This window comes from Myxococcales bacterium, from assembly GCA_016703425.1.
Taxonomy (GTDB): domain Bacteria; phylum Myxococcota_A; class Polyangia; order Polyangiales; family Polyangiaceae; genus JADJCA01.
The window spans coordinates 399,988-457,408 of the sequence record JADJCA010000029.1 but is presented as its reverse complement, the minus strand read 5'-3'; the positions used below and the strand labels follow the sequence as shown (position 1 = coordinate 457,408).

Annotated in this window: 47 protein-coding genes, 7 tRNA genes and 2 pseudogenes (2 of these 56 running past the window's edge); 24 read left to right on the top strand and 32 right to left on the bottom strand. The window is 67.3% G+C overall.

Translation table 11 applies throughout. The annotated features are described in order from the left end of the window. On the top strand, positions 1-420 hold the 3' portion of the coding sequence (locus IPG50_35430; GenBank protein ID MBK6697438.1) for a hypothetical protein. The gene continues 324 nt to the left of window position 1, outside the view; the window shows 420 of its 744 coding nt (coding positions 325-744); its start codon lies off the left edge, out of view; its stop codon occupies positions 418-420. A 71-nt stretch (positions 421-491) separates the two neighbouring features. After that, complete coding sequence (locus tag IPG50_35425; protein MBK6697437.1) at positions 492-1,043, top strand: hypothetical protein; 552 nt, start codon at positions 492-494, stop codon at positions 1,041-1,043. A 28-nt stretch (positions 1,044-1,071) separates the two neighbouring features. Here IPG50_35425 and IPG50_35420 read toward each other — a convergent pair whose 3' ends face one another. From IPG50_35420 to IPG50_35400, 5 genes are read right to left on the bottom strand one after another with little or no spacing between them, the layout of a single operon-like run. Continuing rightward, positions 1,072-1,851 carry a hypothetical protein gene (locus IPG50_35420; protein ID MBK6697436.1) on the bottom strand — a complete coding sequence of 260 codons (780 nt, stop codon included), beginning with the start codon at positions 1,849-1,851 and terminating at the stop codon, positions 1,072-1,074. Positions 1,852-1,870: 19 nt separating this feature from the next. Then, on the bottom strand, positions 1,871-2,233 hold the full coding sequence (locus IPG50_35415; protein MBK6697435.1) for a GIY-YIG nuclease family protein: 363 nt from the start codon (positions 2,231-2,233) through the stop codon (positions 1,871-1,873). A 29-nt stretch (positions 2,234-2,262) separates the two neighbouring features. After that, positions 2,263-3,045 carry a succinate dehydrogenase/fumarate reductase iron-sulfur subunit gene (locus IPG50_35410; protein ID MBK6697434.1) on the bottom strand — a complete coding sequence of 261 codons (783 nt, stop codon included), beginning with the start codon at positions 3,043-3,045 and terminating at the stop codon, positions 2,263-2,265. Next, entirely contained in the window at positions 3,042-4,967 is a 1,926-nt protein-coding gene (locus IPG50_35405; GenBank protein MBK6697433.1) for a fumarate reductase/succinate dehydrogenase flavoprotein subunit, read from the bottom strand. Before IPG50_35405 ends, IPG50_35410 begins: the two co-directional genes overlap by 4 nt. Before the next feature lie 5 nt (positions 4,968-4,972). Continuing rightward, complete coding sequence (locus tag IPG50_35400) at positions 4,973-5,641, bottom strand: succinate dehydrogenase cytochrome b subunit (GenBank protein ID MBK6697432.1); 669 nt, start codon at positions 5,639-5,641, stop codon at positions 4,973-4,975. A gap of 428 nt (positions 5,642-6,069) precedes the next feature. On the opposite strand from IPG50_35400, the gene IPG50_35395 reads away from it, so the two are divergent. From IPG50_35395 to IPG50_35360, 8 genes are all read left to right on the top strand, one after another. Next, positions 6,070-7,338 carry a hypothetical protein gene (locus IPG50_35395; GenBank protein MBK6697431.1) on the top strand — a complete coding sequence of 423 codons (1,269 nt, stop codon included), beginning with the start codon at positions 6,070-6,072 and terminating at the stop codon, positions 7,336-7,338. A gap of 105 nt (positions 7,339-7,443) precedes the next feature. Continuing rightward, positions 7,444-8,361, top strand: coding sequence for a magnesium transporter (locus tag IPG50_35390; protein MBK6697430.1), 918 nt, complete (start codon positions 7,444-7,446; stop codon positions 8,359-8,361). 112 nt (positions 8,362-8,473) lie between these two features. Further along, entirely contained in the window at positions 8,474-9,145 is a 672-nt protein-coding gene (locus IPG50_35385; GenBank protein ID MBK6697429.1) for a DUF2306 domain-containing protein, read from the top strand. A 43-nt stretch (positions 9,146-9,188) separates the two neighbouring features. Continuing rightward, positions 9,189-9,506 (top strand): hypothetical protein, encoded by a 318-nt coding sequence (locus IPG50_35380; GenBank protein ID MBK6697428.1) that lies wholly within the window; start codon positions 9,189-9,191, stop codon positions 9,504-9,506. 32 nt (positions 9,507-9,538) lie between these two features. Further along, positions 9,539-9,898, top strand: a complete 360-nt coding sequence (locus IPG50_35375; protein ID MBK6697427.1) for a hypothetical protein — start codon at positions 9,539-9,541, stop codon at positions 9,896-9,898. A gap of 7 nt (positions 9,899-9,905) precedes the next feature. Continuing rightward, positions 9,906-10,316, top strand: a complete 411-nt coding sequence (locus IPG50_35370) for a DUF3634 family protein (protein ID MBK6697426.1) — start codon at positions 9,906-9,908, stop codon at positions 10,314-10,316. 52 nt (positions 10,317-10,368) lie between these two features. Continuing rightward, positions 10,369-10,740 (top strand): hypothetical protein, encoded by a 372-nt coding sequence (locus IPG50_35365; protein MBK6697425.1) that lies wholly within the window; start codon positions 10,369-10,371, stop codon positions 10,738-10,740. A 174-nt stretch (positions 10,741-10,914) separates the two neighbouring features. Then, positions 10,915-11,922, top strand: coding sequence for a hypothetical protein (locus IPG50_35360; GenBank protein ID MBK6697424.1), 1,008 nt, complete (start codon positions 10,915-10,917; stop codon positions 11,920-11,922). Between the two features lie 92 nt (positions 11,923-12,014). Here the strand turns inward: IPG50_35360 and IPG50_35355 are convergent, their stop codons facing one another. From IPG50_35355 to IPG50_35340, 4 genes are all read right to left on the bottom strand, one after another. Then, the gene (locus IPG50_35355) at positions 12,015-13,730 is read right to left on the bottom strand and encodes a M28 family peptidase (GenBank protein ID MBK6697423.1); all 1,716 of its coding nucleotides are present in this window, start codon (positions 13,728-13,730) and stop codon (positions 12,015-12,017) included. Positions 13,731-13,839: 109 nt separating this feature from the next. After that, positions 13,840-14,550 carry a hypothetical protein gene (locus IPG50_35350; GenBank protein MBK6697422.1) on the bottom strand — a complete coding sequence of 237 codons (711 nt, stop codon included), beginning with the start codon at positions 14,548-14,550 and terminating at the stop codon, positions 13,840-13,842. A 32-nt stretch (positions 14,551-14,582) separates the two neighbouring features. Next, positions 14,583-15,602: a hypothetical protein gene (locus IPG50_35345; GenBank protein ID MBK6697421.1), complete on the bottom strand. Its 1,020-nt coding sequence runs from the start codon at positions 15,600-15,602 to the stop codon at positions 14,583-14,585. Between the two features lie 108 nt (positions 15,603-15,710). Next, complete coding sequence (locus tag IPG50_35340) at positions 15,711-16,154, bottom strand: hypothetical protein (GenBank protein MBK6697420.1); 444 nt, start codon at positions 16,152-16,154, stop codon at positions 15,711-15,713. A 76-nt stretch (positions 16,155-16,230) separates the two neighbouring features. Between IPG50_35340 and IPG50_35335 the strand changes: the two genes are divergently transcribed. Beyond that, on the top strand, positions 16,231-17,136 hold the full coding sequence (locus IPG50_35335) for a LysR family transcriptional regulator (GenBank protein ID MBK6697419.1): 906 nt from the start codon (positions 16,231-16,233) through the stop codon (positions 17,134-17,136). Positions 17,137-17,190: 54 nt separating this feature from the next. On the opposite strand, the gene IPG50_35330 is transcribed toward IPG50_35335, so the two are convergent. From IPG50_35330 to IPG50_35305, 6 genes are all read right to left on the bottom strand, one after another. After that, positions 17,191-18,402 (bottom strand): hypothetical protein, encoded by a 1,212-nt coding sequence (locus tag IPG50_35330; GenBank protein ID MBK6697418.1) that lies wholly within the window; start codon positions 18,400-18,402, stop codon positions 17,191-17,193. Between the two features lie 322 nt (positions 18,403-18,724). After that, a complete protein-coding gene (locus tag IPG50_35325) occupies positions 18,725-19,249 on the bottom strand; it encodes a hypothetical protein (protein ID MBK6697417.1) in 525 nt (174 codons plus the stop codon). 136 nt (positions 19,250-19,385) lie between these two features. Next, positions 19,386-20,054, bottom strand: a complete 669-nt coding sequence (locus IPG50_35320; GenBank protein MBK6697416.1) for a DUF1554 domain-containing protein — start codon at positions 20,052-20,054, stop codon at positions 19,386-19,388. Positions 20,055-20,064: 10 nt separating this feature from the next. Continuing rightward, positions 20,065-20,610 (bottom strand): GNAT family N-acetyltransferase, encoded by a 546-nt coding sequence (locus IPG50_35315; protein MBK6697415.1) that lies wholly within the window; start codon positions 20,608-20,610, stop codon positions 20,065-20,067. Positions 20,611-20,882: 272 nt separating this feature from the next. Next, positions 20,883-23,006: a hypothetical protein gene (locus tag IPG50_35310; GenBank protein ID MBK6697414.1), complete on the bottom strand. Its 2,124-nt coding sequence runs from the start codon at positions 23,004-23,006 to the stop codon at positions 20,883-20,885. Between the two features lie 25 nt (positions 23,007-23,031). Further along, complete coding sequence (locus IPG50_35305; GenBank protein MBK6697413.1) at positions 23,032-24,573, bottom strand: hypothetical protein; 1,542 nt, start codon at positions 24,571-24,573, stop codon at positions 23,032-23,034. Positions 24,574-24,999: 426 nt separating this feature from the next. Between IPG50_35305 and IPG50_35300 the strand changes: the two genes are divergently transcribed. The 5 genes and pseudogenes from IPG50_35300 to IPG50_35280 all read left to right on the top strand — a co-directional run bounded on the left by IPG50_35300 (position 25,000) and on the right by IPG50_35280 (position 29,956). Further along, entirely contained in the window at positions 25,000-25,305 is a 306-nt protein-coding gene (locus IPG50_35300) for a helix-turn-helix domain-containing protein (GenBank protein MBK6697412.1), read from the top strand. 133 nt (positions 25,306-25,438) lie between these two features. Continuing rightward, positions 25,439-25,888 (top strand): annotated as a pseudogene (locus tag IPG50_35295) (transposase family protein). A gap of 446 nt (positions 25,889-26,334) precedes the next feature. Beyond that, the gene (locus IPG50_35290) at positions 26,335-28,176 is read left to right on the top strand and encodes a S9 family peptidase (GenBank protein ID MBK6697411.1); all 1,842 of its coding nucleotides are present in this window, start codon (positions 26,335-26,337) and stop codon (positions 28,174-28,176) included. Between the two features lie 26 nt (positions 28,177-28,202). Beyond that, a complete protein-coding gene (locus IPG50_35285) occupies positions 28,203-28,424 on the top strand; it encodes a prolyl oligopeptidase family serine peptidase (GenBank protein MBK6697410.1) in 222 nt (73 codons plus the stop codon). 95 nt (positions 28,425-28,519) lie between these two features. Then, positions 28,520-29,956 carry a hypothetical protein gene (locus IPG50_35280; GenBank protein MBK6697409.1) on the top strand — a complete coding sequence of 479 codons (1,437 nt, stop codon included), beginning with the start codon at positions 28,520-28,522 and terminating at the stop codon, positions 29,954-29,956. 313 nt (positions 29,957-30,269) lie between these two features. On the opposite strand, the gene IPG50_35275 is transcribed toward IPG50_35280, so the two are convergent. The 6 genes from IPG50_35275 to IPG50_35250 form a co-directional block, all read right to left on the bottom strand. Next, positions 30,270-30,785: an HNH endonuclease gene (locus IPG50_35275; protein MBK6697408.1), complete on the bottom strand. Its 516-nt coding sequence runs from the start codon at positions 30,783-30,785 to the stop codon at positions 30,270-30,272. A gap of 107 nt (positions 30,786-30,892) precedes the next feature. Continuing rightward, positions 30,893-30,970, bottom strand: a tRNA-Pro gene (locus IPG50_35270). Between the two features lie 323 nt (positions 30,971-31,293). Further along, positions 31,294-31,364, bottom strand: a tRNA-Gly gene (locus IPG50_35265). Positions 31,365-32,227: 863 nt separating this feature from the next. Then, positions 32,228-33,811 carry a TROVE domain-containing protein gene (locus IPG50_35260; GenBank protein ID MBK6697407.1) on the bottom strand — a complete coding sequence of 528 codons (1,584 nt, stop codon included), beginning with the start codon at positions 33,809-33,811 and terminating at the stop codon, positions 32,228-32,230. Positions 33,812-33,914: 103 nt separating this feature from the next. Beyond that, positions 33,915-33,988, bottom strand: a tRNA-OTHER gene (locus IPG50_35255). 45 nt (positions 33,989-34,033) lie between these two features. Further along, positions 34,034-34,107 (bottom strand) — tRNA-Leu (locus tag IPG50_35250). 985 nt (positions 34,108-35,092) lie between these two features. On the opposite strand from IPG50_35250, the gene IPG50_35245 reads away from it, so the two are divergent. Next, positions 35,093-35,734: a hypothetical protein gene (locus IPG50_35245; protein ID MBK6697406.1), complete on the top strand. Its 642-nt coding sequence runs from the start codon at positions 35,093-35,095 to the stop codon at positions 35,732-35,734. 58 nt (positions 35,735-35,792) lie between these two features. Here the strand turns inward: IPG50_35245 and IPG50_35240 are convergent. From IPG50_35240 to IPG50_35230, 3 genes are all read right to left on the bottom strand, one after another. Beyond that, positions 35,793-35,864 (bottom strand) — tRNA-Trp (locus IPG50_35240). A gap of 644 nt (positions 35,865-36,508) precedes the next feature. Next, positions 36,509-36,580 (bottom strand) — tRNA-Lys (locus IPG50_35235). 37 nt (positions 36,581-36,617) lie between these two features. Beyond that, a tRNA-Lys gene (locus IPG50_35230) sits at positions 36,618-36,689 on the bottom strand. 930 nt (positions 36,690-37,619) lie between these two features. Between IPG50_35230 and IPG50_35225 the strand changes: the two genes are divergently transcribed. Next, positions 37,620-38,420, top strand: coding sequence for a DUF2071 domain-containing protein (locus tag IPG50_35225; protein MBK6697405.1), 801 nt, complete (start codon positions 37,620-37,622; stop codon positions 38,418-38,420). A 44-nt stretch (positions 38,421-38,464) separates the two neighbouring features. Here the strand turns inward: IPG50_35225 and IPG50_35220 are convergent, their stop codons facing one another. After that, positions 38,465-42,346 carry a protein kinase gene (locus IPG50_35220; protein ID MBK6697404.1) on the bottom strand — a complete coding sequence of 1,294 codons (3,882 nt, stop codon included), beginning with the start codon at positions 42,344-42,346 and terminating at the stop codon, positions 38,465-38,467. 120 nt (positions 42,347-42,466) lie between these two features. Between IPG50_35220 and IPG50_35215 the strand changes: the two genes are divergently transcribed. Beyond that, positions 42,467-43,840, top strand: a complete 1,374-nt coding sequence (locus IPG50_35215) for a hypothetical protein (protein MBK6697403.1) — start codon at positions 42,467-42,469, stop codon at positions 43,838-43,840. 18 nt (positions 43,841-43,858) lie between these two features. On the opposite strand, the gene IPG50_35210 is transcribed toward IPG50_35215, so the two are convergent. After that, positions 43,859-45,133, bottom strand: coding sequence for an MFS transporter (locus tag IPG50_35210; GenBank protein MBK6697402.1), 1,275 nt, complete (start codon positions 45,131-45,133; stop codon positions 43,859-43,861). Between the two features lie 99 nt (positions 45,134-45,232). Between IPG50_35210 and IPG50_35205 the strand changes: the two genes are divergently transcribed. The 4 genes from IPG50_35205 (at position 45,233) to IPG50_35190 (ending at position 49,748) form a co-directional block, all read left to right on the top strand. Then, the gene (locus IPG50_35205; protein ID MBK6697401.1) at positions 45,233-45,430 is read left to right on the top strand and encodes a heavy-metal-associated domain-containing protein; all 198 of its coding nucleotides are present in this window, start codon (positions 45,233-45,235) and stop codon (positions 45,428-45,430) included. An 8-nt stretch (positions 45,431-45,438) separates the two neighbouring features. Further along, complete coding sequence (locus tag IPG50_35200; protein MBK6697400.1) at positions 45,439-47,814, top strand: heavy metal translocating P-type ATPase; 2,376 nt, start codon at positions 45,439-45,441, stop codon at positions 47,812-47,814. An 889-nt stretch (positions 47,815-48,703) separates the two neighbouring features. Beyond that, on the top strand, positions 48,704-48,952 hold the full coding sequence (locus IPG50_35195) for a hypothetical protein (protein MBK6697399.1): 249 nt from the start codon (positions 48,704-48,706) through the stop codon (positions 48,950-48,952). A gap of 142 nt (positions 48,953-49,094) precedes the next feature. Further along, a complete protein-coding gene (locus IPG50_35190; GenBank protein MBK6697398.1) occupies positions 49,095-49,748 on the top strand; it encodes a hypothetical protein in 654 nt (217 codons plus the stop codon). Positions 49,749-49,892: 144 nt separating this feature from the next. Here the strand turns inward: IPG50_35190 and IPG50_35185 are convergent, their stop codons facing one another. From IPG50_35185 to IPG50_35170, 4 genes and pseudogenes are all read right to left on the bottom strand, one after another. Further along, on the bottom strand, positions 49,893-50,975 hold the full coding sequence (locus IPG50_35185; protein MBK6697397.1) for a DUF4340 domain-containing protein: 1,083 nt from the start codon (positions 50,973-50,975) through the stop codon (positions 49,893-49,895). Positions 50,976-51,016: 41 nt separating this feature from the next. Beyond that, entirely contained in the window at positions 51,017-52,840 is a 1,824-nt protein-coding gene (locus tag IPG50_35180) for a GldG family protein (GenBank protein MBK6697396.1), read from the bottom strand. 60 nt (positions 52,841-52,900) lie between these two features. Beyond that, positions 52,901-53,677: an ABC transporter permease gene (locus IPG50_35175; protein ID MBK6697395.1), complete on the bottom strand. Its 777-nt coding sequence runs from the start codon at positions 53,675-53,677 to the stop codon at positions 52,901-52,903. A 56-nt stretch (positions 53,678-53,733) separates the two neighbouring features. Continuing rightward, a pseudogene (locus IPG50_35170) lies at positions 53,734-54,823 on the bottom strand (ATP-binding cassette domain-containing protein). Between the two features lie 338 nt (positions 54,824-55,161). On the opposite strand from IPG50_35170, the gene IPG50_35165 reads away from it, so the two are divergent. After that, positions 55,162-56,613 (top strand): hypothetical protein, encoded by a 1,452-nt coding sequence (locus IPG50_35165; GenBank protein MBK6697394.1) that lies wholly within the window; start codon positions 55,162-55,164, stop codon positions 56,611-56,613. 66 nt (positions 56,614-56,679) lie between these two features. Here IPG50_35165 and IPG50_35160 read toward each other — a convergent pair whose 3' ends face one another. Further along, positions 56,680-57,078, bottom strand: coding sequence for a hypothetical protein (locus IPG50_35160; GenBank protein MBK6697393.1), 399 nt, complete (start codon positions 57,076-57,078; stop codon positions 56,680-56,682). Positions 57,079-57,155: 77 nt separating this feature from the next. Further along, positions 57,156-57,421, bottom strand: the end of a protein-coding gene (locus IPG50_35155; GenBank protein ID MBK6697392.1) for a hypothetical protein. It continues 1,033 nt past the right edge of the window; 266 of the gene's 1,299 nt are visible here — the last part of the coding sequence; its start codon lies beyond the right edge, outside the window; its stop codon occupies positions 57,156-57,158.

The following is a 57,421-nucleotide window of genomic DNA, read 5'->3' as shown; positions in this document are numbered from 1 at the left end:
CAGCTGAAGATCGCCGACGCCGAGCTGAAGACTCCGACGGGTCTCATCCACCAGTTCAACGCCCAGACCATCACCGTCGACCTTCCGAAGAACGTGCAGCCATCGGCAGGAAAGAAGTTCGCGAAGGCGATGAAATACGGAGACGGCTTCTTTCAGATCATTGACCCGCGCCACGGAAAGGGCACGACGAGCTGGAACACCGACAACGCCTACTACGTCGAGATCACGAAATGGGACGTCAAGCCGTTCGACCCGAAGGGCCATGTGTTCCAAGAGGCGGGGAAGGCGTCCGGCAAGGTCTACGTGGTCCACAAGGCACACTCGTTCAACGTCGAGGTTGGCTTTCGTGACTCGGGCGCTGCCGGCGAGTTCAAGGACGTCGTCGTTCGCTACATGGGCAAGCCCAAGTGGGTGAAGTAGGGCGGCTGCGCCCCAAGGACCGCATCGTTGCTTAGGTGACGCAGGGGGCACCGCGGGGCTACGTTCGGAGCGTGCGTGGGCCGCTCCTCGTCTTTCTAGGTGCCTTTGGGGTGCTGTTCGCCGGTTGTTCGAGCGCCTGTCTCTTCGTCGTGGGATTCGAGACAGCCACTCATCCGCAGTCACCGCTCCGCCATTGGCCGATGAAGCCCGGCGAGTCGGTCAAGGATGAGGTCTCCGTCGACCAAACAGGGTACGGCTCTCGCGACGTCTCCGTCGAGCTCGCGCTCTACGAGGGGCCGTACAAGACCGTCCCCATTGCATGCACACTGCACGTCCAAGCCACGCGTGGGACGGCCCCGCCCACGACGCACGCCGCGGAAGCTCCCGTGGACCGCCCCTCCTCGTGCAGCGTCAGCGTCGACGCGGCGGGCCCCACACGCCTCGTCGTCGACGCCAAGAACCTCTCGGAGCGCAACGTGACCCTCTCCGTGACGCCGGCGCTACCCGGCTTTCCACGCACCTTCAAGCTCGCCTGGCTCGCTCTTGGCGCTGTTGCGTTGGTGGGCGCCGTCGCGCTCCGCCGTGGCGTACGCTCGTGGCGCAAGGGGCGCACCGCACCGTAACGGCACGCCGGCGGCGAGTCCCCTCACCTCAGTTCGCGCAGCACAAGACGCCCGAGAGCCCCGCCGCGAAGTTACACCCGGTGCCCGAGTTCTCGCTGAAGTCGATGCGGCCACCGGAGATGCAGCTGCCGTTCGCGGCGCCCGGAAACTTGTACGGACACGTCGAACCGATCGCGCCCATGTCGACGTTGGCGGCCGTGTCGATGCTCGGGACAGCGGCGGCGCAGTCGACGTGGCACACGAAGCTGTCTTGCGCTGCGTTCATGGCGAAACAGCCGGTGACGGCGATCGCATCGGTGTATTGAACGGCCTTGAGCGCGCTCTCGGCGCCGGTGCAAACGTGTGAGCCAGCGGCGCAAAGCGGCGACGCCGTGGACACATGACCGCTCCACGTGCCGGCGCACGCCGCCACCCGCGGGTAGGTCACCTCGGACAGTCCATCGCGGGTGCCATCGGCGCAGCCCGCCGTACCCGCGTCGCTGGCGCTGTCGGCGAGTTTCGCGTCGGACGCTCCGTCGAGGCTCGCAGCGTCAGACGCTCCGTCGGCGCCACCATCGCTCGCTGGCCCCGTCTCGTTCGGCGCGTCGGCGGTTGCATCCATCAACGTGACGTCGCTCGTTCTTGCGTCGCTGGCGGCCGAGTCGGAGACGGCGCCTGTGTCCGGCAACGAGGTGTCGAGCTTGCCGGCGTCGACCGCAACGCCCGGTCCGTTAGAGTCGTCGTCGTCGCCGCAAGCGCCCGTGCTCGCGCCCACCAGACCAACGGCGCCGAGAAATCCCCAGAACACCAACCGCTTCGAAACGTTCATGCGCTGCCCTTAGCGAAGTTCACGCTGGCTTGGAAGCGCGATGGTCGGTGTGCGACGCGCTGAAAAATGCCCGCGCGAAGCCCGCGAGCCGGCCCCGCTCCGTAAGCCGCTCCTTGTCGCGGCGTGCGAGGCGCTTGACCGCCAGCTCGAGTCGCAGCGCATCGCTCTTCGTCGCGCAACGTCGCTTCGCGCACAGCGTGACGGGCCCGCGCCCGCGCGTGTAGCGCGCCCCTCTTCCGGCGTCGTGCTCCCCTAGCCGTCTCAACACATCCCGCGCGATGCCCGTGTAGAGTGAGGCGTCGCTGCAACGAACGATGTAAACGAACCAGAACTCGCCTCGGGCCGGAGCCTTGGCCTTGGCCTTTGGCTGGCTTCGCCGCATTGGCTCGCTCGCGCGAGCCCTTTCGCCTGTCAGCCGACGCCGCCGCCACCGGAGCCTTCGGGGCGACGACCCTTCGAGAGGCTCGCGGCGATGAAGTCCCGATTCATGCGGGCGATGAAGTCGACGCTGATCCCTTTGGGGCATGCGTCCATGCACTCGAAGTGGTTCGTGCACGCGCCGAACCCTTCCTTGTCCATCTGCGCGACCATGCCGAGCACGCGCTCGTTACGCTCGGGAGCGCCCTGCGGCAGCAGGCCCAGGTGGGAGATCTTCGCCGCAGTGAACAGCATCGCCGCCGCGTTGGGGCAGGCCGCCACGCACGCGCCGCAGCCGATGCACTCGGCCGCGTCCATCGCGAGGTCAGCGTCTTCCTTGCGAACCGGCGTCGCGTTGGCGTCGGGCGCGGCGCCGATGGGCGCGCTGATGTAGCCGCCGGCGGCGATGATGCGATCGAAGGCGCCGCGGTCCACGACGAGGTCGCGAAGCACGGGGAAGGCGCCGGCGCGCCACGGCTCGATCCAGACCTCTTGGCCGTCGGTGAAGGAGCGCATGTGAAGCTGGCAGGTCGTCGTGCGGACCTTGCCGCCGTGCGGGCGTCCGTTGATGACGACGCCACAGGCGCCGCAGATGCCTTCGCGACAGTCGTGATCGAAGGCGATGGGATCGTCGCCCTTCTGCGTGAGCTCCTCGTTGACCACGTCGAGCATCTCGAGGAACGAGGAGTCGGGGCTGATGTCTTTGGCGTTGTAGGTGACGAACTGCCCTTGGGCCTTCGCGTCTTTTTGCCGCCAGACGTGGAGCGTGAGGTTCATTTGTAGCTCCGGGTCGCTAGGTGAACGTTGTCGAACTGGAGAGCCTCGGTGTGGCGAACGGGCTTCTCTCCTTCGCCCTTCCACTCCCAGGCGGCCACGTGACAGAACTCCTTGTCGTTGCGCTCGGCTTCGCCGTCGGAGGTTTGGAACTCGGTGCGGAAGTGTCCGCCGCACGACTCGCGGCGCTCGAGGGCGTCGGTGCACAGAAGCTCGCCGAGATCCAAGAAGTCGGCGACGCGGCCGGCTTGTTCGAGCGACTGGTTGAGCTCCGCGGCGCCGCCAGGCACCGAGAGGTTCTTCCAGAACTCCTCGCGGAGCTCGGGGATGAGCCCCAAGACCTTCTTGAGGCCCTCTTCGTTGCGCGCCATGCCGCAGTACTCCCACATGAGCGCGCCGAGCTCGCGGTGAAACGAGGCCGCGGACCGCTTGCCGCCGATGTCCAAGAACTTCTTCGTGCGCCCCTTCGCCGCGTCAACGGCGGCCTTCACTTCGGGGTGATCGGTGTCGACCTTCTCGAGCTTGGTCTGCGCGAGGTAGTTACCGATGGTGTACGGAATGATGAAGTACCCGTCGGCGAGGCCTTGCATGAGCGCGCTGGCTCCGAGGCGGTTCGCGCCGTGGTCGGAGAAGTTGGCTTCACCGAGCACGTGAAGACCCGGGATGGTGCTCATCAGGTTGTAGTCCACCCAAAGGCCGCCCATCGTGTAGTGGACCGCCGGGTAGATGCGCATCGGCACTTTGTACGGGTTGTCGTTCGTGATGCGCTCGTACATCTCGAAGAGGTTGCCGTACTTCGCCGCGATGGCCGGCTCGCCGAGGCGCTTGATGGCGTCCTCGAAGTCGAGGTAGACGCCGCGACGAACGCCGCCGACCTCGGGACCGACGCCGCGTCCGTCGTCGCAAGCTTCTTTGGCGGCGCGGGACGAGATATCGCGCGGAGCGAGGTTGCCGAAGCTCGGGTATTTTCGCTCGAGGTAGTAGTCGCGGTCGCCCTCGGGGATCTTGTGCGGAGGCCGCTCGTCGCCCTTCTTCTTGGGCACCCAGACGCGACCGTCGTTGCGGAGCGACTCGCTCATGAGCGTGAGCTTCGACTGGTGCTCGCCGCTCACGGGGATGCAGGTCGGGTGAATCTGCGTGTAGCAGGGGTTGGCGAAGAGGGCGCCCTTGCGGTGCGCGCGCCAGATGGCCGTGGCGTTGCAGCCCTTGGCGTTCGTGGAGAGGTAGAAGACGTTGCCGTAGCCGCCGGTGGCGAGGCACACGGCGTCGGCCACGTGGGCTTCGATCTTTCCCGTCACCATGTCGCGCGTCACGATGCCGCGGGCGCGGCCGTCGATGACGATGAGCTCGACCATCTCGTGGCGAGGGAACATCGTCACTTTGCCGGCGCCGATCTGCCGCTCGAGCGCCGAGTACGCGCCCAAGAGGAGCTGTTGCCCCGTCTGACCGCGCGCGTAGAACGTGCGCGACACTTGCGCGCCGCCAAAGGACCGGTTGTCGAGGAGGCCGCCGTATTCGCGCGCGAACGGCACGCCGAGGGCCACGCTCTGGTCGATGATGTTGACGCTGATCTCGGCGAGGCGATGGACGTTCGCTTCGCGGGCGCGGAAGTCGCCCCCCTTCACCGTGTCGTAGAAGAGCCGGTAGACGCTGTCGCCGTCGTTTCGGTAGTTCTTCGCGGCGTTGATGCCGCCTTGCGCGGCGATGGAGTGAGCGCGGCGCGGGCTGTCCTGGTAGCAGAAGCAGCTGACGTTGTAGCCGAGCTCGGCCAGGGACGCGGCGCCGCCGGCGCCAGCGAGACCGGAGCCGACCATGATGACGGTGAACTTCCGCTTGTTGGCGGGGTTCACGAGCTTCATGTCGAAGCGGTGCTTTTGCCACTTCTCGCCGACGGGGCCGGAGGGGATCTTGCTATCGAGCTGCATCGCGCTCACTTGACGAAGCCGGTCAGGACCGCGACCGGGAAGGAGATGTTGCCGACGACAATCACCGCGGCGAAGAACGTCGCGACAGAGTGGCGGAGGGGATTCCAGCGCGAGTGCGCGAGGCCGAGGCTCTGCATGAGGCTCCAGACGCCGTGGTAGAGGTGAAGCCCGAGCGCGATCATCGAGATGATGTAGAAGCCCGCGACGGCCGGCTGCTGAAAGCCAACCACCAGGTTCTGGTAGACGTCGCCCTCCTGGAAACGAGGGTGCACGTGCCCCGTCGTGAAGTGGAGCAGGTGGTAGACGATGAAGAGCAGGAGCAAGGGACCGCTCCAGACCATCGTGCGCGACGCGTACGTCGAGGCGCGCGGCGCGTTGACCTTGTAGCGCTCCTGACGAGCCCCGCGGTTGCGCCCCGCCAGCGAGAACGCGGCCCAGATGTGCGCGGCCACGGCGCCGAGCAACGTGAGCCGCGCGACCCAGAGGCCCGTGCCGTGAAGGAGCGCGTGGAGAGAGGCGCCGTAGGCGTTGAGCGCTTCCGGGCCGAGGTACACCTGGAGGTTGCCGGCCATGTGCGCCAGGGCGAAGCCGAAGAGCATGAGGCCGCTGACGGCCATGACGACCTTCTTACCGAGGGTCGATTCGATGAAGGTGAAGGTCTGTGCGCTTTCCATGGTTGGTTCGCTGCTGGTGCGGGGGTGCCGGGGGAGCCGCGGAGAACCTAGGGGCCAAGGCCGCGGGAGCCCATCCGTTTGGGCCAGCTTTTGGCACTTTTCCGCGTACTTGGGAAGCGTTTGTGCAAACCGGCGCCGTGAACGGCTGTGCGCGGCTCGAAAAGATGGGCGAACGCTGCGGCAGGGCCGTTCGTATGCATGATGCACACATGTTGGGCCATCCCTTGGCGGCGGACGGCGGCGCTCGATCCACGTCGTACCGCGCTTTCCCCAGCGGGCGCGTCCGCAGACATCGCACCCGTACGCACCCTGAAGGCGACCAACATAATCCTTTCTATTCGGGCACTTGCGAGCTCCACGACAGCCTCCGCGCAGGACGTCCGGGCGCTGGCACCGACCTCGCAAGTTCGCGTCGCGAGGAATTGCCCATGCCGTCTCGCTTTCACGCCATCACACGATGGCGACTCGACCTGGATGCCGTTTGCGGTGGCACGAGCGACGACGACTCGCTCGTCATGAGCGATCCGCCGGCCGCCGATCCGCTCCCCGAGCCTGCTCCCGAGCCGGTCGCCGACGTGACACCGTCGTACGACTCGTTCGGCAACACCGAAAGCGACGCCGGCTACGATCGAGACCTCGTCCGAGCCACCGAAGCCGTTCGCGCCAGCGAGTTCGAGCAACCGGACCTCACAGCGCCGGTCAACCCCGTCGAGACTGGCGGCCCCGGCGACCCGCTCGTCGACGCGACTCAACACAATGCCGCGCTCGTCGAACCGCCGCTCGCCGCGGGTGTCGTCGCGCCTGTTGGCGCTCCCGTGGAGACCGGTCCCATTTTGACGGGGCAAAGCTCCATGCGTGACTCACACGCGTTGGTGACGCCGGGACAGTCGACGCTACCCGCGGCTATCCCCGGCGCCGCGCCCACGGAAGCCGACATGATTCGGCACCGCGTCGACATCGCGCAAAACTACGAAGACGGGGCGAGCCCGGCGCGCCTCGTGCAAACGAATCTCAACGACTGCTCGATCGTCAGCAGCCTCAACCAAGTGGCGCGCACGCCCGACGGGCAAGCGCACCTCGCGTCGCGCATTCAAGATCTCGGTGACGGCTTCCACCAAGTGCGCCTCACCGGTGAAGACGGCGCCGACCGCAACGTCATCCTCCGCGATCCGAGCCCAGGGATGGGCAGCGCCGGCGACAGGAACCTGCGCATCTTCGAGAAGGCCCTCGCCGTGGACCGCACGGCGGACCTCGGGGGGCTCACGGAGGCTGACGTGTACAAGAGCATCGACTACGGCGCCGCGCCGAGCGCGGCCATGCGCGAACTCGGCCTCGGCAACCACTGGGGCAACACGCCCCGGGACTACATGCCGGCCGACGCGGTACGGATCTACAACGAGACTGGCGGCGCCCTTGGGGGCACCGCCATGACGCTCAACACGAACCCGGTCCCGACGGCGCCGACCACGGGCGACGAGATTCGCGGTGCGAACCACTTGCGCGATCAGCTCAGCTCGTACGGCCTCGTCGACAACCACGCCTACGAGGTCGCGATGACGTATCGCGATCCCACGACCCACAACAACATGGTGGTCCTCAGGAATCCGCATGGCGTGAACCACGGCACGCCAATCCCCGAGGCCCGCCTCGGTGAGCTCTTCTCAAGCTTCAGCGTCGGGCGCGTCGCCCCGCGCTGACGGCCCGACGGCCTGGCTTGCCCTGGGCCGAGTGCCCGGAAGGGCCAGCAAGTTTCTAAGTTCGACGCTCGGCCGGATTCTCGCCCCGGGTAGACTCCGCGGCTGATGATCACCACGCAGCCCAGTGACGTGCTCGCGGACGCTACGTGGATCGACCTCTTCGACCCCACGCCGGAGGAGGTGGCGCGCGTGCGTGAGGCGACCGGCCTCCGCGTGCCCACGAAACACGACGTCAGCGAAATCGAGTCATCGAGCCGTCTCGGCTTCGAGGATGGGGCCTTCTATGTTTCAACGCCGCTCGTGCAGCGCAGCAACGACGAAGAGCTCGCCCTCGCTCCGGTAGGCTTTGTCCTCTCGGCGCGCCGATTGCTCACGGTGCGCTTCACGGCCACAGGCTCCCTCGACGAGGCGCGGGCCGAGTGCTCGAAGGTTGGCGTGGCGAGCGCGGAGGCCGCGTTTCTACGCATCTTCGAGACCATCGTCGATGGCGCCGCCGACGCCCTCGAGCACGCCGGCAACACATCGGACGAGCTCACGCGTTCCATCTTCAGGGCGCGCAGCGACAAGAGCGACGGACTCCGCGCGGCGCTCCAGCAGATCGGCCGAACGGCCCATCGGACATCGCAAATCCGTGATGCGCTCCTCGGCGTCGGTCGCATCGCCTCGTTCGTCACCGAGTCTAGTCTCCCGGGCGCACCGCCGGTCAACACGGGTCGCATGAGGGCGGTCCGAACCGACATCACATCGCTCATGGAATACGAGGCGCGAGTCTCCTCCAACTTGCAGTTTTTGCTCGACGCCACGCTGGGCTTCATCAGCTTCGAGCAGAACGAGGTCGTCAAGACTCTGACCATCGCCTCGGTGGTGGGCGTGCCGCCAGTGGTCGTGGCCGGCATCTACGGCATGAACTTCCGTTCCATGCCCGAGCTCGCTTGGCCCCTCGGTTATCCCATGGCTCTTGCGCTCATCGTGGTGAGCGCGCTCATTCCGCTGTACGCGTTCAAGCGGCGCGGGTGGATGTAGCCGGCGACAAACTTCAGTTCGTCGCCCTAACACCCAAACTTTCTGGTGGCTGGCGCGTCCATAGGTCGTGCGACACCTCGCGCGTGCGCCCCGCGCCCTCTTCCTGCTGGCGATGGCGCTGGGCTCGGCGCTGATCAGCGCCTCCAGCTCGGCGTACTTCAACTTCGAAGAGCTCCCTCCCTTTGTCATCGAGAAGCTCCCCGTGCGCTTCGAAGCGCTGTGGCTCGTGTCCCTCCGCGTGCATGTCGCGGCGGCCGCGCTCGCGTTCCCGCTGTGCATCGCGCTTGCGACACGAACCCTGCAGCGCCGCGCCGCGCTTCACCGGTGGCTCGGGCGCCTCGCGGGCGTCGTAGTCCTCTTCGCTCTCGTCCCATCGGGCGCCGTGCTCGCGTTCGACGCGAAGGGCGGCGCCTTCGTGTCGGCGGGCTTCCTCCTCTCCGGCGCGATTGTCGCGTGGTTCATGACGAGAGGCGTGCTGGCAGCCCGACGCCGTGACCTGGTGAGACACCGTCGCGCGATGCTGCATGTGTTCGCACAGATGAGCGTGGCGGTGACATCGCGCGCGCTCCTCATTGGCCTCGACGCGGCAGGCATGTCACCCGGGGTCGCCTACGTGGTCGCGCTGTGGGGGCCGGTCCTCGTCAGCGCAGCGGCCGCCGAGCTCTTGTCTTCGTCGTCTCCCCTCTCGAACGCATCGAAAAGGATGGGTCATGTCTTCGGCAAAATCGCTTTGGCTGTGCGCCCTCGGTCTCTCTCTCGTCCCGTCGCTCGCCTCGGCCGATGAATCGCCGGCGGCGACCGCCAAGCAGCGGGTAGAAGAAGGCCTCTTGAAACCACTGGCCGAGAAAGAGAAGGACGCGGGCCGTTTCACGCGCGCGCGCATGCCACCGCGCGAGCGCCGCGTTCGCGTCACGCAGGCCACCACCACCGCGGACAAGCACGGGGGAGGCTATTTGCCGTTCGCCATCGATGTTCGCTGGGGCGACGAGTGGCATCAGAACGACATCGTCGGGTGTGCTTATCTGAAGACCGGCGCGCTCTTCGTGAAGCGAGGGGATGAGTATCGTCCGGCGTCAGTCCTGCTTGGGAAGAGCGCGGAGGCCGTCGCCGGGGTCTGCACTCCCGGCGCAAAAGAGCGCGCTTAGGCCCTGCGCAACGGAGGTATCCTCGCCCGCTCGTGGAGGAGCAACCGCTCACGGCGCTCGACTGGATTGCGGCCTTGGTGGCGGGAACCAACCTCGTCGCGCTCTTGGCGTTTCCCGTCATCGGTCGCTCCTTCGGCTCCATCTTTCAAGACCTTGGTGGGGCAAACGTGCCGCTCCTGACTCGCCTCGCGACCTCGTTTTGGTTTCCCGGAGCCATGGCGCTCCCTGGTGCCGCAGCACTCGCGATGGCACTTCGCACGAAGGTTCCGCTGGCGACGCGGCGCGCCTTTATCATCGGGGCTTTTGCGATGGCGGTCGCGGGCCTGGCGTTATGCGCGCTCGGCCTCTACCTGCCCATCTTCAGAATCGCCGACGCGATCAAGGCAGATTAACAAGACCGTGACGAACCACGCGCTGCTCTTCGTCGTCGCGCTGCTAGCGGCCCTCGCGTTCCTTGCCTTGCGACGCGCCAATGAAGTCGCGGCTCTCTCGGTGCGCCGCGGTCGGGTGCTCCTCTATCGAGGTCACGTGCCACAAGCGCTCGTCAACGACGTCGCGGACGCGGTCCGTCGAGGAAAGGTTGCGGAAGCAACGATTCGCATCGTGAAGGAGAACCGTCGGCCAACGCTCATCATCGCGGGTCCCGTCGACGACGCCACCAAACAGGTGCTGCGCAACCTGCTCCAAACGCACTCGCACCGTCTCATGGCACGCGCCGTCCGCGCTGGGGCGCCACCGGGCCGAAGAAGTCTCGGGCAGCGGCTGGGGATCGCTTCGCTCGCTTGGTGGCTGCACGAGCGAGAGCGTTAGCCTTTGGGAGCGAAGGAGACACGCGAGCGGCGTTCTCCTACCCTCGTCGGTCATGTCCCCGCTCGTTCCCTGCCCCGCGTGCTATCGCCACGTTCGCTGCGCCGATGAGCGCTGTCCGTTTTGCCGAGCGGCGCTGCCTAACGATCTCGATCAGACGCTGGTCCCGATGCCGCAGACCGAGCGGGGCGCGACGCCGGTCTTAGGCCCCGTGCTGCTCGTGGCGATGGCGGCGACGGCGATGGGCTGCGCGGGGCACGCGATGTTGTACGGAGCGCCACCGTCGAGGCCGCCCCCCGATGCGGGAACACCGAACGTCGAGACCGTCGCTCCCCCCTACGGTTTGCCGCCGCCGGCGCACGAGCCCGTCGTGGCCCCGTCGCGCACACCAGGCGCAGCGCCGCCCAACGCCGCTTCGCCGAAGTGACCTGGGCGTGACCGCGCAGCCACAAACCCTGAACGCAGCCGCGTCCAGTGAACTCGCCGGAGGCGCCTGCGGGCGGGCGTAAGCTCGCGTTTTTCCCTGCCCTTGGCCTGGCCCGGCCCGTGCACTAGCTCCCATCACGCAGGCACAACCCGCCCGCCAAGGAGCCACGCCGCCATGCACCGCCATCTTACGTTCGTCGCCATCGCCGCCGTCGCCGCCACGTTCGCTACCGGGTGCAGCGGCTCCGCAGAAGCCAACCAAGACGAGATCGACAGCATCTCCGCGGCCCTCGAAGCGAACGACGGGGCGATGACGCGCAACGCCGAAGCGAGCGCCTTTGGGGACAAGCAGATCGACGAGACAGCTCCCCTCGCCGACGAAGGCGCCGACGAAGAGGACACGATCGCGAAGAGCCGCCTCGCGAACCCGCGCGGCCGCACGTATCGCGTCGCGCTCATCTGGGGTCACATGCCTCCCGCCGCCGGCGCCCAGAACGCTCCCGAGCCCACGCCCGCCGATTTCTCCGGCAGCGTGTCGGTCGACCGCGGCGCCATCGGCGTCGCGCGCACGCTGCGCTTCGACGCGAAGGATCACCTGGAGCCGCGAACGAGCTTGCGCGAGGTGAGCTTCGTCTCCCATACGCTGCCGCACGTCGATGGCATGCTCGTCACGGTGCACATCCCTGAAGGCGCCTCGACGCTTGTGCACTTCAAGACCGCAAAGGTCACGACCGACATCGACGTCTCGACGCTTGAGACGCAGGTGGGCGGTATCGCCCGCGCCGACGACGGCTACAACGGCGTCTCGTACCTCGGCTTCGAAGACAAGGTCGGCTGCGCCAGCGGCTTTCTCTTCGGCAAGTGGCACCGCTTGAAGGCGAACCTCGGCAAGTTCCACGGCCGCGTCGTCGGCGATCACGGCGTGACGCTCGGCCACATCCGCGGCATCTACGGTCACTCGAAGAAGGCCGACAAGGACGTCTTCTTTGGTAAATACATCGATCGCTCCGGCGACTTCCGCGGCCTCCTCGGCGGCGGCTACTCGGACGACGGCTTCCGCGGCCTCTGGGGCACGCGTGATCCGCGCAACGCAGGCGGCCTCACGGGCTTCATCAGCGACGGCTACGTCGCCGACGACGGTCGGGGCCTGTTCGTGGGCCGCTTCCAAGAGAAGTGCCAGTAGAGACCGGGCACGGAGATTCGGCGGGCGTCCGGCTTCGGTCGGGCGCCCGCTTCCATCTTGGGGCGCGGCCGCGCCAGCGCAGGACGCGCCCCTCAACGCGACGGCACCGCGATGACCTTCTCCACGAGCGGGTAGTCGCCGCCAGCGGAGACGTGAACCCAACGGCGGCCCGCGCAGCTCTGAAGCTCGCGCGCGAACGAGAACCGCGCGTGTCCCGTGGCGTCGGTCTTCGCGACGACGTCCGGGGCGGCGAAGAAGTCGTCGCAGAAGAACGTGGCCGTGACGTCCTTGCCGATGAGGATGTTGCCTTGCGGGTCGGTGAGCTGGACCTCAGCCAAGACCTCCGTGCTGGTCGCAATCGGCAGCCGCAAGTCGGCGCCCCACAGCGTCGGGTCGCGCCCCTCGAACTTGTCGGGCGACGAGGTCGCGAAGATCTGAACGGCCTTGTCGAAGGATTTGACGCCGCGCGCGAGGAAGTCCGCGTCGACCTTGTCGGGTGTATCGAGGCGCGTGTGGTACCAGGGTGAGTCTGACGCCGTGCTCACCGTCGGGATGCCGCTCCGGTAGGCGCCTTGGATGTCGGTGGGAATGATGCCGCCGAACATCTGCTGGATCTTGTCGAGCGACAGCCACACGGTGAACGTGTCGAAGAGGCCCGCCGTTCGCGACTCGCGGAGCGCCAGGTCCATGATGGGCACCTCGCTGGAGGCGACACCACCGAAGAGCGTCGTGATGCCGCCGTTCTTTAGATCGGTCTCAGCGGCCGGCATTTCAAAGTTCACGACGGCGAGCATCCCGTCGTCTTGGTGCTTGCGCAGGTAGTCGTAGCCGCCGTAGAGCGCGACCTCTTCACCGTCGTAAGCCACAAACACGATCGTGTTGTCGAAGCGACCGTCGGTCTGCCCCCGCTTGCCCGCGAAGTACAGGAGCGCCGCCACGCCGCAGCCGTTGTCGACGGAGCCCACGTACCAGGTGTCGTAGTGCGCGCCGATGACGATCTGCCGATCGAGGCTCTTACCGCTCGCGTCCTTCTTTCCGTAGTTCTTTCCTGGCACCACGCCGACGACGTTGCGACCGGTGCCGCGCGCGACGCGCGCGTCGACCTTGAGGCTCGCGCGAACGTTGCCCTCGCCGACGCTCTTTTGGAGCCTTTCGCCGTCGTCTTTGCCGATGGTGATGGCGGGAATCGGTCCCATGGCCTCCCACGCGTGACGGATGGAGCCGATCTGGATCTGGTTCTGGGGCACGGCCGACGCGTAGAGCATGGCGACGGCGCCCGCTTGAGAGACGTTCCGGTATTGCGACGAGCGGTGATACTTGGAGTCGCGCTTGACGAGCGCGATCTTGCCGCGAAGCTCCTTGCCGCGAAGGTCCTCTGGCTTCGCGGAGCCGACGTAGACGAGCTCCGAGTCGCGCACGTCGCCGGCACCAGAGCCCTCGAAGATGTCGAAGGCCACGGGCGGCTCCGGCGCGCCGCCTTTGCTGACGGCGAGAGACGCTTTCGTCGGGTCGGCGACGTGCATCGGGAAGTTGAACTCTTCGAAGTGCACGTTGCGAAGCTCGGCCCGCTTCATGCGGTCCATGATGTAGTCTGCAGCCTTCTTGCCAGCGGGCGTACCGACGCGCTTTTCGCCAAAGGTCGCGAGGTCATCGAGCGTCACCTTGAGGCCGCTGGCGGCGGGCGCGAGGGCGCCTTGCGCTTCGGCGGCGTCGTCCGGCGCGCCCCCCTGACAGCCGACCCCGAAGGCGGCCAGCGTGACGGTGCAGGCAACGGCGGACGCAGCGAGGAGGAGGCGGAGGTTCTTCACGCCTTCTCGTCAGCACCGCCCGTGCCACGGAATGCGGCGAAGAGTCGCGCGTTTACCGGTCACCACGGACGGGTGCGTTCGCCGATCATTGGTGACGCGATCCATCGCGTCATCCGCCGAGGGCCTCGAGGATGTCGCTGGCGCTGGCCCACTGCCCCGCGTTCGCATGGTTCGGGTCGGCCTCGAAGGCCTCCATCAGCCGCGTCCGCACGGAGCCCGACAGAAACCACTTCTGGTAGAGGCGATCCTCATCGTCCTTCCAGAAGATCCAACCGTGCGTCCCAGCGCTGAGAGCGGCCGCTTCGTCGAGCACGAGGTCCGCCAGAAGGGTCGCCGACGTCGCAGGGTCGTCACCCCTATCGAGCATCGTGTCGAGCATGGGCGCCAAATCCATGCGCGCGATGCCTGCGCTCTCCACGATGTCGCGGACACGGGCGCGCGCCCGCCCCGCGACGGCAGAGGCGAGGAGCGCGCCGGTGAACGCCTCGAGGGCCGCCCGCTCGGCGGGGAGCCAGGGGCCCTCTTGGACGAACTTTCCGTAGATGATCTGAAGGTCAACCCACAAGGACCCGTGCGCTTTGAGCTCAAGGATCCGAGGCAAGAAGTGCTTGAAGTCGGTCAGCGTGCCCCACGTGTTCAGGGCGCTGAAGACGTAGCTACCGAGATCGCCTTCCTCGAGCTCGCGAAGGCGCTTGCTGGTCAATCGCGCGCGCTGCTCCGGCGACACGCAACAGGGGCACCCTTCAACGGCTGAGGCTCGGTAATTCGCGAAGGTTTCGTAGAGTCTCGCGATGGCATGCTCGAGGGACGCGGGCGTCATCGCTTCTGATCTACCGCTTCTGGCATACCGCTTCAGCGGCCCATGCGGTCAACGAAGATCGCGCGCGTCGGCGCCGCCCGATGTCGGTCATCCGCGGGATCAGACTTCACGAGCGCTTCGTAGCGGCGCCCGTTGATCTCCACGACCTGAGCAACGTGAGCGTTCGGCAGATTGAGCGGTGACGCTCGCCAATCCAGCTCCGCGCTGGTGGCGAGCGAGCGGAGGAGCGTCGCACCCGTGAGCTGCTCGAGCGATGAGACACCGAGCGGGTGCGCGACGTAGACGACGTTGCTCTTGCCCAGGGCGGGAGCGATGTGCTCGGTGACGACACGAATCCGGGCGTCGCGATCGAGCGAGCTCACCGGCAGCGCGTTCAGCCGCAGCGCGGGCACCAGCGTCTTGCCATCGGTCAAGAGCGTGCGCGTCGCGCCTTGGAGACCATCGAAGGGTTCGCCTCGGTACGCGGGCACGATGTCGCCGCGAAAATCGAGGCCCTCGGCGCGAAAGCGCTCCGTGACGTCTTTCTCGGCGTCGCCGCCGTCGGTCGCGAAGTCCCAGACGTCGGCGAGGTTCTGCAGCACGTCGAGGGCCGTGTCGGCGTGGTCGAGGGCGCCGACGTGGTCCGCCTTTGCGAGCACCTTTCGAATGGCCGACTCGCGCATCGCCGGCGTGAGCGCCGCCTTGGACGCAGCCGTTTTCGCGGCAACGCGGCTCGCGGGGTCGACGGCATGAAGCGGAAGCTCGCTGGTCGCCTTGAGCGAGATCTGTTCGAGCGGCCGGAGCGTCTCGCCGAGGAGGTGACCGCCGGCAAGACCGCGAACCGCGGCGCCTTCGGTCCCCGCCAGCGCCGACGCGGCCTTCGTGCCCGCGTTGCTACCTGCGCGCGCCCCAACGGCGCCGACCTGCACGGCCTCGCGGCCGCCCACGGCCGCGGCCTTGACGCCAATCTCCGCGACATGGACCGGAGCGCTAGCCGCCTTGAGCATCACAACGACCGCGCCGCCGACGCCGACAGCCGCGCCGCCGAGTACCTTGCCGTTCCCCTCGCTCATGGCTCGCTCCCCCAAGATACGCGGTCCGGGGGAGATTCCATTCCCCGCTCGCGTCATTTCTAGGAGGAGCCACCGGGGCGGCAGTTGTCGCGCAGCGGGCCGGCTCGCTTAGCGTCTGCCTAGGCGCAAGATTCCCATCGTAATGGTCAAGCCGGAGACCAAATGCATAAGTGCGAGGACCACACGGAGGCCCACTCCGGCGCCGGCGATTGACGCGGGTCCGACCATCGAGACAAGCCCGAAGACGACCGCGACGACCGTGAAAATTCTCGCCGGTCTGGCGGTGAACCGATTGAGCGCCATGGCCACCAGCGCCGCGAAAATGGCCGGAATGAAGCTCGAGATGATCACCGGCGCGAAGGGCATCGGCAAGGGCGGCTGTCCTCGCATGAACTCGCCCACCATGGAGATGCCCGAGGCGTTGGCGATGCCGTAGAGCACGACGTTTCCCACGGCGCCGACGGCGGCGCCGATCCCTGCGCCCTTCCAGATTCCGCCCGTGAGGAGCTCGCGCTGGTTCTCGCTTTCCGTCGCCGTCATCGTTGTCGTCATCGGTGCCATCCTTTCGGATGACCATGAGGCCAGGAAGCCGTCGCATCAATGGGCGTTACGTGAGACGATTTGTCCCATGAATGGGACAGTAAGCCTCGACGCCCTCGCCGTTTTCGTCCAGGTGGCGGAGAGCGTGAGCTTTCGTGGCGCGGCCGACCGCCTCGGTGTGCCTCGCTCCACCGTGAGTCGGAAGGTCGCCGGTCTCGAGCGCGAGCTTGGCGCGCGGCTTCTCAAACGAACCACACGCAGCGTGTCGCTTACAGACGCCGGCAAGCGCTACTTGGAGGAGTGTCAGCCGGCGCTGAGTCAACTGCACGAGGCGGCCCGCAGCGTCCGGAAGACCGTCGTCGAAGCGAGCGGGCGACTGCGCATCACAGCGGCACCGGCCTTCGGCGAGCGCTACCTCGGCCCCATCGCCGAGCGATACCTCTCCGCGAATCCGCAGGTCGAGCTGGAGATCTTCCTCACCGATCGCCACGTCGATCTGGTTCAAGAAGGCTTCGATCTCGCGTTTCGCGCCGGCGGCGTCGGTGACGAGTCGCTGGTGGCGCGCGAGCTAGGTCGAGGCACGTTGCGCTGCGTGGCGAGCCCGGAGTACCTGAAGCGCCGCGGAAGACCGCGAAGGCCCGCCGATCTGGCCACGCATGAGTGCGTCGTGTATCCGCCGCTCGCGCGCGGCGGCCGCTGGACGTTCCGAGCGGCCGAGCGAACCGTCAACGTTGCCGTGAGGGGCCGCCTCATCGTGAGCAGCTTGCCCATGGCGTTCGACGCCGCCGTGCGAGGTCTCGGCGTGTCACGCATCCCGAGTGCGCTCGCGGACGAGGCGCTCGGGAGGAACGCTGTCGTAGAGCTTCTCGCGGGCTTCGTGCCGACGCCCTCCCCGTTCTTCGTCGTCTACCGGCAGGGCTCGCAGGCGATACCTCGACTAAGCGCGTTCCTCGATCTGGTGAAGGAGCACGTCGAGCTCGTATTGCCGCCGTAACCATGAGGGAAGGCTCGGCGCCGCGCTTCGAGCGCCGTCGGTACCCCTGCGTCCTCACAGCCGCGTTCGCCGACGGGCTTCAACGTGTTCTTCTTCGTCGGCGTCTACCGGGACAACGTCGATGGCACGAACGCGGGCGAGGTCCGGCGACGACTTGACTCGAGCGGACGACGCCGTCCGACGCCGAGTCGCGTAGAGTGCGGCCACCCCCAACAAAATGGCCAAGGGCAGGCTCCATGATGCGTGGTTCCAAACGAAGTTTGGCTGCCCCGGTCTCGGGAGCAGCATGTTGACCACGGCGAGGCAAGCGAGCCCGAAGAGCAGGGCTCCGAACGCACCCGCGACCAGCTCGAGGAACGAAACTGCCCGACGAAGGTCACGTTGTCCCCGCTTGACGTCAGGCGATACTCGCTCGGCGCTGCTAGCGCCGCGTCTGTCGGCCGCGCTCGCCGCTGCCTCGGGGAGGCGCGTGAGGGCCGTTGAGACGGCGGCGATGGCTCGATCGATCGCTTCACGAGCGCCGAGGTCACCGAGCTCCGGCAAGGGTCCGAGAGTCGCGCGTTGCTGAGGAGCCAGCGCAAGGACGCGGTCCGAGTAGCGCGCCCAACGCTCGGCGAGCACGGCGCGGGCCGCATCGACCTCATCGGCGGCGGCCATCGGAGGTGTCCTCGCGAGCTCCGCCTCAAGCAGCGCGAGTCGGGCCACCAGATCTGCCTGCGACTCGAGCCCGCTGAGGTCCGCAACCTTCGGCAGCCGAGTCGGCGAGCGCGCTTCAGCGAGCTTGCTTGCAGCCCGCTCATAACGTGTCTCGGCGAGGAGCGTCCGAACGAGGAGCGCTTCGTGGGCTCGCTCTTGCCAATGGCCCGTCGCCCGCGCGAGCCCGATGCGCTCGAGTTCGGAAACGACAGCGTCGCACTGGGCGTCGATGCGAGCCGCGAGTTCGGCGACGGCCGCGGGGTCGTTGGCGCCGCGCGTCGAGGGTCGACGCTCGAGGAGCGACGAAGGCTCGAGGCTCCGCTCCTCGCGACCGGCGCGAGCGGCGACGATCAGCGGAGCGATCAGGCGAAGGCGGGTGCCCAAAGCTGCGTGACGGGCCAAGGCGGTGCCCAAGGGCGAGGCCGGCAACGCGGGCGTTGCCGCGGCCGCACCGCGAGCCTTCGGGGCCGACGCGTCGCGCGCGTGTTGGACGACGCGCAACTCTCGCTCGAGGTCGATGGCCTCGGCCTCAAGGCGCTCCGAGAGGAGGAGCAGCTCGGTCGCGGACATCGTCTCGGCGGGCTCCGTCGCGGCCCGCGGTTTGCGCTTCCGATCGTCGGTCGCGGACAGGGCCCTCAGCGTAGTCTCCGCGCTCTCCCACCGACTCCACGCCGCGTTCGCGCGCGCGAACGCGGCCCCATCATCGCTTCGGTACACGAACGCTCAACCCCGCTTGCTCAGCCGAAAGGGCTCGTTCGCGTGTCCAGGCGCCATGCAGCGAGCCATCGGTGTCGTGGCAACGTAGGCAGCGAGGCGCCGCCGTCAAGGAGGCGCACCGCGGCATCGTCAAACGTCGACGAGAGTGCGTCGACCAGCCGTCATCGGCGCCGGATCACTTGGTGCCGTTTCTGTCGCAATCGAGCGCCGTGCCGGTCTGAACGAGCTGGCCCCCGGACGAGACGATGCCTGAACCCCAGATTTCGCGGACCTCGGGGCTGTAGAGGTCGGACTTGTGGGAGTTGCCCTTGTCGGTGCTGTAGACGATGGGAAAGCCCACGACATTGTCCTTCGTGCCCGTCGCCGGCGTGGGAGTCTCTTCGATGCGCCACGTGGTAGTGCCGACAAAGTTGGTGCGTTCGCCGGTCTCGTAGCGGTGGTAGTAGCAGCCCTTCCGGTCCGACGTAAAAACCATCACGTTGCGCCGACCATCGATCACTCGCTGCTCGATCCATGTGCCCGTGAGCCCCCCCTCGACCGCCGTGAGGGGCGCTGCAGCGCCGCTGGGGTTCGCGGCGACTCCCCCATCGCCGCCACCAGCGCTGAGGCCGCCGTCACCAGAGACCCCAGGCCCGCTGGTCGTGCCGCCCGAACACGCAAGCAAAGACGCGCAACAAGCCAGCGCACGCATGGTCGTCATAGGAACCCTCCGGGAAGCACGCTAGCGCAAGCGCGCCTCGCGTTGATCCTCTGCACAAGCGAGCACGCTAGCACTCTAGGCAAGAGACCCTAGCGAACAGCGGGAAGGTTCCCCCTTTCGGGTTTGCCGTGGGACCTCACTGCTCGAAGCAATAGAGCCGGCCTCCGAGGTTGCACGGAGAACCGCCGCTGCCATCGTCGTTCCAGTCGTCGATGACGTGCGGGTAGCCCGAGGTCCCGCTCGCGCCCGTCGACGACCAGTCGTTGCACGTCTCGGTGCTGGCGTTGCCGCCGAGGACGGTACCGGTCCACACGAGGCCCTTCTTTCCCGTTTCGCCGTTCTCGTCCATGTCGAGATCGTGCACCGGAAACGACGTAACGCTCTTGCCCTTGAACGCGGCCGTGCCGTCAACCAGGGTCCACGGCCCTACCCCGGCGATGCGCTGCGAGGCGTTGGTGGTCGAGTCCGACAGCCATGCCTTGAAGGTGCCTCCCAGCTTCGCCGCCTTGGCCGCCGCTTCGCACAAGGCATCGGCGCCGGCGAGACCTCCGAGGTTGCCGTTGTGCGTGGCGCTCGTCGCGAAGACGCGCATGCCCGTCGCGACGGGCTTCGTGGCGGCGTCTTGTTCCGCGGACGCCCCGTCGCCCTGCGAAAGAACGCCGCCGTCGTTGGCGACGCCGACCGGCGGAGCGTCAGACGCGCTCGCACCTCCATCGTTCGACGCACCGACGGGAGAGCCCGACGCGGCGCAACCTGAGAGTGTGACGGCGAGGGCGGCGGCCGGGAACGAGCGCGGCAACATCATGGGCGGGAGGTTAGCGCGGGGACGAACCTTGGCGAAGCGCGAGCCACTCGTCTCGCGTGATGGCATGGAGGCCGATGGGCTCGGGCACCATTTTCCACGGAACCATCTTTTGGAAGCGCATGCCGAGCCGTCCCGCCACCGCGAGCGACGTGACGTTGTCGGGCCGGATGAGTGCGATGAGCTTCGAGACGCCCACCTCACGGAAAGCGTGCTCGCGAAACGCGAGCGCTGCTTCCGTTGCGTACCCCTTCTTCCAATGCTCGAACGCCAAGCGGTAGCCGACTTCGAGCAGTGCCTCGCCTTCGATCTCTTGGTAGGCGAGCCCCGTGAGGCCGACGAAGGCTCCGTCGTCCTTCTTGTGCAGGACCGAGTGGGCGTGGCCCGTGGCTTCGAAGCGAGCGTCGCAACGCTCGAGGAACGTCTCGGCAGAGATCGGCGGGATGCCGTAGGCGCGAAAGTCCCAATTCACCCGTTCGTCGGCGAAGAGCGCCTCGAGGTCCGAGAGGTGCTCGCGCGTGGGGCGAGACGCCACGAGGCGCGCCGTCGTGAGGAGCATGGCCGAAGCCTACTCGCCTGACTGTCGGTGGTCCCGGTGCATGCAACGCAACCCCTGGGAACGTGTCTAAACGCGCCATGGGCCCCCCGAGCCCCAAACGACATCCGGCCCCTACGACGAGTGGGCAACCAAACCGCGCCTGGCCTCCCAGGAGAGGCCCCCTCGTGGCCCGGCCCGGGTGCGGGGGGTCGCCCTGCCTTCGGCCCTTGGGAGCTCGCTCCTGTGCGATGCTGTGGCCCCGCCGGTTCAGCAGCGCTGCCGTCGCCCGCGACCTACTTCTTCACGTACCCGTAGTGCTGAAGGAGATCGATGCCCTTCGCGCGGTAGTCGGCGACCGCGGCTTGATGCGCCCGGGCCAGCGCGGCGTAGTTGCCTGTCGGGTCGATGCGTTGAAGATCGCCGGTTTGGAAGCTGTGGGAGTTGATCACCGCGGGGACGCGGGCCCGACCGAGGAATCCGTTGTCCTCGGCGTACCGCATCTCGAGTCGCTGCCAGGCGGCAACGGCCGCTGGGTTTGGCTCGGTCGCCGGCCCAGCGATCTGGCCCGAGGGGGACGCCGCGACAGCTTCGTCATGCCGCACCCGCTCCACAGCGAGTTGCCACGGCGACCACTCGTTGGGCGACTTACCGTAGAGCAATACCGGCGCGCCTTCCTTGTCTTTGCCAACTTGGACCATGTCGCGGTAGTCGCCCGTCTGGCGCGCGTACTCCACCGCTTGGCGCATCTCCGGCGGCGTGTCGGGCGCGGCAGCCAGCTCGCGCATGCCCTTGTCGAGATCGTTGATGCGCGTCTCGGTCATCGCGTAGCCGTGTCCGATGGCCTGCCGCATCATACCGGTCATCACCGCCGAGCCCATAGGACCGCCTGCGAAGGCCGGGAGAATCACGAGCCCTGCATCGGCCATGTCCTTGATGACATCGCCGGCAGGCGTGTAGTTGGAGAGGCCTAGGACGCCAATGGCGGTCGCCGTGCCGCCGAGACTCGGGATGAGCTTGCTCGCCGTGGGGCCGAGATCCTTGACCACCTGGAGACCCGCCATCACGGTCTGCGTCGCATTGGCTCCGTAGACCGCGAGCATCGCCTTGTCTTCGTTCTTGATGATCGAATCGAGGGGGTTCTTGCCTTCGGCGACGTCGGCGGCCACGCCCAGACCAACGCCCACCTGCGCGAGCCACGGCGCGTAGGCCTTCGGATCGTGGCCGGTCCACGTGGACGCGATGCGCTGCCCCGCGTTGATGAGCGGATTGAACGTTTGTCCGAGACGCAGCGCCGAGGCAAGATCGGTCGGCGCGCCGGCAGCAGGCTGTGCGCCCGGTAGCCCGGCCCCTTGCATGAAGATGCTTGCCGGGCTGCCATCGGGCAAAGGCCCCAGGGCAGGGTTCTGCGCGCTAATGACGGTACCGGGAACGTTCGTCGCAAACATGCCGGGCGGAAGCGCGGGCGTTGGAAGCGACGGGAGCTTCGCTGGCGAGAAGCCCTCGCGGCGAGCGAGGTCGAACGTCCCACCGTTCTCGGCCGCTTGAAGGTGAGCCCACACGTTGTTGGGGATCGCGCCGAGCTTGCCGTCGTCGACCGGTTGACCGGCGAGATGCGCGCGCAGCGTCTCGAGCTGCTCGGCGGGGAGGTTGTGCTGACTGAGATCGACGCCGCCCACGACGTGCGGGGAGAGGTCGCTCGCTCGAAGCGCGCTGCTCGGGTCGCCGTGCTCCCAGGGGCTCGCGCCGGCAGTCGGCACGCCGTCAACGTTCGGCGCCGCAAACGGCATGTGCCCCACGGCTTGCGGATCGCCCGTGAGCACTGCGTTGGGGACGTTGACCTCGCGGCCTTCGACGGATGCAGCCGTCAGGAACGGGTCGTCGTTCTGCGCGAGGTAGGTTCCGCCATTCGGGAGAAGCTCGAAGTGGTTGCCGACACCGGGCTCCTGGACGAGGCCGGGCGCGTCGACGGTCGGTGCGGCGGCCGTCGGCTCGCCATCCAAGGTCGGGTACGCGGTGTGGCCGAGCGCCGCCGGGTCGCCGGTCAGGACGGCGTTGGGCACGTTCACCTCGCGACCTTCGACGGCCGCTTGCGTCAGGAAGGGGTCGTCGTTCTGCGCGACGTACGAGGTTCCGTCGTCGAGCGTTTCGGTGTGGGTTCCTGCCGGCGCGGGGGCTGGCTCGGCGTACTCGACGGGGGCGGGATCGACGGGTGCCGGGTCGGCAGGTGCCGGGTCGGCGGGTGCTGCGTCGACGGGCGCCGGATCGACCGGTGTGTCGACGACCGTGTTGTCGACCTCGTCGTCCTGGGCGCCCCCAAAGACCTTATCGAGGTCCGCGGAGGTGAGGCGCGCGCGCTTGCGAACGCCAGACGCGGGGTGCGAGGAACGCGAAGGACGCTGGGCGGAGTTCTTAGCCATGGGACGCCTTTCGAGTGAGCGGAGGTCAGCGGAGAGGCGTCAGCAACGGACTGGGCCGCATGCTCCGCATGAAGGCGTCGCCCTCAGGCGTGAGAGCAAGGTTGGGCCCCGGGGCCGAGCCACCGTAATAGTGGTTGGGCGCCAGGGTCTGGTAGAGCGAGCCGTCGACCGCCGCACCGAGCAAACGCCCCTGGTTGTAGAGCGCAGAGCCGCCGATCACGGCAGGCCCAAATGCGGGAGAGAGCGGCGAGAGCGGCGGCATCACGATCCCCATGTCGTCCGCGGCCTTCAGCATCCCCTGACCGACATCCGTGTACTTCGCTCCTTGCACAGTCAGGTATCCAACGCCGGCGGCACCCACGCCCTTTGCAAGGTTGCCCGCCCAGCTCGTCGCACCATAACCGGTCAACCCTTTGGTGGCGTCGACCACGGTCCCAACGAGGTTCGAAGTCACCGAGGCCGTGCCCACGGCGGTCATGCCGATGCGGCTCGCCTCTACGAACGCCGGAACGGGCGCAGCGTCGTGGTTCATCACCTTGTCGATGGTGCCCGACACGATGCCGGCCGTTGCGATGTACGGTGCCGTGGCGTTTGCGGGCCACTGCCATTTGTTGTCGGTTAGCGCGGCGACCGCGGGAGCGACCACGGTGCGACTCAGACCGTTGAGGATGGAGGATGACTCCTGCCCGTAGGCGAAGATGGATTTGCCGGGCTCGGCGACGACCACTCCCGGAATGGGGCTCGACCCCGGCTCGAGCACGTTTGGGGCAGTCGGTGTGGGCCCAAGCTTGTGCGGCTCGGTCAAGGCGCCGGTTGTCGTGTGGAGTCCCGCGAGGCTGCCGTCAGCTGCCGTGTCCTGGAAGATTCCTGGCGAAACCTCGACTCGGGTATGTCCATCGGCGAGCGCGGGCAAGCCGCTCGCGCGGGGGAGTTCACCTGCGTGCGCGGTGCCGACAGAGAACGGGTTGAGCGCGCTCAGCACCTCACCTGCCCCGTTCAGAACTTGCGAGCCCGTGGGGAGCGCGTTCCACATGTCTCCGGCGGAGGGCAACGAATTCCAAAGGCCTGTCGCAGCGCCGGCGACTTGGTTACCGAGGTGCTCCGCTCCTCCGTAGAGCTGACCGAGCAGGCTAGGGCTCTGCGCGACAGGCTCGACGGGCACGCCCGCGGTGCCGGGCTCGCCACCCCAGCCCGCGCCACTGGCTAGCGTGGCGTCCCGCTCAGCGGCGCCGAGCTCCTCCGTCGGACCAACGCCCGTAGTGTCGATCTGCGGTGCCTGGTAGGGGTCGGGACCGAACTCAGGAGCGGGAACGGCCACGTCGACGTTCGGCGTTGGCGCCGCGTAGTCCGGCTCCGGTTGCGGCTGAGCCTCCACGCGTTGCTGCTCCGCGGCGACGGCCTCGTCGGCCCCGGCGTAAGGGTCGTAGCCCGTGGCCGTGCCGTCGGCGATCTCGTTCCCATCGGCGTCGACGGCCCCTCCAAAGACTGCGTCGAGGCCGTCAAAGGAGAGTTCGAAGCGCGGAAGCAGGTCGGCGATTCGTTGCGTGTTGGGGCGGCGATTGAACATGGGGGGACCTCTCGGGGTGGAGGGCTAGCGACACCTCCCCTTTAGCGAGCGGTATGCCAACCCAAAGAGCACACTCGAAGGTGTGACCTACCAGTTCACAACGCGTTGTTATCAAAACCAAATCGCGAGCTTCCACCATGTAGCTTCGAGTGCGACCTCGGGCGACGATCCCGCTGAGAAAACGCGCACGCGGACTGGATCCCTTCCGCGCCGAGGTTCGCCTCCCACCTCGTCAACCCACGTGCATTCGCGCCCCCGGTCGCAGTCGCCCTCGTGGTCGCCCTCGTGGTCGCCCTCGTAGTCGCGGTCGGGGTCGCGGTCGTGGTCGCGGTCGGGGTCGGGGTGGTACAGTCTAAGGAGATAGGTAACAGAGCAGTCCAAGGAGATAGGTGACACTCCGGCATGCGAACAACGGCAGGAAGTGCCGTGGTTTGGAAAGCGAAGAGTGTCTTGGAACAACGAAATTCACTGGTGCTTCGCTACCGCGCGGGCGAGCGAATGACGGAGCTGAGTCGGGAGTACGGCGTGAGCCGGAAGACCGGCTACAAGTACGTCGAGCGCTACGAAGCTTGGGGCGATGCCGGGCTCGTGGACCTGTCGCAACGGCCCAAGCAGACGCCGACGGCGCTGGCGGAACAGTTCGTGAGCCTCATCGTCGACGCGCGGCGGCGACATCCGACGTGGGGTCCGAAGAAGCCCAGGGTGCTTCTGATATCGAGCACCCCGGCATAGAGCTGCCGAGCCGAACAACGATTGCCAACGTGCTTCGTCGCCAACGCTGACAGTGCCGCGACGTCGTCGCGGGCGGGTGGCGGCTTATCGCGCGCCGCTGACGGACGCGAAGGGCCCCAACGAGCTGTGGTGCATGGACTTAAAGGGCAGTTTGAGCTCGGAGACGGGACGGTCTGCTACCCGTTTACGGTCACCGACGCTTTCAGCCGGTACGTGCTCGTGTGCGAGGCCTTCGACGGGACGGCCGGCAGGGCGTGCGAGCGGCACTCGAGCACATCTTCAGGGAAAAGGCCTGCCGCGAGCTATTCGAAGCGACAACGGCGAGCCCTTCGTTTCGCCGCGTGCGCTCTTTGGATTGAGTCGACTCGGAGCGTGGCTCGCGCGACTCGGGATCCTCCACGAGCGAATCGAGCCTGGGTGTCCGCAGCAGAACGGACGCCACGAACGGATGCATCGCACGTTGAAAGCAGAAACGACGCGTCCTGCGGCTCGGACACTGCTCGGACAACAGGAACGCTTTGACGCTTGGCGCAAGTGCTTCAACGAAGAGCGGCCCCACGAGGCGCTTGGCGATCGAACCCCAGCCAGCGCGTACGAGCCTTCGCCGCGCGTCTGGAAGGGCGAGGTGCCCAAGCCCAGTTACCCCCTGCACGACATGACTCGACCCGTTTGGAAGGGAGGCATTGTCGCGATCGATCGGCGTCGGCGCTTCAGCCTGACGGCGTCGCCCGTCGACGAGCAGGTCGGACTTCGAGAGGTTGAGGACGGGAAGGCTGGTGAGCTTTCGCCCGTGACCTCGGTCACTACGACGAAAGAAAGGCGATTCATCCCCTCAGTCGCCAGAAGAAATAGGGAAAGAATCAGCGATAGCCGCAGAGTAGAAAATCCATCCGCCGAAAGTGTCACCCATCTCCATGGACTGTCACCTATCTCCTTGACCGCTCAGGTCGTCGTCGTGACTCGGTGCTCCGGCCCCGTTGGCAGATCTCCGAATGAAGCGGAGCTCCTCGTGCGAACCTTCGGACCGCCATGCTCCGCACCTCGTCCTGCCCCCTGCCGCGCCTGCCGCGCTCTCCGCGCTCGCTCCGTCTCTCCACGTCGCTCGTGCTCGTCTCGCTGGCGCCGCTGCCCCTCGCCGCCGCGGGATGCGGAACGCCCGACCTTCCCATCACCAGCGTCTCCGCGCCGGTGGGGAGCGCCCCAGCGAGCGCGACGCAACCACCGCCCGCTCCGCGCGCGCGCGCCGAGGCTCCCAAGGCGCCCATTGCCCTCGAGGAGTACTTCAAGACGAAGCGCGTCTCGGGGTTGTCGTTCTCTCACGACGAGAAACGGATCGCCTTCATCTCCGACGAAGGAGGCCGACTCGATCTCTACGTGCGGCCACTCACCGGGGGACCCGCGACGCAGATCACCAAGGCGCAGGGATTCGTTCACTCGTTTCGCTTCTCGCCAAAAGACGATCGCCTCGCTTACGAGCTCGACGACGGAGGCGACGAGCTGCCTCGGCTCTACTTGACGAACGCCAAAGGCGACGCCCCCGCGGCCGTCGTCCCCGATCTTCCGAAGGGCCGACGCACGCGGTTCGTGGAGTGGAGCCCAGACGGAACGAAGCTCACCTACCTCTCGAACGCGCGCGACGAGCGAGCGATGGATCTCTACGAGTTCGACGTAACGAAGAAGGCCACGACGGTTCTCTGGAAGGCCGAAGGCAACCTTTCGTTTCACGCCATTAGTGCCGACGGAAAGCGCTTCGCCATTGCGGAGACGAAGTCCGACGCCGACAACAACGTCTACCTCGTGGAGCGGGCCTCGGCCGACAAGAAGACGCTGCTTACGCCCCACGAAGGGGCGGCGCTCCATGAGGTCCAGGCGTTCGCGAGAGACGGCCAGTCGCTCCTCATCACGAGCAACGCGGAAGGCGAATTCACCACGCTCGTATCGCTGGACCTCGCGACCAAGAAGCAGAAGACGCTTCGCAAAGAGAACTGGGACGTCGAGCTCGGAGTTCCATCGGCGTCGGGTCGCTACCTCGTGTCCGCCTCAAACGTCGATGGCGTGCCGAAGATCGTCGTGAATGACGTGAGGGCCAACAAGGAGGTGACGCTCCCGCCGGCGCCGAAGGGCGGCGCCTTCAGCCCTTGGGGTGCGACGCGAAGCGGCACGTGGTTTCTCGGATTTTCGCGCAGCGAGCGCTACTTCGCCGTCAACCTCTTGAGCGACACGACGCCGGCGTCGCCGCACGTCATCGACTTGAAGGAGCGCAAGATCATCGCGGTCGCCGAGCCGCTCCCCGCCTCGCTCGCCGGTCACGAGATGGTGGCGGGCACCTCCGTGCAGATCCCCTCCTTCGACGGCCGCTCGGTCCCCGCTTACTTGTACGCGCCGAAAGGCGCAGGCCCCTTCCCTGCTGTCATCGACGTGCACGGTGGCCCGACGGCTCAGAGCCGCCGCACCTTCTCGCCGATGCGCCAGTACCTGGTGAGCAAGGGCTACGTGGTCCTGGTGCCCAACGTGCGCGGCTCGACGGGCTACGGCAAGACGTGGACGCAACTCGACAACCTCGACCTCGGCGGCGGGCCGCTCAAAGACATCGTCGCGTGCAAGAAGTACATGGTCGCGAAGGCGAACGTCGCCGAAGGGCGCGTCGTCGTGATGGGCGGCAGCTACGGCGGCTATATGGCGCTGGCGGCGGCCGCGTTCACGCCCGACGAGTTCGTCGCGAACGTCGACTACTTCGGCGTGAGCGATCTCAAGAGCCTCGTCGAGAGCTTCCCACCCTATTGGGCTTCCTTCGCGAGCTACATCTACAAGAAGTTCGGCGACCCCAAGAACCCCGAGCACGCGACCTACCAACACGATCGTTCCCCGTAAACTTCGTCTCGCGCATCAAGCGGCCCTTGCTCGTTGTGCAAGGCGAAAAGGACGCGCGCGTAAAGACCGACCAGTCGGAGCGAATCGTCAAAGCGCTCAAGGGCTCCGGCGTCGCCGTCCACTACCTCCTGCTCCCAGGAGAAGGGCACGGCTTCTCGAAGAACGAGAACATCCTCAAGGTGTCGCTGCTCACCGATCGCTTCCTCGATCGGTACGTCTTCGGGGACGAAACGGTGCGCGTGGATTGACCGCGACCACCAGCCAAGGCCTTCCGAGCCGTTGAGCCGCCACGAGGACGCGACGGTGCGTGGACCGGAAGGACGGGCCACGCTATAGCCGTCCGGTGACCCAGCTTTCTTTGCGACTCGCCGTGGCGAGCCTTGCTTTCGCCCTCTTCGCGGGCGTCTTTGCCGTCGGCTGTTCGTCGGACGCCGAGGCGACGCCAGCACCCTCGGATGCCGGCCCAACCGTTGAGGCAGGCAAGCCGAAGGTCGACGCAGGCCCCGTCGAAGCGGGCCCGCTCCATCCGACGCCGCGCTGCGCGAACCCGAAACCGGCGACTGGCTTCTACCTCGCCGCGACCGACGCCGGTGCCCCGGACGCGGCCCTCGACTCAGGCGTGCCGGACGCAGCCGCCGAAGACGGCGGCGACGCCGACACAGGGGCGCCCACCGATGCGGGCATCGACTCCGCGCCGCACGGCCTCGCGCCGGCGACCGGACGTCCGCCGCATATGCCCTACCAAGGCGGGCCGGTGCTGGCCGCGCCACGATGGGTCCCCATCTTCTTCCGCGACACCGAGGACCAGCCGGACATCGAAGACTTCCTCGGCTCCATCGGCTGCACGGACTATTGGCGCGCCATCGCCAGCGACTTCGGCGTGGGCGAAGGCATCTCAAGCCCATCGGTCGTCGTGCCCGAGGACGGGCCGGCGCGGATTGAAGACGAGCAGATCAAGAAGTGGCTCTCGAAGCAGATCCAAGCGGGCCTCGTAGAGCCGCCCTCGAAGGACATCCTCTACGTCCTCTTCTATCCGTCGACGACGAACATCTACCTGGGCAGCGACCGCAGTTGTCGCTCCTTCGGCGGCTACCACTCGGAAGGCCTCGCGCCCGACGGCACACCGATTCCCTATGCGGTCATTCCTAACTGTCGGCGCTTCGAGGACCTCACGAGCACGACGAGCCATGAGCTCATCGAGGCGACCAGCGATCCCTACCCCTTTTCGGCGCCAGCGTTCTCAGCCCCGAGCAAGGACGACCTTGCCTGGGCATACCTCGGCGGCGGCGAGAATTCGGCCCTTTGCAGCCAGCGCTTCGATGCTCAATACACCCCGGCCGACTACCCCTACGCGGTGCAGCGGAGCTTCTCGAACAAGTCGAGCCTCGAAGGTCACGACCCTTGTGTCCCGACCGATGGCCCGTACTTCTACGCAGCCCCTTGGCTCGAGGACACCATCGACCTTTCCCAGCTCGGAGCCGAAAACGGCAAGGGGGTGCTGGTTCCGCCCGGCACCTCTCGCATCATCGACGTGACGCTCGGCGCTGACCAGCCGATCGGCGTGTTTCGCATCGAGGTGCTGTCGGGCGACCAGGGATTCGGTCAACAGCTCCCAGGCTCGGGGACCACGTTCAGCCTCGACCAGGCGACGGGTAAGCCTGGCGATCACTTGAAGTTGACGATCACAGCGCCACCTTCCGCGAGCGAGCCCGACGTCTTCGCGCTCGTGGCCCGGTACCAAGGCAAGTCACGCCCGTATTTCGGCATCGTCGGGCACTGACGCGACGACTGCGAAATACAGACCTCCGCGCAGCGGAAACCGGGTGACTCGCACACCATGCCCAACGAGGGGCACGCACTGGGTAGCAACCAGGCCCACGCCTTGCGCGGTTCGGCTTCCAAGTTCGTGAGGGGACGCGCTTCCTGTGGGCGTGACGCCTTCGCGTCAACGTAGTGAGCAAGGTGCAACCCGAAGAGCGGGCTCGTTGGAGCGCCCCGGTTTTGCGTCTCGGGGCAAGACGTCGGTGGCCGGCTCACGCCGAGCCTCCCTCTCCGATCGCCTCGTCGCGCTGCGCAATGGCAGCGCGCGTACCCTAAACCGTGGGCCCGCAGCAGTAGGGGAGCCACGGCTCAGGCACTTCGGCGCGCGAGAGGTGGAAGGCCGGCGCGACGGGAAGCGACTTGGGCACGAGCGGCTTCTTGCGAAGCTTCATGCCGGCCTCTTCAGGCGTGCGGCCACCTTTGCGATCGTTGCACGGGTAGCAGGAGGTCACGATGTTCTCCCAGTCGGTGAGGCCACCCCGTGCACGCGGGATCACGTGGTCGTAGTTGAGATCGCGAGGCGACTTCTGTTCGCCGCAGTACTGGCAACGGAAGCCGTCGCGCGTGTACACGTTGACGCGACTGAAGCGCACCGCCTGCTTGATGCGCGCGCCGCCACGCTTCAACCGGATCACAGCGGGCGTCCGGAGTGAGAGCGAGAGCGAGCGAATTTCTTCTTCGTACTCCTCGAGGACTTCGACCTTGTCGAGCCAGAGGAGAACGACGGCGCGCTGCCACGAGATGATCTTGTGGGGCGCCATCCAGGGGGTCAAAAGCAGCGTGCGCATGGGATTACCTCGGTGACTTGGATCGCTAGATCCGTCTCTTCTTCTTCATGACAAACCTCCAATTGGAGAGGCGAGACGCGCGCGAACCGTTCGCGAACGTCGAACTTTGGTCTGGGTGGCAGGATTCGAACCTGCGACCACTCGGATCCGAACCGAGGACTCTTGCCAGGCTGAGCTACACCCAGAGAACAATAAACCCCCCCCCCCCCCCCCGCCCCCCCCGCGCAGCCCCCCCGCGCCCCCGCGCCCCCCGGGGGCCCGGCCCCGGGCCCCTGCCGGCGGCCCACCCAGGGAACAATGAACAGGCGGCGACAAGAGTGCGAAGACGTGTTGCCTTGCGGCAACTGGTTAACAGCCAGTTGTGTAGTCCTCGCGGCATTCGCCGCTTCTGGTGTGGCCGCCAAGAGTGATGGGAGCGCGCGCCGCCGTGAAGCGGTGCGTTTGGGGAATTGAACCCCGTTCGCCCGAGAGCGAATTTACCGATGTACTCCCATCGGCATGCGGCCGGAGCGGTGACCGGGAATCGCACCCGGATCGCGGAGATGGCAACCCCGCATTCTTCTTTTGAACTATCACCGCAGGAGAGCGCGTTCTGTTGCGATGCGCGCCGGCAAGCCGACGTGGCGCTCCAGAGAGCGCGCTCTTTGTGGGTCATCTGCGAATCGAACGCGAGCGCAGGCTCCTTATCAGAGAGCCCAGGGCGACCAGCCCGTCATGACCCATTTCAGCGGCAAGGGAGTTGAGAGCCGGTGCCTTGCTCTACCCACTGAGCTACGGCTCCGTTGTGCGCGCTTGCGCGAGCAAGCGGTGGAACCGGTCGGATTTGAACCGACGTCCTAGGTGTGATGTAGGCCCTCGAGCATCCGCTGAAAAACTGTCGGCCGCGTCGAAGCGGCGCCGCTTCCGGGGTTGCAACCTCGCGCGCAGCCCGGCGCGGCATCGCCGCGCCGAGGCGAGCACGAGGTCTAAATTCCCGAGGAAGCGGCCGAGGCCTGCCCCCCCCCCCCCCCCGCCTAACCCCCCCCCCCCGCCGCATCGCGGCCGAGGCGAGCACGAGGTCTAAATTCCCGAGGAAGCGGCCGAGGCCTGCTCCGCAACCCGAGAGCCACCCCCGGGAGTTGTAACCTCGCGCGCAGCCCGGCGCGGCATCGCCGCGCCGAGGCGAGCACGAGGTCTAAATTCCCGAGGAAGCGGCCGAGGCCTGCTCCGCCCCCGAGCCACCCAGTTGTAACCTCGAGCGGCTCGCCGCGCCGAGGCCCCGGCGCTCTCCCCCCGGGGGGCCCGGCCCCCCCGGCGAGAGCCGCTTCCGGGAATTGAACCCGGTCAGCGCCCGCTACGAGGGGGCGCCCCTTCCAAAGGCAGCGGCAGGAGCGAAAGGGAGAGGTGCGGTGCGGGGGCGTGATGAGCTTTCACCACGCCCCCGCCCTCACGGGCGTCGCTGGTCAGAGCGCCACCTTTTCGATGGCGCCGACGAAGTGCCCCGCGTCGAGCTCACCCTTGGCGAAGAGCGAGACGACCTCGAAGACTGCGTCCGAGAAGCCACCGACGTTCAGGACGTCGGCGCGCTCCTTGACCTGCGTATGGGCGTACGGCTGCACGTCGATCAGCACGAGCTTGGCCTGCGGGTTGCGAGCGCGGAAGCGCTCCCACTCTTCGGCCATGATGGTGCCTCGCGTGCCGTGGCTGCTCGTGGCAGCAAAGTCCGCCCACGACTGGTTGTCCGACACGTAGACGACGAGGTCCGCCGTTCCGCCCTTCTCGTTGAGGCGACGGAGCGGCGCGCTGCAGGCCGTGCCGCCGCTCGGGAGCGACGCCAAGTACTGCGCGTTCGTCATGACCGAGTCGCGCGGGTTGATGGGCCGCGGCAAGGGCACGACGTCGTCGCTGAAGGGCACGACCTCTGTGTCGACGTTCTTGCGCATGAGCGCAGCCGCCACGAGGCCGGCGACGTCGACGCACCGAACGGCGGTCGTCGCCGAGCGGCGAAGACCGGTGACGGGGCTCTGCATCGAGCCCGACACGTCGGGGCAAACAACGACTCGGCCCGAGAGCCCCGGCACGTTCTCCGTAGCTACCTCGAGCGCGTCCTGAAGCGCGTTCGTGATGGCCACGGGCATCTCCGAGCCAGCAGCGCGGAACGCCGCGAGCAGCTGGTACGGAAACACGCGAGCGCGACGGATCGCCGCTGCGTCGCGGAGCCGGTCCGCAACGAGCGCGATCATGCTCTCGTCTTCGAACACGCCCTTACGGAGCAGCGTGTTCAAGTTCATGCGCGTTTGGGTCCACGTCATGGCGCGCGCGATGGTCGTCCAGTCGCTCTTCGAGAGCTCGAGCGCCGTCAGCATTTCGAAGGGGACATCGGGCATGACACCTCCAGCCTTCTTGAACGCTTCAAACGCGCGCACGATGGCCGGAAGCTTCGTTTCGTCGACAGCCTTGCCGATGAGGTAGCCGTAGAGCGCCTCACGGACGGCGTCGACCTCGCCCTTGTCGTTCTTCGGCGAAGGACGAACGAGCTTGATGACGTCGGCCATCGACGGCTGCGCGCCGAGCGACTGCCGAAACACTTGCTCCGGCGAGCGGCTCTGAAACCACGCCTGAGCGGCGCGCTTCGGGGCCGAGCCCAAGGACTTCCGTCCAACCTGTCCTGAACGGACAATCTGGATGAAGTTCCGGAGCATCTTGCCGTTGTCGATGACCCGCGCGAAGGCTGCGCGCATGAGCGCGACGTCCTTCTTCGCGAGGTACGCGACGAGCAACGCTGGCACGTCCTTCATGAAGCCGCGCTCGCGGCAGTAGATGGCCGTCTTCGCGACGAAGGTCGGCGCGCAAGCGTCGGCGAGCTCGAGGATGCGCGCGAGCTGATCTTCCGCCGAGGCGTAGAACGTCGTGTGCATCGTGCCGGTGACCGCGTATTGCGCCAGCGCGTGCTCGGGGGAGAACGCGTAGGCCTTTCCACCGGCTTCGTTCGTGGCGTTCGCGGGCGCGGCCTTGCCGGCGAATCCAAAGAGTCTCTTCAGTACCATGATCGTTCTCCTTTCCGAGCGAGCCATGCAGAATCCCGCCGCGCGCTCGCTCGAACGCGCGCAGTGGGCAGTGTGTAAAGTGTGTCTCTTGCCAAGCTGGTGATGGTCCCCTTGCGAGGAGTCGAACCTCGCTCATCGGCTTCGTAGACCGAGACCTGGATCCGCCAGGACAAGGGGATTGCGTTACGTCGTGCCCCGCACCCGGGAGCGGGGGCCACGCGGTGCTCGTGGCAGGAGTCGAACCTGCAGAGGGACCGGGTTTGAACCGGTTGGCTATTCCGTTCGCCTACACGAGCTTGCTCTCTCTGTGGGCTGAGGATCTGCGAGCCCCCAGCGGGGTGAGGGCTCGCAGATCCTCAGCCCGCGCCAAGAGCTCCGTTCGCTCTCGGTGTCCGGTCTCCGCCGCGCAAGCGCGGCGAGGACGAGCTCCTTCGCGAGCCCCCAGCGGGGTGAGGGCTCGCAGATCCTCAGCCCGCGCCAGCCGATCCGCTCGCTCTCGGTGTCCTAGTCTCCGCCGCGCAAGCGCGGCGAGGACGAGCTCCTTCGCGAGCCCCCAGCGGGGTGAGGGCTCGCAGATCCTCAGCCCGCGCCAGCCGATCCGCTCGCTCTCGGTGTCCTAGTCTCCGCCGCGCAAGCGCGGCGAGGACGAGCTCCTTCGCGAGCCCCCAGCGGGGTGAGGGCTCGCAGATCCTCAGCCCGCGCCAAGAGCTCCGTTCGCTCTCGATATCTTCGTCTCCGGACTCGCTGCGTCACGCGCAGCGCGGTGCGGCCTTTTGGCCGCACCAGCGCGAGCATGACGTCTAAATGCCGTGGGCGCGGCAAGGCCTGCTTCGCAGGCCGGAGCCGCGCCCGGAACTCGAACCCGGAGTGAGCCGTTTAGAAGACGGCAGCTCGTTCCTATCGAGCACGCGCGGCCAAGCGGACGACAAGAGTGCGAAGAGGTCATTGCCCTCCAAAGTCGGGCGCGCCTCCATGGAACCGAACCGCTCGATTGGCGGAGGCGCTTGGAATCGAACCGATGTACTCCTCACGGCATTCGTCCGGCGGCTCGTAGGGGAATCGAACCCCTCTCACCCCATAGACAGTGGGGCTGCGACGCCAGTCGCATCACGAGCCAGAAAGTTGCAGCGGCGGGTCTCGTCGAATCGCGCTCGCTCCAGGCCAAGGCGAAATCGTTCCTGGCGTTCGTGTCGCGGTCCGCGGCTCCGCGACTGGCACAGGGCGCACCAACCGCGATTTCTCGACGCATTGGAGAGGCGCGCACCTTGCTAGCGCCGCGCCATGACCCGCCATCGCTTCACTCGCACGCTGATCGCAACGCTCGGCGTTCCCGCCATTCTCGCTGCCTCTCCGAGCATCGCCATCGCTGACCAAAACAACGCTGTCGCGCCCGACGCGCCTACAATCCCGGTCGAGCGAAAGCTTGTCCTGGGTCTAGGCTCGAGCATCCGAGTCCCTGTCGCGCACCAAGAGCCGTTCAACGAGCACGTCTTCGTGCCCGTCGCATTGACGTTCTCTGGCGCCCTTTCCCGACGCCTCCGAGCTGGCGCCGTGGTCGAGTTTGCGCCGTCCCTCGGGGGTCGTTGCTCGAGTTCGTCGTGCCGAGCCTTCTCCTTGCGAACGGCGGCTGAACTCGAACTGAAAGGCGTCGCGGCCCCTGCGACGCCTTGGGCGGCGGTTGGCATCGGCTTCCAACACCTGATTGGGAACGAGTATGGCGGAGACTACTTCGCTGACGCGTCGACCACGGCTCCTACGGCGCATGCCCAGGCCGGCTTCGACTTCGGCACGCGAGCGACCTTCGGTCCGTTCGTCTTTGCCGCCGCCGACGCGTACGACAACCGGGGCACTTATGTCGGCCAAGAGCGGTTGGCGATTCACGGCTGGCTTGGCGCCGGCGTCCGCGCCACGTTGGGGCTCTAAGGCCTGCGACGCCAGTCGCATCACGAGCCGAAGCCGCAGCAGGCTCGCTGCGACGCGGCAGAGGTGGAGGGACTCGAACCCCCGTGACTGGAGTTGGAAACCAGCATCCTTGCCGTTGGATGACACCCCTGGAAGCGCGAGCCTTCGCGCTGCGCGCCGCGCCAAAGTGACGCGGCACTCGCATTTCGATCACGGCAGCAAGAGGACCCTGGAGCATGAGGCCGTGAGGCCCCAACATTTGGGATGTAGTCCAAGGCGGCATCTGCCGCGGTGGGTGACCTCGGAATCGAACCGAGTCGGTCTGAGACGCGCGGGTTACAACCGCGCCCCGGGCCATACGGGTCTTGTCACCCATTAACATGCATTACACACATACCTTCGCGCTAGCGCAGGGCGCGCGCGGTGGGTCGTCGTGGAGTCGCACCACGTTCTCTCGCTCTTCAGGCGAGCGCTATCACTCGACTAGCTCACGACCCGTCGTCCTAAGGGATCACGCGTGAAGGTGATCGCCTCAGCATTGATTCATAAACACAGGAAGCACTCCGCACCCGCGACCCTTGCGAGCCGCGGGCGCGGAGTCCTCCTCACGAAAAAACGGACCGGTCGCGGCAGGCACCTGATCTGACGATCAACGTGGTGCGCAGCGCAAAGCGCTCCGTTCTGGCATTCAGTTTTCAACGAGCAGTGCCCTCCAAGGCGGAGGGCAAACGAAACCTGTTCGCGCGCCACAGACGTGACGCACGCGAGGCGCGGAGGCCGCGCCACAATCGCGAGTAGGCTCGAAGGGAGTTGAACCCTTGCCTCACCGGGTAAGAGCCGGGTGCGCTGCCATTACGCTACGAGCCTGCATTCCGAGATCCGATCTCGGGTTTAGAGAAGCGGGTGGGGTCAGAGGGACTCGAACCCTCATCTCTCCGGGTAAAAGCCGGGTGCGCTGCCTTTGCGCCACAACCCCAGCGGAACGAACACAACTCCAACGACGCAGCCACGGGGACGCGCCTGCAAACAACTATGTTTGACCATAGTAAACTTTGTTGTTTGTTATCGAACCACCGCGCCGCCAACTGCGAGGGGGTCCCTCGCGAAATGTTGGGCGTGCTGCTTCGGCTTGAGATCCTTGGTGTCGGGAGAGGAGGGTCGCGCCGGCGCCGGGGCCAACCGAGCGGTCGCGCGTGTGGTTGCAGGTGTGGGTGCGAAGGGCAGCCTGCCGGGGCCAGAAACGGCGAAAGCCGCCTCGGGGGATCCCGGGCGGCCTTCAGAAACGTCGCGGGGACGTCTGAAACCGCCTAGGAGCTATCCTCCGCTTTCGGAGCCCAATATCCGGTGCCAAGGCCCAATTCAGCCGTGACGGAGAAGGGCTTGCCACAGAGGAGACTGGGGCCGCGGCCGTCGGTTGGGAGACCCGTTGCGATTCGCAACGACGCCCGCCCGCCCAACATCCCGCGAAGACCAAACCTGTCCGTGCCCGTATGCGGGGCGCGGCGGGCTGAGCCGATGCGATTTGTAAGGAGGGTGAACATGGGACGACCTTGGGGACCTTTTGGACGGCGCGTGGGCACCGACCATTCACGAGATAGCGCCGGAGACCAGCGCTGTCAAATCATTAATCGATATTTCTATGACGTAACAATCGGTATTTCTCTTCACGTCACTGCGACGAAGGTCGTCGCCGAGGGCCAGGGGGCGGCAAGCCTCCGCTGATCGCGGTTGGAACCGCGTGTTAGCCTCGCCCCATGGGTCGGACTCGGCGGATCAGCGCGCGACGCTGGCGTGGAATGCGGCTCACGGTGCGCGTCTCGTGGTTGAGTGGCCGTAAGGCGGCTGCCCGATTGTTGCCCCGGTGGCAGGCCCCGCGCTCCGACCCTTCGCTCGTCGGTACGTTCGAATGAGCGACGCACGCGCGGTCCTGGAAGCCCGTCTCGCGGCGCGCAAGCTCGCGTGGCACGACATCCGCGCGCCGCTCCTGCACTTCGTCATGGTGAGCTACGCCGTGAAACCGGAGCGCCTCGCCGCGCACGTGCCCCTCGATCGCTTCGACCTCGAGCTCATCGAAACGCGCGACGGTCCGCGTGCCCTCGTGAGCGCCGTGGCCTTCGTCGACAGCGGCTTTCACTTCGCGTTCGCGCCCTTCGCGCAGTTCGATTTCGGCCAGACGAACTACCGACTCTACGTGCGCGACCGCGAGACCGGCGAGCCGTGCGCCTGGTTCTTCGGGACGACGATGGGCTCACCCGTCGTGCATGTCGCTCGCGCTCTTTGGCAGATCCCTTGGCACGAAGCCGAATACCGCGTCGAAGCGGAGCTATCGAGTCGGCCCGGCCCGGAGCGGTACGCGTTCTTCCGCACGTTGGCGCGCTCCGACTGGGGCGAGGCGTACATCGATGTCGAGGACACGGGCGAGCCGCTCCAACTCGAGGACGCGCCGGGCTTTGCCGACTACGACGAGATGTTCTTGCGCCTCACGCACCCGGTGCGTGGGTTCTTCCGGAGACTCGACGGCCGCCTCGGAACCTACTCGATTTGGCATGAGAAGCTGTCGCTTCGCGTGGCGCGGCCGCGGACGTTGCGCATCGCGCTCTTCGAACGGCTAGGTCTCCTCTCCTTCGAGGAGACCCAGACGCCGCATTCGGTGCTCTTGGCGAGCCGCGTTCTCTTTCACGTGCACATGCCACCGCGCGCCGTGTAGCGCCCCGCTACCTCGGCCGGTGCTCGAATCAACCGGCTCCCGCATCACGACGATTCGCCAAGCCACTCGCGCGCCCGCGCGAGCGTCTGAACGTTCTCGCGCACGCGGCCCAAGAAGGCGGCGCGCCAACCGGCGTCGCGGATCTTTTCGGCGCGAGCCAATAGCTGCGCGCGAGCTTCCACGATGGCGGCCTTGGCTTCCTCGACACGTCCCGTGGCGAAGAGGGCTTCGGCATACGAGAGCCTTATGTAAGACTCTCCCTCGAAGACAGCGCCATCGTTCGCGAGGCGTCCTGCCTCCTTGGCGAGCTCAAGGGCGCGTTCTCCGTTGCCCATCTCAACCTCCACCATCGCGAGCTGCGCCAAGAGCGGCGCCCGCGCGTGCGGTAGGTCGGTGAAGCGCAGGAGCGTGCGCGTGAGCTCGTCCTTCGCTTCGTCGAGGCGACCGGCGACGCGCAACATGGTGGCCAGGTAAGCCCTCGCGACGCCCTCGAGGAAGCGATCGCCGACCTTGGCGAACCCGAGCGCCGCCTCACGCTCGAGAACGATGCCCTCTTCCACGAGGCCTTGTCGCGACAGCGCCGCACCGAGGTTGTGTTTGGCAGCGAGCGCTAGGGAGCCGAGGCCCATACGCTCGGCGTCGGCCGTGGCTTTCCTCAGGTGCTCCTCGGCGAGCTCCAGCATGCCGAGGTTTTGGAGGCCGGCGCCCATGTTGACGCGGTGTAGGCAGGCGTTCCGACGATCACCCACGGCGTCGAAGGCCACGACGGCCCGTTCGAGGGCCACGTGCTCGTCTTCCGGATCGGAGCGCACCGTCGCGCGCATCGAGCGTGCGTAGTGCACCCATGCCGACGCGATCGGATCGTCGGCGATGACCTTCGCGCCACCAGCCTCGACGCGAGCCAAGAGGGCGTTGCCTCGCTCAACGAGCCCACCGTAGAAGAGCGACCCCGCCACTCGACAAGCGCCGAGGACGCGCGGTGCCGCGAGCGGTTCGTTACCAAGCAGGCCCTCGAGGCGCGTCGCGACATCGGCGAGGACGGCCATCTCCTGCTGCCTCACGGCGATGCTCGCCATGGCACCGGCGGCGATGAACCACGTGGAGTCGCTGGGGTCGAGGAGCGTCATGGCCTCGCGACCAAAGCGGAGGGCGTCGTCTAGATTGCCCGCCCAGAGGCACCCCGACGCCTGCATGAAGCGGAGTTTTCCAACGTCCGCCCCCTCGGCGCCGGAGGCCAAGGCCTTCTCGGCGTACCCATTGGCGGACGCGAAGTCATCGGCCTCGTGCGCGTGTGCCGCCGCTGCCGCGTACCAACGGCATGCGCGCTCTCGGTCGCCACCGAGCTCATAGTGCTCGGCGAGAACCGCCGGGTCGTTGCCGCCGCGGGCCTCCAGCCACTCGGCGGCGAGCTTGTGGCCGAGCGCGCGATCGGCTGGCGTCAGCGTCGCGTAGGCGGCCTCGCGCACGAGCGCGTGGCGGAAGGTGTACTCCTCCTCACCGAGGATGGAGCTCGTCGGCGAGCGATCGGTGATCTCGCGGTTTCTGAGCTCGCGCAGCGAATCGGAGACCCCCACGGCGCGTTCGGCGCCGAGTAGCGTGCCGACGCCACGCTCCCAAAAGGTCAGACCAAAAACGGCTGCCGCCCGGAGCACGCGGCGCTCGCCGCCGTCCAAGCGGGAGAGCCGTGACTCAACCATCGCGAGGACCGAGCCGGGGAAGTCGTCGTTGCCTTCGGCGGCAGCGCGCACGAGCTCTTCAAGGAAGAAGGCGTTGCCGGCGGCGCGCTCGAGGATCAAGCGAACCCGGTCTGGGCTCGCCGCGTCTCCGAGCGCCGCCTTGACGAAGGCCTCGGCGGCCCGCTTCGAGAGGGGCGCGAGGCGCAGCTCCGTGAGGTTCCTCTCCTTCCACAGACCGGGGAACAGCTCCTCCGTCTCGGGCCGGCCGAAGGCCACCACCGCGATTGGCTCACTCTCGAGATTGCGAAGCACAGCGTCGATGTAGCGGACGCTCGGCAGGTCGCCCCACTGGAGGTCCTCGAGGATCAGCACGAGAGGCTTTTCCTTGCACTCTGCAAGCACAAAATCTTCGAGGGCGGCGCGCATTTGGTCCCCCATCAGGCGCGCGTCCTGGCGCGCCGCCCGGAGCGATACGCTGATCCCTTCGGTGAACGGCGCGCCGATGATCTCGGCGAGAAATTCCGTGATGCGCTCGCGCTCGGGCTCCGCCACGTTTCGCACCACGCGTGCGCGAAGCTTCATTTGGCGCACCAAGAGCGGCTCACCATCGAGGATGCCCGCGGCGGAACGAAGGGCCTGTCCCAAGAGAGAGAACGTCGAGCCCTCGGAGATGGCGTCGCCACGGGCGAACCAAAGTTCGGCGCGTCCCTCCTTGCGCGTCAATTGCAACAGCTCCTGCGCCAGCCGTGTCTTGCCTACGCCGGGGCCCGCGGTCACCAAAACAGGGCGAGCGCAGGAGTCCTCGTCAGACTCGCGAATGACGGCCATGAGGCTCTGCAGCTCGCGCTCGCGCCCGAGGAAAGGCATCGACTTGCCGAGAATGGTGCGCGGCAAGGTCTGATCGTCGCGTGGACCTTCGAGGACCAAGCCCACGCTGTCCCCGGAGATCTCGAAGCGCTGCCCCAAAAGGCCTGCGGTCACGTCGTCGAGGCGAACGCCCGGAGAAGGCGCGGCGATCAGGAGCTCGGCGGCCCGATCGATGACCTCCCGCGCCGCGAGCTCGGAATCGCTCGAGGCGAGGCCTGTCGCGAGGGCCATCGGACAGCGGGGAAGGAGGCGCCGAAGTTCGAGGGCGCAACGCGCGGCGCGCGCCGCCTGATCGGTCGCGGTGCCGCGGCCCGCGAGGACGACGACGAGCGAGCCGTCGGCGAGCGGCTCGACGGCGGCGCTAAACTGAGACGCGACGAGGCGCGGGTCGAGCGTGGCGGCGACCGTCTCGTCAACGCCGGTGCTCGCCGTTGGCGGCGACGCGGAGGCCGTAACGCCGCCGCTCACGAGCAGAACGCTGACAAGCCGGCGTTCCGTGTGCGTGATGGAGCGCGATTCGCGGGCCGGTGGCAGCGAGGGAGCGCTCGCGATGGCGGCGGCGCCGGGCAGACGCTGAAGCTCCGCTGCCACGGCGGCGCCATCACTCGGCCGATCGACGGGGTTGCGCGCGAGCATGCGAGCGAGGAGCGCTTCGAGCTCCTTCGACGCGTCACGGCGGACGCTACGGATGCGCGGCGTCTCGCCCATGAGAATCTTCGCGAGGATGGCCACCATGTTGGTGCCGGGAAAGAGCGGCTCGCCGGCGAGGCACTCGTAGAGGACGCACCCGAGCGCGTAGACGTCGACGCGCGCGTCAATCTCGGCGTCGCCGCGGGCCTGCTCCGGCGCCATGTAGCCGGGCGTGCCCACGATGACACCGCTCTTCGTCGCGCGGAGCGCGGCGTCAGCGAGGCGCGCGACGCCGAAGTCGAGGAGCTTGGCACGCTCGACGGAGCCGCCGACCAAGAACACGTTGCTGGGCTTGATGTCGCGATGCACGACCCCGCGCGCGTGGAGGACGGCGAGCCCTTCGGCGATGCGATGCGCGAGGGCCACGGCTTCACCGATGGCGAGGGGCCCATAGGTCAACCGCTCCGCGAGCTCCTGCCCCTCCAGCCACTCCATCGCGAGGAACGGCCTGCCGTCGCGCCCGACACCGTGCGCGACGTAGCGCACCGTTCGAGCGTCACGGATCTCGGCGAGCAGCTGAACCTCGCGACGCCAGCGCTCGAGCGCAGGGCCCATCGGGACTTGAAGGAGGATCTTGATGGCGACCGCTTCGCCCGTGTGCCGATCGGTCGCGTGAAAGACGTCGCCCATGCCGCCGCGCCCCACGAGCCGACCTAGCTCGAAGCGATCGCCAATGAGCTCCGCGGCAGCCATCCCCCCATCCTATACGCTGTCGCCGGGACTCCCCTCCCCGCCGGGCGCCTCACGCGACGGCCGTTTTCTCGCACTCCAGGGGAGAAGTAGGCGCCACCGGGTTTCTGTTACCCTGCGCCCATGTCAAGCGGCGGGAAACCGAGGTTCACCACCAGCAAGCGCGGCCTCATGCTCTTCGCATCGGCGGCACTGTGGTTGCTCTATGCCGACCTTCTCGTGTCTGTGCCTGGGTGCACAGACGCCGAAGGAGACGACCCGAGCACGGACGCGGCGTTCATAGACGGCGCCACGTCCTTCGACGCTGCCCCGGTCTTTGACGCCGCACCGCTCCTCGACGCTCCGCCGCTCGCGGATGCCGCCAACGACGACGCAGGCCTCGACGCGACCGCCGACGCGACCTTGGACGCGAGCACCGACGGCGCGCCGAGCGACGGAGCCTCGTCGGACTCCGCCCCACCTAGCGACGGGGCCGCCGACGCCCTCGGCGCTCTCGACGCGCCGGCCGATGCGCCGAAGGACGCGGCGGCGGCACAAGAAGAGCTGGTCTCGCCAGCCAAGTGCCCGTGGGGCATCGCCATCGCGGGCAGCGCGGTCTTTTGGACGGAGACGCCCAATGGCGCCGGATGCGGCGCGCCGTCCGTGCGCTCTTGCTCGACGGTCACGCCGTGCGCGACGCTTCCGACGCCGCTCTACACGGCCGTCAATCAGTCGCTTCCCACCGGCATCGCGGCCGTCACCGCCGCCGGACCGATCTTCTACGCCGACAACCAGGCTCCCAACAACCACCTCTGGCGTCTTGAGGTCGACGGCGGCCGCACCGCGTGGGGGACCTCGCAGGCGGGCCCGGCAGCCGTGGTGCAAGATCTGACGCACGTCTATTGGGGTCACGGCAGCGGAATGACGCGCGTGACGGTGCCCTCGGCCAACGAGCTGACGGTCTTCACGGGCAACATGGCCGGCTCCATCGACAACGGCCCCCAAACGATCGCCCTCGACACGTCGCGCGTGTTTGGCGCCATCGACACCAACAAAATCCGCGTCTGCGACAAGACGGGCAACTGCAACGATGGCGGCTCGACGCTCGTGGGCGCCGATGTGGCCGACGCAGGCCCGGCCGAGATCGGCGCCGTCGCGAGCGATGGCACGCACGTCTTCTTCACGAGCGGCATGGCCTACTACACGACGTCCGGCGTCGAACGACTCTTGCGATGTCCGGTAGCCGGCTGCCCCAGCGGCGTCCCCGAGCTCTTGCACGAACGCTCCACCAACGTGGCCGGCCCCAAGGGCAGCCACTTTGGAATCGCCGTCGACAGCGCGAACGTCTACTTCGGCACCATCGCGGGGACCATCGAGTACTGCGCGAAGGGCGCCGCGGCTCCGTGCACTCCGAAGGTCCTCGTGGCCAACGCCCGGCCCTTTGGCTTCGCGCAGGACGGCGCCTATCTTTACTGGGGCGATTGGCGCGGCGGCATCTACCGCATCTTGCGTCCCTAGCGCGCTGCGGCTCAAGTTCTATGCGCTGCGCGGGCGCAGGGTCCGCCGCATAGGCTCCCACGCCAGCCAAAGCAGCGCGCCCGGCACCACCCAAGCGGCCAGCCCCCACACGGCGAGATCGTAGCCACGAGGCGAGCCAACCAGGCGCCCTACGATGGCGCTCGCGACGATGTACGCGACGGACTGGGCCGCGGCCGCGGTGCCGGCGGCCACGCCCACGAGGTCGCGCGGGACGGCCGACAGCACCGTGCTCGTGTTGATGGCCGAGATACCTCCAACGCCGACGAGCGCGAGCCCCGCGAGAACCGCCGCGAGGAGCGTGCCGTTTGCGAAAGGCACGAGCGCAAGCGTCATGGCAAACAAGGCCGCAACCCCAAAGAGGAACACCTGCGCGCGTTGCCCGGAAAAGCGCGAGCGCGCGCGGCTTGCCAGGTCGCCGAAGGCGACGGAGCCGAGGTCGAACATCAAGGGCGGGATCCACAGGAGGCGGCCCAAGTCCGCTTGCGTCGCCCCGAACCGTGCCACGAGGAGCTTCGGCGCCCAGAGGAACACGAAGGCCGCCACCGGCGACGCGGCGAGAGCGGCGGCGATACCCCGCCACATCGCAGGTTCGCGAAGGACCCGGAAGGCGGAGCCGCCCCGCGGGTGCGCCGACGGTTCCGCGTCACCTCGCGCGAAGACCTCTGGCGCACGTCTCGAGAGGAGCACGAACACGGGGATCCACGCGAGGCCCACGACCGCGGTCCCGATGAAGGCAAAGCGCCAGCCGAAACGCGCCGACATCCAGGTGGCCAGCGGCGGCGCGACGACGGCCCCGAGCGAACTGCCCGTGAACAGGAACCCGAACGCGCGGGGGCTCGTCTCCTTCGGCACCGCCTGATGGACGAGGCGCGCGGCCCCGGGAAAGGAGGGCGCCTCGGCGAGACCCAGGGCGAAGCGCAGCGCGAAGAGCGTCGCGACACCGGTGCAGAGCGCATGCATCCCAGCGATCGTCGACCAGAGCAGCACGGCGGCGACGAGTCCTCGACGCACGCCAACGCGATCGAGCAAGACCCCCGCCGCGGGCGGACCGATCAGGTACGCCCAAGAAAAGGTCCCCGCCAGGAGGCCGTAGGTGGCATCGCTGATGCCCAGCTCCTTCGTCACGGTGGGTGACAAGACCGCGAAGACCTGCCGATCGAGGTAGCTCACGGCCATGAGCGCCGTGGCCAGGGCCACGAAGGCGACCTGCGTCGGGACAGGAAACGGCGCGAGGCTCGGGGCCCGGCCGTCTTGCGATGGGCTGTCGTTCAAGGTCGCCATCGTACCCGGCGCGCTTGGAACGTCGAATGGAGGTTGCAGACTTGCGGCCGCGTCCCCACTATGGCCTCGCGGGTGGGAGCGAGGTTGTCCGTGAGTACCAAGCTTGAAATCCAGGGCATGCACTGCGACGGCTGCGTTCGCCGGGTCAAGAAGGTCATGGAGCAGGCTGGCGTGACTCCGACGGTGGTGGAGGTCGGTCGCGCCGAGGTCGACGTCGACGACGCCCTCTTGGGAGACCTCTTGCGCCGACTCGAAGCGGCCGGCTACGCCGCGAGTCGCGCCGGCTGAGACGCGTCATGCCCGGCACGCCCTCACCCGCGAGGACTCCACGAACGGTCCTCAACGTGGGCGGGATGACGTGCGCCGCTTGCCAGGCGCACGTGCAGAAGGCGCTCGCCGGTGTGCCCGGGGTGCAGACCGCGGAGGTCAACCTCGTGATGCGCGAAGCCGTCGTCACGGGACAGGACACCCTCGATCGAGCGGCGCTCCTTCGCGCCGTCGTCGACGCTGGCTACGAGGCGTCGCTGGAGCTGGGCGACGACGACCCGGCCGCGAAGGCCAACGCCCTTGAAGAGGCGGCGCGCCGCGAGGTCACGGCCCTCTCGCGAAAGGCGGGGCTCAGCCTCGTCGGCGCCGCCGTCGCCATGATCGTGTCGATGCCTCTCATGGCCGCGCCCGACATGAACCACGCGAGCGTCGATCCGTTCATGCGTTTTACGAGCGAGGTGCTCAGCCCAAGCCTGGCTCGCGTAGCGCCGTGGCTCTACCGAACGCCGCGCGAAGCGCTCCTGGCGGTGCTCCTCGTGGTGACCGCAGGGGTCGTGGGTTGGGCCGGGGGCATGTATTACGTGCGCGCCTGGGCCGCCCTGCGACGAGGTACCGCGGACATGAGCACGCTGGTCGTGCTCGGCACGTCGGCGGCGGTCTTCTACTCGCTCGTCGCCACCTTCTCGCCAGGCGTGTTTCATCGCGCAGGCCTCGTCGCCGACGCGTACTTCGAGGCGGCCGTCTTTATCGTGGCGTTGGTCCTCTTTGGCGCCACGCTCGAAGCGAGGGCGAAACGTCAGACGACGGCCGCGCTGAAGGGGCTCGCGTCGCTTGAGCCGCAGCTGGCGCACGTCGTCACCGACGGCCTGGAGGTAGCGATTCCCCTCTCGCGCGTCGTCGTCGGCGATCAAGTCCGCATCAAGCCGGGCGAGCGCGTTCCGCTCGACGGCGTCGTCGTCGAGGGTGAGAGCTCGCTCGACGAATCGATGCTCACGGGGGAGGCGGCCCCGGTCCCGAAGGGCGTCGGTGCAACCGTCATCGGGGGCACACTCAACGACGACGGGTCGCTCCTCGTGCGCGTCACGAGCGCGGCGAGAGACGGCCGCTTGCGACAGATCTTGGGGCTCCTCGAAGAGGCACAACGGACGCGCGCGCCGATGCAGAAGCTCGCCGATCGCGTGAGCGCGCGCTTCGTACCGGCCATCCTGGCGCTGGCCACCTTGACGTTCGTCATCTGGGTCGCCGCGGGGGCGGCCCCCATCCGCGCCGCGGCCGTAGCCGTCTCGGTGCTCGTCATCGCTTGCCCTTGCGCGATGGGACTCGCCATCCCGACGGCGATGATGGTCGCCTCCGGCAAAGGCGCTGAGCTCGGTGTTCTGATCAAGGGCGGCGAGGCCTTGGAAGCGCTGGCCACCATCGACACCGTGGTCTTCGACAAGACCGGCACCCTGACGACCGGCAAACCCGAGGTCTCTAGCGAAGTGCTCGCCGAGGGCGCATCGCGCGATGCGCTTCTCGAGACGGCTCTTGGCGCGATGCGCCTGTCGGAGCACCCCATCGCACGAGGGCTCGTGCGCTACGCGCTGGCGCAAGGCACCGTCACGACGGAGCCGGCCGATGCCTTTCGAAACGTTCGTGGCGCGGGCACCCAGTTGCGACTCGGTGGCGTAGACGTTCGCGTTGGAACGAGGGCGTTCGTGACGGCGAGCGGCGAAGGCGACGTGCTCGCTCTCGAGGCCCGCGCTCTCGAGGAGGCGCTCGTGAGCTCCGCGTCGCAGGATCGCGCGTCGCACGTCTTCGTGAAGAGGGGCGACGCGCTGCTGGGAGCCTTCGCCTTGGCCGATGTGCCGCGCCCCACGGCGAAGGCGGCCGTCACGCGCCTCTCGGCTATGGGGGTTCACATCAAGCTCGTGAGCGGAGACCGCGAGGCGGCGGTGCGAGCCGTCGCACGCGATCTCGGGATAGCCGATGTGGTCTTCGGGGCGACGCCGGAAGGCAAGGTCGAGGTGGTCACGAAGCTGATGGGCAAAGGAAGGCACGTCGCCGTCATCGGCGACGGCGTAAACGACGCGCCGGCCATGGCGCACGCGCACGTGGGCATCGCGATGGGCGGCGGCGCCGGCGCCGACGTGGCCGTGCAAACCGGCGACGCCGTCCTCATGCGCCCCGATCCGACCCTCGTCGCCGACGCCATCGTGCTGGCACGCCGGACGGTACGCACGATGCGCCAGAACCTCTTCTGGGCCTTCGGCTACAACGTCCTCGCGATCCCCGTTGCGGCGGGCGCGCTCTATCCGACCTTCCACGTCCTCTTGAGTCCCGTCTTGGCGAGCGCGGCGATGGCGCTGAGCTCCTTCAGCGTGGTGACCAACAGCCTAAGGCTCCGCGGGTTTCGCCGGCGGTAGGCCGCAGTGCGCGGCGGCGCGCTCCATGCGCGCTGCGATCGTGGGGCACGAAGGCCGCGATCGCGTGGAAGATGCAACCGTCGCAGTCGGATTTTTTCGGGTCGAGAGGGCTCCGTGGGAGCGGCATTGGCCTTGCTGCATGTCCTTCGATGACTGGAGGACACATGAAGAAGACCGATGAACGGACCCTCGATGCGGCCGATCTCGACCACGTGCAAGGTGGCATCGCGCCAGCGTTGCTCACCGTGAGAGCCGGCGCCCGCCCCGCCGAGGTCGCGGAGCTCATGCGAACGCACGGCATGTCGACGCCTGGCACGAGTCACGGATTCCTTGACGAGCTCCCCCCGGGGACGGGGCGCTTCGTCGGCGAAGCGTTGCGCGGCCTCTTCGGTGAAGCGCTCGGCAGCGGACGCTCCTCGCCGCAAGGGCCGGCGCGTCCGGGCGCCACGACGCCTCACGCGACCACGCCCCCCGCCACGTTCACGCCGTCGACGCCGTACGCGTCGCCGTCCTTCGTTGACGAAGCGGCCCTCGCGCGCAGCGCGCCGCACGCACCGCCCGCGCCGGTTTACGGGCCCGCTGCACCGTCCGCGGCGCGCGGGGCGGACGACGACCTTCCGCTGCCTCCTCCGGCGGCGCCGTTTCCGCCACCGGAGGCTCGAGTGACGGGCGCTGGCGCGCCAAGCGCCGCGCCTGGCGCAACCGGCGCAGCGAGTGGTCCCACAGCAGCCCCGGGCGGAGAATGGGATCTCCAGCAGGCAGGCGCCTACGCACAGCCGTCCGGCGCAGCGGCCCCCGGTGGCGAGTGGGATCTCCAGCAGGCAGGCGCTTACGCCCAGCCGTCGGGGCCCCGGCCGCAAGCTCCGACCTCGGCGGAGCTTACGATCCCATGGGAGCTTGGACCGGCTATGGAGCCGATGCCGGGGCAGCGGCGCCCGGTGGCGCTTGGGATCTCCAACAGGCCGGCGCTTACGCGCAGCCGACGGCGGCCCCGGCCGCAAGCTCCGACCTCGGCGGAGGTTACGATCCCATGGGAGCCTGGACCGGATACGGAGCCGATGCCGGCGCCGGCGCCAGCGAGCCTCTCCCCCGCTTTGATCTCGCAGACACCTCGGGCGCGGAACCTTGGGAGGTTTGAGCGACGATTGAGCGAGCGCGCGGGCATTCAGAGGGCGTCCCGTCGTACCTCCCCGTGCAGCCCGGGCGCAAACGTCCAGCACGCCGCATCTCTTTCACCTCGCCCCCATTGACGGGAGCGGAGGGTTTGCTTTGGTGAAGGGATGCGCGTTGCCATCTCGGCTCTCGTTTGCGCTGTATCCGTGTGGGGTTGCAGCTCGGAGGTCACCGCTCCGAAGTCGTCGGGCACGGGAGGGACGACTGCGACAGACGGCGGAGCCGGCACTGGCACCGGAGCGACAACGGGAACTGGCAACCGCGGCGACGGGGGCACCACCACCACGACGCCCCCAGGAACCCCGGCGCCGCAGAAGCCCGCAACGAGCAGCGTCAACGCGAGCGCGACGGAGCCGGCCAAGGGCAACGGCTCTTGGACCATCGACTCCATCGACGCGCAGAACGCCGGTGGCACGCAGACCGATCGCATCAAGGTGACGGTGATCGGCACGACGCAGAGCGGCTCGAAGAGCAAGCTCTTGGTCTACTTCTTCGCCGACAACGGCCAGATGTCGAGCGTCACGCACTGGTGGGGCTGCGGCAACACCGGCGACCCGTTCTCATGCGACGGCATCGCGTATTGCGACGCGCTGCCCGACGCGACGACGCGCGGCGAGCCGCCGTGCAACGGGCTCTACCACAACTTCCAAGAGCGCTTCATCCTGTTCACGGCCTCGAAGCTGAAGGGGGAGTTCCAGGCCGGCTCGAAGCTCCCAACGGCATCCCAAATCGACGGCGCGCTCTTGCTGCCGGTCTATTAGAGCGCCGCCGGGCGCGACGGCAGTGGCTCTGATCAGGTCCTCGTGGGAGCTCGAGGGAGCGTGAACGCTCCCTCGACCATGCGCCGCCAGCATGCGCTGCGTAGCAGCGCAACGGCACGTAGTGCCGTCGCGCCCGGCGGCGCCCTAGTGGCTCGGGTGGCCCGGAGGCATGCCCGGGGGCATGCCGGGCATGCCCATGGGCATACCCATCGGCGGCGCCTTCGCGACGTCCTTGCCGGGTGCGCCGGCGTCGCCCTTGGCCTTCTGGAACTTGGGGAGCTCGGCGGTCGCCCAGTCGGCGGCGAAGGAGGCGATGATGTAGATCGTCGGGTCGCCTTCTTTTTGCGCGTAGCGGTTTGAGCCGGTCGAGGTCTTGCCGACCTTGAGCGTCAACTTCTGCGGCGGCGTCACGCCAGCGTCCGTCGTGGTCTCCTTGAGCGCGATCGTCACGATCGACTCGGGCGCATCGAGACCCGTGTCAGCGGCCGCCTTGCCGTCACCGAAGTCGTCGGCGTTGAGGCTCTTGAACGCCCTGACGGCGTCTTTGACCTTCTCCTCGTCCATGTCTGCGATGGCCGTGCCTTTGAACGTGCCGGCCCATTTGTCGGCCTTCGTAAAGGAAAAGACGCTGCCCTTCTTGTCGATGGTCAGCTGCGTGACGTTCGCGTCGTCGAACTTGAACATCTCCTGATCGCGCCAGTTCTTGACCTCGCGCGTGTAGAGGTAGCTCGAGTAGCCGCTGGCGATGAAGACGCCGGGCTTGCCGTCGACCATCATCACCTGACCACGTCCCCCGCTCTTGCCGAAGAGGTTGTCGACCTTCTTGTCGGCCCCTTTGTAAGCGGCAACACGCACAACCTTCGCCGCGTCGAGCTGGTAGCTCTTCTTGGTCTCGTCCGTGGCGTTCGCCTCGATCTGCTCGGAGACCTTGAGCTCCTTCATGTTGTCGATGAGCGATTTGACGTTGGCCTGATTGGCCGGCGCCTTGATGGGCTTGGTGACCTCCCACTTGTCGGCCTTCTTCTCGAGCACCACCTCGCCCTTGTCGGCGTTGGTGAGGACGAGCTTGTCGACGTCGTCGGAGCCCTTGATCTCCGGAAGCTCCGCCTTCTTCGAGTCTTTGGTGGCGAAGCCCGTCTGCTGGTCTTTCTTGCCCGTTGTGTAGGCGCCGTAGGACAGCGCCGCGAGCACGGCGAGGCCAAGTCCGATTTTCTGCGTGCGGTTCATGCGTCTTCTCGTAGGAGCGAAGGTCAGTCGGGGAGGACGAGTCAGGCGAGCGAGACGTTGGCGCGCGAGCTCATGCGCGAACGCCAGCGGAGCATGCCGTAGGCCGCGACGAGCAGCGGCAGGCCGAGAATGAGCGCCCACTGGATGCTGCTCTGCTGCTTCTTCTTGGCTTGCTTCATTTCTTCGTCGCGCTTGCGGAGCTGCTCTTCGCTCTCGTTCTCGTCGAAGCTCGGCTTGGCGACCTCGCCGTAAGCGAGGTTCGGCTCGCTCAGGATCTTCGCCGACACGGCCAGGAGGTCGGTGTCGCCGGTGAGCCAGTCGAGGGTGTTCTTGAAGGCGAGGATCGTCGGCGTGAGCGCTTGCTGCGCGTAGGGACCGGCAAGCTGCAGGAGCTGCTCGTCGCCGCCCATGCCGGGCATCTGCATGCCGCCGAACTGGCTCATGTCAGGGCCGTTGCCGGCCCGCGCGAAGGGGTTCGCGAAGAACTGGCTCGACGCGATGACGAGGACGCGCGAGGTCCCGGCGCTCGCTTCGGGACGCTCGATGCTGTCGCCGACGGGAAGGGCTGCTTTAAGCTTGCCTTCGATGGTCGCGGCGATGGGGAACTGCTCCCACTTGCCCTTCGGCGTCCAGCGCTGGAAGGGCTTCAAGTCCACCGTCTCGCCGGTGAGGGCGATGGAGCGGGGCGTGGACCTTGCGATGATCGACGCCTTCGCGTCGGGCTGCTTCTCGGCCTTGAGCGCCACCTGCGAGGTGAACGGGAAGACCAGCTCCGGCAAGCGGAAGAAGGCAGGGAAGCCCGTGTCGAGGAGCGTCTCGGGACCCGTGAAGCGCGGGTCGTCCTGGACCATCGCCAAGGTCGGGAAGCGGGCGCTCGCGAGGCCACCCTGCGTGAGCATGTTGACGCGGAAGGAACGACCGAAGTCGAGGACCGCGTTCTTCTTGATCTCGATGCCGTAGCCCTCGAGGAGCTTCTCCAGGCCGTGCGTCGAGAGCGTGGCGTTCATGGTCGCGTCGGCCGACTTCACGTTCACGGCGCTGGCCACGACGACGAGGCTCTTGCCCTTCATGACGAACTGGTCGATGCGGCGGAGCTCCTTCTCGGTGAGGTCCTTGCCGGGCTGCGTGATGATGAGGCCGTCGAGGGCGCCGTCGATCTCGCTGTCGCCGCCCTTCAGATCCACGTCTTGAAACGTGTAGAAGGGGAAGTTCTGCGACACGATCTGTTGCATCGAGGGCTTGCCCATCTGCGACGGGACGAGGTTCGCCTCGGAGAGCTTGATCTCGTCGTGGCCCGTCAGGACGCCGATCTTGTGCTTCATGTCGTCGCCTTTGTCGCGGACCTCACGGACCTTGTTGGTGATCCAGAACTCGAGGCCGTCGGTGCGCTCCGGCGGGAGGAACTTGATGACGTCCTTCTCGGCGCCGTACTTGAAGATGAGGCCCATGAAGCCTTGCGTGACGGCGGCTTTCTCCTCCGTGGCGCTGGCTTCACCGAAGGGCTGCTCGACGAGACCGGCGTCCTTCGCCGCCTTCTTCTGCTCTTCGTCCTTGGGCTCGATGAGCTCGTAGTCGAACTTGCCGCCGCTCGAGGCCTTGTACTCCTGGAGCAGATCGCGGAGGTCGCGCGTAAAGGCGTCGAGCTTCGGGAGGCCGCGCGTGACGTACGCTTCGACCTTCATCGATTGCTTCATCGACTGAAGGAGCCGCGCGCTGCCCTGCGAAAGGGTGAAGCGCTGCGCCTTCGTGGTGTCGACGCGGCGGAAGAGCCCAAACGCGCTGATCGCGTTCAGGGCGATGAGGATACCGGCGACGATGAGCAGGATGGCCCCGCTCTCGGTCGCTGCCTTTTGCTTTCGCTCCATGGCCATGGCGTTCTCTCTAAGTCTTTCTTGTTGGGCGCTAGTGGGTTCGACGCGGAGGCGTCAGGACCACTTGCGGCTCTCGAGGTTTCGGAAGGCCACGAGGAGACACATGACGGAGACGGACGCGAAGAACACGACCGACCGGGTGTCGATGAGGCCTCGCGCGAAGGGCGCGAAGCGGCTCGAGAAGCTGACGAAGGCGATGGCCTCGCCGCCGGGGCCGCGCATCGACTCGGCGACGGAGCCGATGATGAGGAGCCCCGCGAGAATGACCGCCGTCACGAAGAAGGCGATGATCTGGCTCTCCGTGTAGCTCGACATCATGATGCCGAAGGCGGTGCCGGCGGCCGACAAGAGCACGAGGCCCAAGTAGCCGGCCCAGATCGGACCCCAATCGAGGGGGCCGAGGTGCCAGGGCCACTTGAACATCGCGATGGGGTAGAGCAGCGACAGGCCCAAGAGGATGGTGCACATCGCGAGCGCCGCGAGCCACTTGCCGAGGATGACCTCGCTGTCTTTCACGGGCAGCGTGATGAGCAGCTCGAGCGTGCCGGAGCGCTTCTCTTCCGAGATCGCGCGCATGGTCACGAGCGGCACGACGATGAGCGAGAGGGCCCACGGCAAGAAGTCGAACATGCGCGCCATGGTGGCGCGGTCGACCTGCCAGAAGCCGCCCGACTGCATCAAGAAGAAGTAGACGCCGAGGGCGAGCATCGACACGCCGAGGACGACGTAGGCGACGAGCGAGTTGAAGAAGCTCCCCAGCTCGCGGAGAAAGATCGTGATGACGTTCTTGGCGCTCGAGCCGCTGCCCTCGGAGGCCGCGCTGGAAGCCATGTTCGAGGCTGGCGACGTGCGAGACGGAGCGAGCTCGTTTTTCTCTTCCATCGTGCTCATGACTTGTCCTTCCCGTTCTCTTCGTCGTCGGAATCGTCTTCGTCTTCGTCGTCGCCGGCGCGCTCGGCCCCGCTGTCGCCGTCGTCGCCGTCTTTGGCGAAGCTGCGGTTGCGCTTCGCGTCGCCGACGGTGAGGTCACGGAAGACGTCTTCGAGGGTCTGCGTGTCGCGGTGAAGCTCGAGCAGCACCCAACCCTTGTCGGCGATCATGCGGAAGAGGTCGGGCCGGAGGTCGAGGTCTTCTTCGCTCGACAGCTCGAAGGAGTGGGCGCGATCGTCGGTCGGCAGCTCGGCGAGCTTGCTCATGCCCTTCACAGAGCGGAGCGCTTGCTCGACCTCACTCTTCTTCGGCGCCTCGCCCTTGCCCTTGTAGCCGCCGCTGCCGGCCGACTCCTGGATGGCGACGACGTAGCGAACCTTGCCGCTCTTGGCGCGGATCTCGTCGAGCGGGCCATCGGCCACGACGCGGCCGCGCGACACGATGATGGCGCGGGCGCAGGCGGCCTCGACCTCCGAGAGGTTGTGGGTCGAGAGGAGGACCGTGCGCTCCTCGCCGATCTGCTTCAGGTACTCGAGGAACTCGGCCTTCTCGTTGGGGTCGAGGTCGCTCGTGGGCTCGTCGAGGATGAGGATCGGCGGATCGTGAATCAGCGCTTGCGCGAGACCGACGCGTTGCCGATAGCCGTGCGAGAGGTGGCGGATCTCCTTGCCGAGGACCTGGGTGAGGCCGCACACCTCCACGACGTTTTTCGCCCGCTTCTTGAAGGTCGAGGCGTCGAGTTGGCGGAGATCGGCGGCGAACTTCAGGTACTCGAGGACGCTCATCTCCAGGTAGAGCGGCGCGCTGCGGGAGGTAGCCGAGCGACCGGCGAACCTCTAGCGGTTGCTCGAAGACGTCGAAGCCGCGGACCCGCGCCGTGCCCTCGCTGGGAGCGAGAAAACACGTAAGAATGCGCATCGTCGTGGACTTTCCGGCGCCGTTGGGGCCCAGAAATCCGACGACCTCTCCTTTACGAACCTCGAAGTTGACCTTGTCGAGGGCGCGGAACGTGCCGAACCGCTTCGAGAGGTCATTCGCATAAATCATCACGTCGGTGGCCATCGGGCGGGATCTCCGTGGTGGCGTAAGAGCCCCGCCGTGGACCGAGTCGCGGTCCGAGCAGGGCTTCGGTGCGGGCGCTTTTTAGGAAAACTACGAGGAAAGGCGCGCCGCTCGACTCGGTGGCTACCCCCAGCGGGGACAGACACGAAGCCGGCCGGCACTTTAATCAGGGGGGCCGGGGTGTCAACGTTCCCGGCTGCGCCGGCGCGAGGTCCGGCGCGGCGGGTTAACCCACGAGGCGGCCGGGAATTCCCCAGATTTCTCTCCTTCTGGCTTCCGCGTGGATCCTTGCGGCTGTGGAGGGCACGAGGTGTACTGAATCGATGCTCCGCGCTGTGCTCTTCCGCGGTTTCGGCGTCGCCTTGGCGCTGGCGAGCTGCAGCACGTCGTCCGCGGAAGACGCTGGGCCCGCGGGACCTGGCAGCTCCGACGCCAGCGTCGACCGCCTCCCCGACGGTGCGCTCGTGAGCGATGGCGCGGCGCTCCCAGGCGACGGGGGCTCGCCCTTCACGCCGACGGGTCCCGCGGGAAGCCTGGATACGAGCCTCGGTGGCGCCGGCTACGTCATCGCTCCGCAAGCGCTCCCCGCCCAAGGCAGCGCCGACGTTGGTCACGCCGTCGCCATCGACTCGCAACAGCGCATCGTCGCCGCCGGCCGCGTCGACTCGAACCTCTCTTCGGTGGGCGCCTACTCGGCCCTGTGGCGCTTCTCCGAAAGTGGCGCCATCGACACGAGCTTCGCGACGGGGGGCACGTGGACCAAGTCAGGCACGACGGGCGATGTTTACGAGTGGGCCAACGGCGTCTGTGTCGACGCGTCCGATCGCCCGTACGCCACTGGCGCGACGAACAGCGCGGGCAAACTCGTGCTCTATCGTCTGACGAGCCAGGGCGCGCTCGACACCGCGTTCAACGGCACGGGGTTCGTCACCACAACCAACACGACGGGCACCGGCGGTGACCGCGGGGAACAGGTGGCGTGTGTTCCGGGCGCCGTGCTCGTCGGCGGGACCGGGGGCTATGACATTGCCGCGTGGCGGTACCTCGCAAACGGCAACGCCGACACGAGCGGCTTCGCCGCGCCGAAGGGATTCGTCAACAGTCACATCGCGGGGCGCGAAGGCTTTGGTCACGCGCTCGCCGTCGACGGTGAGCAGCGCGTCCTTGTCGTCGGCAGTCACTTCACGGGGGCCGGCGGGTCGGAGACCTTCGTGTTTCGCTATTCGAGCAACGGTGTCATCGACACAAGCTTCGGCGCCTCGGGTCGAGCGTTGATCCCAACGGCCACAGCGGCGGGGGTGACCGCCGATGGTTTGGGCCGTGTCTACGTAACGGGATACGGAGGCGGCGCGCTGCGAGGCACCGTCGTTCGCTTGACGAACAGCGGCGTGCTCGACGCAACGTTCGGTAGCGGAGGGGTGGCAACGTTGCCACCGGAGGTGGGCGCGCCCGTCGGCGGCATCACGCGCGCCTTCTCCCTCGCGCTCGACTCGAAAGGCCGCGTCGTCGCGGCGGGTTCATCCACCGACGCGACCTTCTCGCAAGGCAAAATGGCCGTCTGGCGGGTCACGGCAACGGGCGCGCTCGACGCGTCGTTCGGTGCCGGCGGTGTCTTCACGACGGGCTACACCGGCGGGGCGCCCCCCACTGCGTTGATACCCGACGTGGCGAACGCGGTAGCGGTCGACCGCTTCGACCGGCCCGTCCTCGCTGGGGCGACGGCGTTCGGCGGGACGGGCCGCTCGCGCCTCGCGCTTTGGCGCCTCAATCCCTAATCGGCCTCTGAAGCCCATGGCTTCGACGTCGAGAGGACGAGGTCGGCTAGGTTCGCGGATCGGCCGTCAACGCAGCGCGAGCACCGCCGTGAGGGCGCCGGCGGCCAGTGCGCCGACGCCAGCCGCGACAAACACGAGCACGAGGCCACCGCCGCCACGTGCGGGGGCCGGCAGGTGGACGCGACGTTGCTCGCCTTCACGCACGTCAAGTTCAAGCCGCACCGCTGCGCTGTCGTCATCCGCGGTGCGCGCCAAGAGCACGTAGCGCTTCGGCAGCAGCATCAGCTGAATGGGCGTCGTTCCGACGAAACGACCGTCTACATCGAGGCGCATGGGCGCTGCCGCAACGACTTCGACGGGCGTCCGCGGCGGCGCATCGCTGCCGGCGGCGCCATCGGCGAAGGCCGGCATGCTCAGCGTTGCGAGCGTGCTGGCCATGGCCGCGGCAAGCGTGAGTCGAGGCATACGAGGCATCTTAGTACCTCGACCCACGGCGTTCGACGGGTCGAATGCGCAGCGTCGAGGTGCTTAGGTGCCAAGCGTCACTGACCGAGCGGGTTGTTGTTCGCGCGCATGTGGTCGGCAGCGAGCGTGAGCCCCTTCTTGAAGTTCGTCCAGCGCGCGTCCCATCGGCTCTTGTACGACCCAACCGACGGGTACTCCCAGGAGCCGCAGTTGGAGCTGTATTTGCCCAAGTTGACGGCGTCGACGTCTTCGTAGCCGAGGGCCCGCTTCAAGGAGTCTTCGTCTTGGAAGTTCTTGAACGACGTCGCCGTCTTCTTGTTCAAGAAGTCGTCGAGGCCGGTCA

Coding starts and splice junctions, on each gene's coding strand:
- IPG50_35400 (MBK6697432.1), bottom strand. CDS start 5,641: ATGGAAAGCGCACAGACCTTCACCTTCATCGAATCGACCCTCGGTAAG.
- IPG50_35350 (MBK6697422.1), bottom strand. CDS start 14,550: ATGACGCCCGCGTCCCTCGAGCATGCCATCGCGAGACTCTACGAAACC.
- IPG50_35275 (MBK6697408.1), bottom strand. CDS start 30,785: ATGCGCACGCTGCTTTTGACCCCCTGGATGGCGCCCCACAAGATCATC.
- IPG50_35160 (MBK6697393.1), bottom strand. CDS start 57,078: ATGCCTCGACTCACGCTTGCCGCGGCCATGGCCAGCACGCTCGCAACG.
- IPG50_35245 (MBK6697406.1), top strand. CDS start 35,093: ATGACCCGCCATCGCTTCACTCGCACGCTGATCGCAACGCTCGGCGTT.
- IPG50_35305 (MBK6697413.1), bottom strand. CDS start 24,573: ATGTTCAATCGCCGCCCCAACACGCAACGAATCGCCGACCTGCTTCCG.
- IPG50_35320 (MBK6697416.1), bottom strand. CDS start 20,054: ATGATGTTGCCGCGCTCGTTCCCGGCCGCCGCCCTCGCCGTCACACTC.
- IPG50_35385 (MBK6697429.1), top strand. CDS start 8,474: ATGGCGCTGGGCTCGGCGCTGATCAGCGCCTCCAGCTCGGCGTACTTC.
- IPG50_35195 (MBK6697399.1), top strand. CDS start 48,704: ATGGGAGCTTGGACCGGCTATGGAGCCGATGCCGGGGCAGCGGCGCCC.
- IPG50_35290 (MBK6697411.1), top strand. CDS start 26,335: ATGCTCCGCACCTCGTCCTGCCCCCTGCCGCGCCTGCCGCGCTCTCCG.
- IPG50_35260 (MBK6697407.1), bottom strand. CDS start 33,811: ATGGTACTGAAGAGACTCTTTGGATTCGCCGGCAAGGCCGCGCCCGCG.
- IPG50_35315 (MBK6697415.1), bottom strand. CDS start 20,610: ATGCTCCTCACGACGGCGCGCCTCGTGGCGTCTCGCCCCACGCGCGAG.
- IPG50_35215 (MBK6697403.1), top strand. CDS start 42,467: ATGTCAAGCGGCGGGAAACCGAGGTTCACCACCAGCAAGCGCGGCCTC.
- IPG50_35345 (MBK6697421.1), bottom strand. CDS start 15,602: ATGAGCGAGGGGAACGGCAAGGTACTCGGCGGCGCGGCTGTCGGCGTC.
- IPG50_35185 (MBK6697397.1), bottom strand. CDS start 50,975: ATGAACCGCACGCAGAAAATCGGACTTGGCCTCGCCGTGCTCGCGGCG.
- IPG50_35175 (MBK6697395.1), bottom strand. CDS start 53,677: ATGGCTTCCAGCGCGGCCTCCGAGGGCAGCGGCTCGAGCGCCAAGAAC.
- IPG50_35190 (MBK6697398.1), top strand. CDS start 49,095: ATGCGCGTTGCCATCTCGGCTCTCGTTTGCGCTGTATCCGTGTGGGGT.
- IPG50_35340 (MBK6697420.1), bottom strand. CDS start 16,154: ATGACGACAACGATGACGGCGACGGAAAGCGAGAACCAGCGCGAGCTC.
- IPG50_35335 (MBK6697419.1), top strand. CDS start 16,231: ATGAATGGGACAGTAAGCCTCGACGCCCTCGCCGTTTTCGTCCAGGTG.
- IPG50_35365 (MBK6697425.1), top strand. CDS start 10,369: ATGTCCCCGCTCGTTCCCTGCCCCGCGTGCTATCGCCACGTTCGCTGC.
- IPG50_35405 (MBK6697433.1), bottom strand. CDS start 4,967: ATGCAGCTCGATAGCAAGATCCCCTCCGGCCCCGTCGGCGAGAAGTGG.
- IPG50_35395 (MBK6697431.1), top strand. CDS start 6,070: ATGCCGTCTCGCTTTCACGCCATCACACGATGGCGACTCGACCTGGAT.
- IPG50_35410 (MBK6697434.1), bottom strand. CDS start 3,045: ATGAACCTCACGCTCCACGTCTGGCGGCAAAAAGACGCGAAGGCCCAA.
- IPG50_35325 (MBK6697417.1), bottom strand. CDS start 19,249: ATGACGACCATGCGTGCGCTGGCTTGTTGCGCGTCTTTGCTTGCGTGT.
- IPG50_35360 (MBK6697424.1), top strand. CDS start 10,915: ATGCACCGCCATCTTACGTTCGTCGCCATCGCCGCCGTCGCCGCCACG.
- IPG50_35330 (MBK6697418.1), bottom strand. CDS start 18,402: ATGTCCGCGACCGAGCTGCTCCTCCTCTCGGAGCGCCTTGAGGCCGAG.
- IPG50_35165 (MBK6697394.1), top strand. CDS start 55,162: ATGCTCCGCGCTGTGCTCTTCCGCGGTTTCGGCGTCGCCTTGGCGCTG.
- IPG50_35180 (MBK6697396.1), bottom strand. CDS start 52,840: ATGGAGCGAAAGCAAAAGGCAGCGACCGAGAGCGGGGCCATCCTGCTC.
- IPG50_35220 (MBK6697404.1), bottom strand. CDS start 42,346: ATGGCTGCCGCGGAGCTCATTGGCGATCGCTTCGAGCTAGGTCGGCTC.
- IPG50_35225 (MBK6697405.1), top strand. CDS start 37,620: ATGAGCGACGCACGCGCGGTCCTGGAAGCCCGTCTCGCGGCGCGCAAG.
- IPG50_35415 (MBK6697435.1), bottom strand. CDS start 2,233: ATGCGGCGAAGCCAGCCAAAGGCCAAGGCCAAGGCTCCGGCCCGAGGC.
- IPG50_35200 (MBK6697400.1), top strand. CDS start 45,439: ATGCCCGGCACGCCCTCACCCGCGAGGACTCCACGAACGGTCCTCAAC.
- IPG50_35310 (MBK6697414.1), bottom strand. CDS start 23,006: ATGGCTAAGAACTCCGCCCAGCGTCCTTCGCGTTCCTCGCACCCCGCG.
- IPG50_35390 (MBK6697430.1), top strand. CDS start 7,444: ATGATCACCACGCAGCCCAGTGACGTGCTCGCGGACGCTACGTGGATC.
- IPG50_35420 (MBK6697436.1), bottom strand. CDS start 1,851: ATGAACGTTTCGAAGCGGTTGGTGTTCTGGGGATTTCTCGGCGCCGTT.